Raw genomic sequence first — 57,671 nt, 5'->3', positions numbered from 1 at the left:
TTATAATAAGAGCTTCCTTCCACCGCCGCGTTCACATAGCTCCATTCTTCATCATGCTCAAAATACGATTCCTCAAACTGATGCTGCACATAAAACAACCAGATGCCCAGCATACCTGATACAAAAAAGATTGGCACCTGCACCAGCACGAAGGACTGCCAGCCGATCGCCCAGCATAACAGGGCGTATAGAACAACAATGGAAACATTGGTGATGTAGGTGTTTATTTTCTCTTTGCGTTTGGCTCCTTTGCGGTTAAACCGGTATGAAAACAGAAACACATACACTGGCCCGGCAACAAACATGACAAACGGATTACGGTACACCCGATAGGCTACACGTGTCCAGAAAGAAGCCTGTGCATATTCCTCAACCGTGAGCACCCACATGTCGCCTGTTCCTCTTTTATCCAGGTTGCTGCTCGTCGCGTGATGGATCGCATGTGTGTTCTTCCATTGCACATATGGACAAAGTGTAATAATGCCTGTAATGGTGCCCAGAATATCATTGGCACGACGGCTTTTGAAGAAGGACTGATGACCGCAGTCGTGGAAGATAATGAACGTGCGTACCACAAAACCGGCCGCGAGGATCGTAATGGGGAGTGTGAGCCAATAGGATACGGCAAGGCTTAAATAAGCCGCATACCAAAGCACGATCAAGGGTATAAGGGTGTTCGCAAGCTGGAATAAACTCGACTTCTCATTAATTTGTTCATAAGGGGCAACTTTCTTTTTCAGACTGGACAGGATGTCATTTCGGCTCATGCGTGATTCCTCCTCCATATTGTCGCAAGCGCTGCCGTTTTTTTAAACCACCGGATGCACTCTATGACTCTGTATCTATCATAGATAAAAGCATCCGGTGGGGGTAGTCGCAAACGTCAATACTGGAGTATGACAAATGTCATATCGTTTTTTCCTTTAGGAATGAGCCAGAGTCTGCTGCTGTGGGAGCGGCGCCTCATCCCCCTTGGCTTCCAATTTGCTCAGCTTCCTTTTTTCAACTGCCATCAAGACTAGAATGATTGCTGCAAAAGCGCTGAGTAATATGAGGATACCTCCCAATTCTTGAATAAAGTAACGAAGCTCGCCGCCTCTGAATCCCATCCCCCGCAGAAATTTGAAATGCCAGGTCAAGGGCAGGATGTTGCTGACCACCTGCAGCGGACCAGGGAGCATGGCGACCGGCAGTTGCGCTCCGCTGAGCAGGAAGGAGGGCATCATCAGCAGCATGATTCTGCCGGATGCTTTCTCCGGAGTAGGAGCACTCCAGCCAACCGCCATCGCAAACAGGCTGAGTGTTGTCGTATACAGCATAAACGGAATCAGCATGTCGAGCAGACCGGCTTCAAACCTTAACCCGCCAAGCTGCTTGATCAAACCTATGGACAGGAAGAACGAGATGCACCCGACCAATGCGTACGGCAGTACCCGCAGCAGAATTCCGACAGGATGATTCATTTCCTCCCGCAGACGCCCCTCTGACCGCAGCCGGGGAACGATGGCCAATGCAGCACCGCCGATCAAGGACAGCATCACCGTATTCACAAAGCCCATCACCGAGCTCATCATCGTGCTGTTGGTCGGATTATACAGCAGCCGCTGCTGCACCACCATATTAGAGGTCATGCCTGAAATCTGGCTGTCGGTCAAACCAGAGGCCTTCAAGCTCCCGGCAGCAAGCACGGCATTCTCCGCTGTGATCACTTCCGTGACACCTGTACGCAAGCTGGCTGTGGCCTGTGCAACGGTATTGTCCACATAAAGACCGATATTGCTTTGTTTTCCCTGCAGTCTGTTGGCTTCCAACCCGTCGGGCAGATAGATGACTGCGGAAAACTGTTCGTTATAGAGCAGCATATCCGGATCGGTATCATTTTCAAATACTCTTTTGACATGGATATACTGGGAGGCGTCCAGCTTGGTCATCAACTGGCTGCTGTAGGCGCTATGGTCCAGATCAATTACAGCAACCGGCGCTTCATTGATCTGGCTATTCTTAAAAACATAACCGAACACTGCAGCAACAACGATAGGCACAAGCAGCAAAATAAAAACGCTCTTGCCGCCAAGCATATGCTTCCATTCATCAATCAGCGCTTTCATGCACTTGTACCTCCACCGTCATTCCTGGCAGCAGATTTTCAGTACGCGGCACCTGCACACGGACCTGAAATGAACTGGTATCTGCTTGGCCTTTGTCACGGCTCATTCTCATATTGGTATATTGAGGAGCAGAAGTAATGTACTCCACCGTACCATCAACATCCTGATCCAAAGCCACAATGTGTGAGGTTACTTTGGACCCGGCCTGGAAGCCGGCGACATCCGCTTCTCCCACATAGAGATCATAATACAAATCATCCGTTTCGATCATGACAACCGAGGAGCCTGCAGATACATTCTCTCCCAGCTTCGGTACAACCCGCGTCACTTTGCCGTCTACAGGAGCCTTCAGCACCGTGCGGTCACGCTGCAACTGCAGCGATTTCAGTTGAACCTGCAAAGCTTCCTTTTGCTTGGTCAGGACATTCACATTGTATTCGCCGTTCTCGACCTCATCCCTGGATTTAGAGGTTTGCGTTAACGCTTCTTTGGCCTTCTCGGTCTTGAGACGGGCCTGCTCACGCTCCTCGGCGGTGGCTCCGGCCTGCATCTTCTGCAAAGCGGTCTGCTGCTGTGAAACCGTATTTTGCGCGATACTCGCCTGTTTGGACGCTGTTGCTACCGACGCATTGGCAATTTCGAGCTGATCCTGTGCCGTTTCGAGCGCGATTTTGGCTGAATCCAGCTCATTCTGGGCTTTGTCCAGTTCTGCCTGGCTGGCGACACCGCTCTCTTTTAACGCTTTGACCCGGTTATAGCTCGTCTGGGCCAGCTCAAGTGACTTCTGCCGGGACGTGACCGTCTTTTTGGCGATTTCGACGTTTTGCTTGGCTGTCTCCACAGCCGTCAAGGCATTCTCTGCAGATTGCTTCGCCGAGGCCACGGCCAGTTGCTGCTGCTGAATATCCTCGGCCCGCGCCCCTTTATTCACCTGAGTTTCGGCTGTTTGTGCAGCCTGAATGTCAAGCTGGGCCTGCTTTTCCGACTCTGTGATTTTATCTGCCTGCACATTCAGTGAACCCTTGGCTTGTGCGATTTGCACGTCCATCTGGGCAATTTGTGATTGCAGCTTTGCGATCTCCAACTCTTTGTCCACCGGGTCCAGGGTCATGAGCACATCGCCCTTTTTGACCTGCTGCTCTTCCTTGACCTGAATAGCGTCTACCTTGCCGCTCACTCCCTGAAAAGAGGCGTTCACCGTATCTGCAGCGAGCAGCGTGTCTTTCTCCTGTGCAGCCATACTTACTGCATCCTTGCCGCTCATCGCCATTAAAATCCCGCCCGCACCCAGGGCGACGATCAACAAAATATAAGGGATAAATTTCCTCAACATATCTATTCTCCTCGTAAAAAAATAGTTTATAAGACCTCATATAGTACGGCATCGAACTATATGAGAAAGAAAAGCTCAATTATTTTTGAACCTTTCCAACCCGTCGCTAAGCTTATGCAGAAGTCTCACTAATGTCTCATGATCCTCCTCTGTAAAATCCTGCATGATACCTGCAACCAAGGAAGCATACGTAGGCACCGTAGTATTTATAAGCTCCACACCCTTCTCGGTCAGGTGAATGGCGGTCATTCTGCGATCATTCAGGCTGGCCCGTTTGATTAAACCATCACGTTCAAGACCGTCAATCACACTGGTCATCGTGGAGCGCGTAACCCCTGAATAAGCAGCCAGCTCCGACGGAGTCAAGGATTTTCTATACACAAACAAGGGCATCAAAATCTTCATTTTGCCGACCGAAAGGCCATGCTCGGACAATTTTCCGCTTATTTCATTAAATACTCCATGAGTTGTCTGTAAATAAAACATCATGGTACGCAGGCTTCTCGCTTCTAATTGTGGAAAATGTTCCGCCAGCTTCCGTACCCGCACATCCACTTCATCACGTTTGCGGTTGGCCTCAAAGTTCATTGCCACACTCCTTTCAAACATATTCGCCATCCCATAATACGACGTCGAACTAATTTCGGTCAAGATAAATGTTATGTAAATCTAACTATATACCGCAAATGCGACTTTAACGCAAAAAGAGCCCTTGGCTGCAAGCCAGAGAGCTCCTCGTCAGTATTACAACTTCATCCATCCGTTCCTTGAGTGCGTCCGTTGAGTTCATCCGATTGGATCACGCTAACCTTTAACCGAGCCTGCCGCGATGCCTTCGACAATGCGGTCGCTCAGGATGAGGAACACCAGTAGAATGGGCAGGATGCTGATCATGAGCGTGGCGCCGATGGCTCCCCAGTCTGTCGTATACTGGCCGATGAAATTTTGCACACCGACTGTCAGCGTTTTGTACTGATCCGAGCTGATAAAGGTATTTACAAAAATAAATTCATTCCAATTATAGATCATGTTGATGATCGCCGTGGTCGCCATGACGGAAGAGGTCATCGGCAGCACAATCCGGAAAAACATCCGGTTCACGGAGCAGCCGTCCATCACTGCCGCCTCCTCCACTTCTCCCGGCAAAACGTAATAGAATCCGAGCAATATCATGATTGTGGTCGGCAGATTAAAAGCGACGTAAGAAAGGATCACAGATAACGGATTATCCGTTAAATTCAGCTTCTGGAACATACTGAACAATGGAATCAGCGTGGAATGGACCGGAATCATCAGCCCGACCATAAACAGCCCCAGCACGAAGGAACTGCCCTTCCATCTCATACGTGTGACCGCAAAGGTGACAAAGCTGGCCAGCAGTACCGTAAGCACAAGCGACACGACCGTAATCCAGACGCTGTTCATGAAATAATTGCCTATATTGCCGTTCGACCATACCTTGGCATAATTATCCCAATGTGGCTGCGGCGGGATGGCAAAGGGCGGCATGTTGAACACTTCCTGATTGTTTTTCAGGGAAAACAGCAGCAGCCAGATTAACGGCGCAAGCTGCAGGACGGCTGCGGCAATGAGAATAACGTACAGTAAAGCATATCCAGCCCGGCTCCATAATCCCCAACTGCCCCCCACCTGCCGCTTCAGCGCATGCTGCATCATCGTTCCTGATTTCATAAACGATCCCTCCCTCCTTTCCGCCTATGAATACTGAATCGTATCCTTGGTCGCCGTCACCTTGCGGATCACAAATGTTGCGGCCAGACAGATGAGCAGCAGAAAAAATGCGACAGCACTCCCATAGCCGAAATCAAAGCCGCGGAAGGCCTGATGATACATATAGGACGCCATCACTTCACTGGCCCCGTTCGGGCCGCCGTCGGTCATGACATAAATCAGGTCAAAGTACTTCAAAGACCCGACAAACGATAATACTACGGTCACCTTAATGACCTCACTCACGAGCGGAAGCTTGATGCGCAGCGCGATTTGCAGTGGATTAGCCCCGTCAATCCGCGCCGCCTCAATGAGCGATTCCGGGATATTTTTGAGCCCGGCATAAAAAATGAGAATATAAAACCCCGCATACTGCCAAATGATTGGAATAAACAGCGCGAACAGCACGATAGAGGGCTCCGCCAGCCAGGCTGGCGGATTTGGAATGCCTATAGACATCAGCACCGTGTTCAGCACTCCATTGGTGGGATGATATATTTTCATCCACAGTTGCGCAATCGCCACCGAAGACAGCAGCATTGGAATGAGATAAATTTTACGCAGCAGGTTGGCGCCTTTGATTTTGCCTGACAGCACGAGCGCAATCAGCAGGTACCCGATCAAGCTGATGCCGGAAAACAGGGCCAGCAGCAGCGAATGGTACGCACTCTGCCAGAAGGCGGTATCCGCCAACAGATCTTTGTAATTATCCAGCCCGACAAAGGACATGGGAGAGATACCATCCCATTCGTTCAGCCCGTAGTAGCCTGTCAGTACGATGGGAACGTAGATGACGGCCAGCAGCAAAAGCAGGGACGGCAGCACGTACAGGGCGATGATGAATTTATTGGACATGACTTTATTCACGGCTCGGGTCCTCCTCTATTTCCGGGCGCGGTCAATTGCCTTTCTCCACCGCCTGCTTGTGCTCCGCTGCAAACTGCTGCGGCGTGACCGCTTTGCCAAACAAGGCCTGAATCATGTTCAGATGCACCTGCGCCGCATTCGGCTTCATCTTCACATCCGCGAACAACGTAATGCTGCTGGCATTGTTCAGTTCGTTCAACAGTTCCACATACAGCTGCGGCAGATTTCCTTTCGAGGTGTCCACCTTGGTCGCCGGGATGACACCCGCATCCGTCACGGATTGTTCGCCCCATTTTGCCACAAAATATTCCACAAACGCCTTCGCTTCTTCCTTCACCTTGGAGTTTTCTGCTACGAACAATCCCACGCCGGGACCGCCCACCCAACTGTTGACATTGCCTTTGCCACCGTTCACGGTCGGGAACTTGAAGAAACCGATGGAGTCCTTAAATTCCTGCGGGATATCCGGGTTGGTCGTAAAATTCGGCAGCTCCCACGTGCCCATCAGATACATGGCTGCTTTCCCGTTCATAAACTCCGATTTGCCTTCATCGTTGGACAGTCCGTTAAAGCCTTTGTTAAACGCATTCATATCCACCAGGCTTTGAATTTCAGCTGCCGCCTGCACGAGACCCGGATCTTCGAACGAGCCGGTGCCGTCGATGGCCTTGGCCAGCGCTTCGTTCCCGGCAATGCGGTCAGCCAGATACATATACCAGAGCGATCCGGTCCAGCGGTCTTTGTTGCCGAGCGCGATCGGTGCGACACCATTGCCGGCAAGCGTCTGCACAACCTGCTTGAATTCATCGTAGGTCGTGGGCACTTGAAGGTTATATTTTTCAAAGATGGCCTTGTTATAATAAATAGGTGAAATGTTCAGCTCGATGGGCAGCGCATAGGTTTTGCCGTCCACGGCGTAAGCTTCCGTCGTTCCCGCCACAAACTTGTCCTTGAGCTGTGCTCCGTTCAGCAGGTCATCCAGCGGTGTGAACAGACCGCCTTTCACGTAAGGCTCCATAAATCCGGCCGCCCACGTAATGCCGATATCCGGTAGCTTGTTGGAGGCGGACAGCACCTTCAGCTTGTTTTTGTACTGCTCGTTTTCCAGAACCTCCTGCTTGATGACCACATTCGGATGATCCTTCTGATACTGTTCGATAATCTGGTTGACCAGCTTATTCTGCTGTGCCGAGCTGCCGGCTGGCCATAGATGCATCATGTTGAGCGTAATTTTTTCTCCGCCGCCGCCAGCCTGCGAATCGCCGTCCCCGGCATTTCCTCCCGCTCCACCGCATCCGGACAGTACCAGCATCAATGCAAGCATAACGATAAACCCTGCAAACACTTTGTTTTTGGACATTCCCAAATCCTCCCCCAGTGTGACTACAAGCTTTTAAATGTAACCGCTATCAAAAACCATTTTAGCACCGGGTGCCCGCCACTCACAGACCACAGCTATTGGCAATAACTCCATTATTATTGGATTTCTTCCGGACGGTCCGCCATCTGTTGTCTGTACCGGCTTGGGCTTACTGTCTCCAGCTCCTTGAACACTTTAATAAAATATTTATCCGTTCGGTACCCCACCCGGCTGCCGATTTCCGTCACCGAGAGCCGGGTTTGCAGCAGCAGCTCCTTGGCACGCTGAATCCGCAGCCGGGATACATATTCACTGAAGGGCGTCCCTGTCTGTTCTTTAAAAAGCACGCTGAAATAGCTGGCATTCAGATGAAGACGTGCCGCCATATCCGCCATCGTTAACGGTTCGTGGATGTGCTCTTTGATATAATCCAGCGCTTCTTTTACCGGCTCGCTCATAGTCGCTTCCCTGCGGTTAGCCTTCAGCAATGCAGGGTCCACCAGCTTCTCCAGCTTTTCATGCAGCTCCCGCTCCTCCTCAAGTCTGAGCGCCTCACCGGCCGCCTTCAGCAGCTCCTGCTTGTCAATCGGCTTCAGCAAATAATTGACGGCGCCCAGACGCAAAGCCTGCTGCACATAATCAAATTCCGCATATCCGGAAATGACCACAATACACGGCTTGCGTACATGACCATCCAGGGAGCGGATCAGGTCCAGGCCGCTGATCTCGGGCAGACGGACATCCGTAATCAGCAGGTGAAAGACCTGCTGCCGCAGCTTATCCAAGGCCTCCACCCCGTTCTCCGCCGTTTCGATCCGGTATCCCCCTCTGCCTGCGGCCTCCAGCGTCTGCTTGATGCCCTGCCGGGTACGCGGCTCGTCATCCACGACCAATATCGTTTTTAGCGTCAGTTCCATGCCCGCCGCCTCCATTTTCATTAGGAATGTCAAATGAAATCATCGTACCTGCGCCGGGTGAGCTGACGATCCGCAGGCCTTCAATCGTTGTGCCTGCCCCCGCATAATACAGCTTTAACCGCTGCTGCACATTTGCCAGTCCCATGCCGGTACCTTTCCCGGCAACAGACGGCCCTCCCTGCAGCGCTCTGTATAATGCTGCATATGTATCACGATCCATGCCCGGGCCGTTATCCGATACCGCAACTCTTGTCCAGCCCTGCCGCACAGAATGTTCGATCCGCACCTCGATAACTCCGTTGCCTCTGCTGCTTTCGACACCATGAAGAACCGCATTTTCGACGATCGGCTGAATGAGCAGTTTGGGCACAGGCACTGTGACCAATTCCGGTAACAAATCCATCCGCCATGACAGCCGTTCACCCAGCCTCATCTCCATAATCTGAAAATACCGCCTGATGTGCTCTGTTTCCTCACCAATGGTTACCCATCCGTCCCTGCCCTGTTGATCAATGGTATAACGGAACAGCCTGGACAGGGACACCATCAGTCCGGCCAGTTCTTCCTCCCCTTTTTCCTGCAAAGACCAGTTAAAGGCCTCCAGCGTATTAAACAGGAAATGCGGATTGATTTGTGCCTGCAAAGCCTTCAACTCGGTGCGACTCTGCAGCACTTCTTTCTCGTATACCACCCGGATTAACTCATTAATATTGGCGATCATGGCATTGTACGTATGGTTCAGCTCTCTCAGTTCCAGCGCGGCGGGCGACTCAGGCTGCAGAGCCAGCGCGGCAGGGCGTGATTTGCGCATCACCCGGATCAGGCGGCTGATCGGCCGGGTAATCATCGTGGACAGGAGAAAGGACATCATCAGGAATAGCAAGGTGCCGATAACACAGGAGACGAGCATAATCGTCCTGAGCACCGAAAGGCCTTCCGTCACAAAGCTTACCGGTGTCAGCACCAGCAATGTCCAGTTCGTTCTGTCCGAGTACTGCTCTACTTTGACATATTCCCGGTCCCTGAATTTCACCGTCTGGCCGCTGCTGTTTAAAAGGGGCAAAAGATCGACTGCAGGGAACCCTCTGTTGCCCACAAGCTCCCCTTTTTCGTCCACCAGCAAGATGGACTCCCCGCTGCCGCTTCCGGTCATGGGATCATTCAATTGGAAGTAGCTGCGCTGTACACGGGCAATCAGATATCCACCGCGCGAAAACCAACGTTCCAGCAAGCTGACCTGACGGATGGCCAGCAGCGATTGCGGGTCATGCGGATCGGTGCCGATCCAGACCAGGCGCCCTTTCTGCCGATTGGCCTCCGCGATATAACTGCGGTCAATCCGGCTGTCCAAGGTCCCTTCCCGCAGCGGAAAGAGTAAGGTGCCGTCGGCATCATATAGCTCCAGTGATCCGACGCTGGGCATATAGGCCTGGTAGCTGAACATGATCTGCAGCAGGGACTGCCGCTGACTGAACGTAACCTTCCGGCCGCCCAGCTCCTCCAGCAGCAATTGCTGCACTCCCTGGTGATTGGCCACCTGCTCCGTCAGGCTGTCAATTTGCCCGATCAAGGCATCCAGACGCCCGTTGGCCTGCACCGCTGTCTGCTGGATGTGCCGCTCGGCGTTATTTTTCAAAATATAAGATACTCTATTGTAAATGAATGCCCCCGTCACCCCGATCATGATCACCATAACGAAGAAAAATCCGATAAAAATCTGATTGCGTAGTGTATTCAGGTTTTTCCATCTTTCCCCCATCGGCTTCGCCCTCTCAAGTCTCGTGATCTCACAAATAAATATACACGAGATTAATTGATAGCGATTACAAAATATTCTTCTGCCTTTGCTCAAGAAGGAACATTTTACTTGCCTATCCCGTTGGATGCGATTATAGGCAATCTACTATTATGGGTTCCTCCATCAAACAACGGCTGCTATAATACTCTTAAGGGAGTGATTCGACTATGGAAGCAGAGCAAATTTTCAAAATGCTTGAGGGCGTTTTAGACGCTAAACTCAAACCTCTCCAACAAGAAATAACGGATATGAAGCAGGATTTAACCGATTTGAAACAGGATATGGTCGGCGTGAAGCAAGAATTGTCCGATTTGAAACAGGACATGGTCAGCGTGAAGCAAGAGTTGACCGATTTGAAGCAGGATACGACCGAGATGAAGCAGGAAATTAGTGGTCTGCATAATAAATTGGATTTGCTCGCCTCCGAGCAGCCGGATGATACCTTAGCTTTGCTGCAAATCATGAATACAAAACTGGATAGCATGCAGAAAGATGTTGAGTTTACTTTTTTAAAAACCTCGAAAAATGAGCTGGAAATCAATCGTTTAAAGACACAGTGAAAGGCAGCAATGACTCGTAATTGCGGGTCGTTGCTGCCTTATTTGTCAAAATTAGATCACAAGTGTATCCCCTATCCCATTTCAGGAACAAAGAAATCGCCCACGGATAGAGGGACATTTTCCATGCTTTGTTGCTGCTGTTAACTGTTATATGGCGCACCGAACTCAATAATGTTGTGATCCGGGTCCAGGATAAAAATCTGTGCAAACCCGGCCACGCTATCGGGACGCGCCTCGTAGTTGACGCCAATGCTCTCCAGCCAGGCGACAGTCTTTGAATGGCTCTTCACCCAGATAGCAAAATGGCCGTCCGTCGTATCGATGCCTTTGGTGCGCAGCGTCTCCCCCGGCGGATGCTCCAGCAGATGCAGCTGTTGATCCGCGCCTACGGCATACCATACTCCTTTGGACCGGAACGGTGGCCGTTCGATTTCCGGGAAACCCAGCATCTCCGAATAAAACTTCTTTGCTCTTGCAAGATCTCTTACTGCCAAGCTTACGTGATGCAAACGTTCAAATTCTATCATGTTCAGCGCCTCCCTTGTGTGTTTAGGCCAAGCTTACCCTTAGAGAAAATCTCCTGAACAGCTTCTTCAACTGTTCAGCGAATATGGAAGGATGCTAAAATACGAACTTTGCTTGATAAACGATGACGGCATGACCTGCTATACGGACGGAAACAGGTATGCCTTCGTTCAGTAGAACTTCCACCTCGACGGTTCCGGGTCTTCCCATAGCCTCTCCCTGCCTGCTCCGAAAACGAAAAAGCGAGGGCTCTGAAGATTGGACAAGTTGATGTCGAATCAGATAAGGACCTAACGGACCGTTAGCATTACCTGTCACCGGATCCTCGTTGATACCGATTGCAGGCGCGAACATCCTGCCATCCACCAGAACATCGTCATTTCCCGCAGCCAACGTAAAAACATAGTACCCATTGCATCCGATGGACTTGCTCAACTGCGATAGTGCCCCATAGTTAGGATCGATTTGATTCATTTTGTCCTTGTTTTTTAATGGGATCATTACTTTCGAGTGCCCCGTAGAAACGATTTGCACTGGAGCATGAGCTATTAGATCGTCTTCCGATAATTTCAGAGCATTTAAAAGTTGCGCTTTATTCTCGCCCTCAATGGCAGGACCAAAATTTATGCCCCCTTGCTCCATCACGATTTTATAATCATGACTCTCGCGAACGATATCGACAGGCAGGATGCCTGCCCCGGTTTTGTGTAATATCCTTGTCGATTCCAACTGCAGTTCGGTTGCCCGTGCATAATGAGCTGCTATGGTCGCATGGCCGCAAATCGGCACCTCCACTATGGGCGTGAAGAAACGGATGTGAACATCATAATCGGGATGGCCGGATGCAAATATAAAAGCCGTTTCCGAATTGTTCACCTCCCTTGCGATTTGCTGCATTTCGGCATCCGATAGACCCTCGGCGTTGACAACAACACCGGCTGGATTCCCGGCAAACCTATCTTTGGTAAACGAATCGATTTGATAGTAACGATACTCTCTTGTCATACTTGCTTCGCCCCTCTCTAGCTTCGGTCTCATATAGAAGGTATAATGGAGGAAAATCATACCAAAGGAGTTTATATGGACTTTTACTCATTTTACTCACGCCTCGGATTTACTTTCTTCATTTCTTTAGTCTTAACACTAGCTGCTGCTGGAACAGCACCCGCTAACGCCACCACCGCAGATTCAAGCACGATGCCCCATCTTTCCGGTGAATATGATGCATCCCCAACAGGTGATATTGCCTATGTCGCTGCTGATACCCTGTTGTTGTACAACCCGCACAATTCGGAACAGCCGGACGGCCGGGAATTGTATACTTCCGGCGGAAGTCTGCTGGATCCCGCTTTCTCGGCTGACGGGACCAAATTGGCATTTATAGAGACCTGGGGGCAGACCGGGTTATTGCGTCCAAACCTTGTTGATGACAATGACAACGTGGTAAGCGCGATCAAAGTGCTGGACTTGCAGTCAGGCAAGCTAAGCAACTTGATTAACGTAGACCATTCGATTTCGGAGATAGAGTTCGCACCTGATGGAAAATCCGTATTTTTCCTGCAGGCAGAGACCAAAAAATCTGTGTCTTTCTATGAAACCAGAAGCTCGACCAGCTTTGATGTCTATCAGATACAGTTGAATGCCAGCGTTCCGGTCAGACATACACAGCTTGAAAGCACACGTATCCAATCATTGAAAGTCGCACCGGATGGACAATCTTTCTATCTTGCGTTCCCGAACAATTCCCAGCCCAACAACCAGTCCGCACAGCAGATCAGGGAATTTACTCTAGGAAGCGGCAGTGGTTCCGGTACCGCCATTTCCCTCAGTCGCAATGGGAGCATATCCGATTTTGCATGGAACAAGGAGCAGACACTGCTGTACTACCAGTCAGAAGTCCAATCCGGGGGAGGCGGATCTTCTAAAGATGAGCTGTTCGTATACAATCCTGTGACGAAAACGGAGAAGCAGCTTACCTCGTTGGCAGACTATGTCTATCGGCCTGTGGCCGCGGGTGACCGCTTGTATTTTATGACAGGCTTAAACCGTTTTATCCATAGCCAATCCGTATTATACGTCATGCCTGCAGCCGGCGGCGAGCCTATCCCAGTAGAGCTTCCGGCACCAAAGGAAGAGCTTCGTATTATTACGCTTTAAGCTGAGGAGCGCCGCAGACTGCGGCGCTTTTATATTGGTTATGGAATCGATCACGGACTTTATGGGCGGGAGATTGGACGGTTCCGTGCTGGAAATGACGCGATCAGCCTCTCCAATCCTGCGGCGAAATCACGCAAACTCCTGACGTTTGTATGATATTCATAGTTTAGAACGGAGCTTTGTTCCACGATCCGTGCAGCAAGGTGACCTGTAACCTTGAACTGCTTTCTATGGATATCATCTCTTTCCAGCCTAAAATCAAGTTCAGGCTCAATAGCACTAAACCAACCCGTCTCCTTGTATGTATTGCATAACGCCTCAGCTTCAGCCTGCCAGTGCAGGAGGCTTCCACTTTCCAGATAAGGACCGTCTACTTCCCCGGCAAAATTCAGGCATTCGACCCGTATTCGGCATTTCAGCCAGTCAATATCCGACGCATCCAGCATTACTTGAGGCGACTCATATCCGTAGACGCAAATTAAAATCCGATTCTTTCCGTCACTGGAGACCAGTTCGGCTGATGGGTAGCTTGATAGCAAGTCCTCCCACTCTTTCCCGAGCATATAAACATCCCCTCTCTACGTCAAGAGCTTAACAGAATGCGGTTTCCAAAAACAAGGGCATTACACTGCTAGCAGCACCTGATATGTACTAAATCGGGGTTGGAACAAAAAAAGCAATCAAGCAAACTTCTACGTGTAATTTTCCGTAATATCATACGCAGAAGTGGGTGGAAGTGGTATACTTAAAGATACAAATGGAATAATATAAATTAAACCAAAGGAGAGGATAGGGATGGGAACCGTGGTTAAGCCAACATTTAACGTGGATCAAATGATAACCTCCTCCGAAGCTTCAAAAAAATTTGGAGAGCTTCGTAAAAAGGCACAGCAGCTTCCTCAATACATTACGGAAAATGGTTCGGTTGAAACGGTCGTGATCGGTTACAAAATGTTTGAACAGCTCTTTGATCGCCTAACCCAGCTGGAAGAAAAAGAGGAAGAACGTATCTTGCTTGAACGTATCGAAAGCCTTGATGGGAATCCAGCATCCGCAAAATCTTGGAAAGAAATTCGCCGGAATTAACAAAACTGAATGGAAGAACGGTTTGATGTTCGTCTGCATGAAGCAGCTGAGAAAGAATATAACCGGCTGGATGGTTCTGTTCTGGAAGAGGTCAACAATGCGATTGACGAATTAATATATCGAGCAGATGAAGTAGGCAAAAAATTAAGCAATCATGCCCAGACCAAGCTTGCGGGTTGTAAAGAAATCAAACTCCGCAGTGCAGGCATCCGGATTGTGTTTCGGGTCACCAATGAAATCGTAGATGTCCTCCGCATCGTACATGTACTTACGATTGAGAAAAGGACACGGGACTTGGCTTTTACACTGGCGCATAAACGCTTAAATACTGTCAGAAGTATTCCCAAAGACCAGATGAGGAAATATCTCGAAAAGTTAGAACAGTGGAAAACACGATCCCGTTGAGACTGCCATATAAAGCAGTCTTTTTTAATTGTACTTATTCATAATTCGCTTCTGAAGCTCGTTTCTAGACCCCCCTTTTTTTAATTCAGGGTTATGTGAATAAACAACTCGCAGAAAGGCCGCCAGAAATCTCTGACAGCCTGTTATAACATCTATTTTTTTGCAAGGCACAATACAGGCACCGTATCAAACGGCCTACAAATGCAGTTATGTTTTCAGCCTATTTTGTTCAATCCGTTCAGCCTGTTGGTCTGAATGACCGTGCTGACCTCGGCCAGAATACTGTCCAGCGAAGCCGGGTCATTCACATCGTATTCATCAATGTTCAAGCGCAGCACCGGGCAGGCTTTAAGCTGTTCGAACTCGTCGATCCACGCGGAATATCTCGCATGCATATGTTCCCAGTACGATACATCGGTCTGAATTTCCATCTCGCGGCCCCGCTCCTTGATGCGGGCCAGAATGGACGGCAGGCTGCCTTCCAGATAGACCAGCACATCCGGGTGCGGGAAATACGGGGTCATGACCATCGCATCAAACAAACTGGTATAAGTCTCGTAATCCGTCCTGGACATCGTGCCTTGATCCGCATGCATTTTGGCGAAAATGCCCGTATCCTCGTAAATCGAACGATCCTGCACGTAACCGCCACCCGCTTCAAAAATGTTCTTCTGCTCTTTAAAACGCTCAGCCAGAAAATAAATCTGCAGATGAAAGCTCCAGCGCTCGAAATCATGGTAAAACTTCTCCAGGTAAGGATTATGCTCGACCTTCTCTAGGGATGTTTTAAAGCCGAGACGGTTCGCCAGGGCAGCAGTCAGCGTTGACTTACCAACCCCGACAGTGCCGGCCACCGTAATAATTGCGTCAGACGGGATATTAAAATCATTCATTGTATAAGCTCCTTTACTTGGGCGGCGATCCGGGCAAACTGTTCCGGATGCTCGACAAAATCAACCTCGCTGCCGTTAATAGGAACAATGACGGTAGCAGGTTCACGTTCAGCCAGGGAAGTCATCGCCGTATCGTAATCCTCGATCAGCTGCTGCAAATAAGCCGGATCAATCTGCTCCTCGAAGTCTCGGCCGCGTTTGCTGATGCGGTACAGCAGCGTATCCAGATTAGCCCGGATATACAGAATGATATTCGGCTTGGGTAGATCGTCGGTCAAAATATGGTAGATCTGACGGTACTTTTCCCGCTTGATCCCCTTAAGCGTGCGTTCGGCGAAGATCAGGTTTTTATAAATATGATAGTCCGAGATGACCGGCTTGTCCTGCGCAATGTACTGCAGATCCGTATCTTCAAGCTGCTTGTAACGGTTGCAGAGAAAGAACATCTCCAGTTGGAAGCTCCACTCGTCTATATTTTGATAAAACTTGTCCAGAAAAGGGTTCTCTTCTACGATTTCTTTCAGAATGGGGATGTTCAGTTCGGTGGATAACATGGAAGCAAGTGTGGTTTTTCCGGCTCCGATCGGTCCCTCCACTGCAATAAACGGGCCTCGTTTCATAAGCTCCTCCTCGTGCGGGCATTACGTGTAACAGCTCTATTCCTGCAAAATAAACAGACTCAAACATTGTACCACACGAGGGCGGATTAGCAGATATGTAAATTGTTCTGGGGCGCTCCGAGAACGAAGCTGCTGCGTGCAGCCCTAAACCTAAAACGGGCAGAGATCGCTAATCTCTTGCGAATTCTTATTTAGAACAAAAAGGCGAGGATAGGAGCTAGTTTCCCCTGTTCTCGCCCTTTGTCCTTCATGCCCATACACGTCTTGGTGATCTCCGTAAGCGCGAGGCTACCGTGTTTCCTTAATTTTGCTTAACCAATTCCACAGCCGGATATGTCCATTCATATCTGCCCGAGCCGACGGTCAAAGTTACCTTTTGCTCCGTTTCCGAGATATTCAACACACCTTCAGCAGTCCCGGCAGGCTTTCCGCCCTCAAATAGTTCCCCCATGCTGGCTCCCTGCAGCACAATTTCCGCGCTCGTATTGACCGGAATTTGCACATTGACCGTCATAGTTCCAGCGGCCATCTGCCAGGAAGACTCAATCAACCCGTAAGGAGACTCAAGCGTTGCGCGGGCCGAAGTGAGCTGTCCAGCAGCAAAATGCGGCTTAATCAGGATCTTTTTGTATGCCGGCTCGGCTTCGTTCATGTTCAGGCCTGCCACATAACGGTAAAGCCAGTCTCCAACGGCTCCGTAAGCGTAGTGATTATAAGAATTCATAGCATCACTCCAGAACGAACCGTCCGGCTTGATGCCGTCCCAATGCTCCCAAATCGTCGTGGCTCCCCGCTTGACCGAATACAGCCAGGATGGATACTCTTCCTGCAGCAGCAGCTTTACAGCGGTATCGTGATATCCGTTGTCGGACAGCACGATGCACAGATAAGGAGTTCCTACGAATCCGGTGGTCAGATGATAGTTATTCTTCACGATCAGCTCGTTCAACTCGCGGGCTGTGCGCTGTTTGACCACTCCCTCCACCAGATCAAACATCAGGGCCAGCACATGCGCGGTCTGAGTTGGAGCCGCCAGCCTGCCGGCAGGCGTTACAAACTCTTCCCGGTAGGCTTTTTTAATTTCAGTCAGCAGCTCGCTGTAATACCGCACATCCTCGGCACGTCCAAGCACCACGGCGGCATCTCTTACGATTCTGGTAGAATAAGCGAAGAAAGAAGTGGCCACCATATCAAGCGGTGTCGCTCCGACATAACTGTTCTCCTTGGCGTCCAAGCCAAGCCAGTCGCCGTAATGAAAGCCTGTGTTCCACAAGTATTCCTGCTCTCCCTGGCTGCGAATATAATCAACCCATGCTTTCATGCTGGCATACTGTTCTTCCAGCAGATACACGTCCCCATAACTGAGATACATCACCCACGGGCAGACGACAGCGGCATCGCCCCAGGCTGCCGAGGTTTGTTCTTTGCCAGGATTGGCAGCGGTGCCTTCCAGGACATTCGGAATGACGAACGGTACACTCCCGTCCTTATGCTGGTCCGCTTTGAGATCCCGCACCCATTTGCCAAAGAAAGGGCCCACATGATAGTTGAAAGCCGCCGTACGAGCGAAGACCTGGGCATCGCCGGTCCACCCCATGCGCTCATCCCGTTGCGGACAATCCGTCGGAACATCCAGGAAATTGCCGCGCTGGCCCCATACGATATTGCGCTGCAGCTGATTGACCAGCGGGTCCGAGCATTCAAAGCTGCCCGTCTTTTCCATGTCTGAATGCATGACCTCCCCGCTAAAAGCTGCAAGCAGTTCCTCATCGCCCCATGCCTCCAGCCCTTCAACCTTCACATATCTGAAGCCCTGAAATGTAAAATGCGGGGTATAGTCGACCTCTCCCCCACCCTTGGCTGTATATTCAACCCGCTGCCCTGCCGAGCGTAAGTTGCCAGTGTAGAAATTCCCCTCCTGATCAAGCACTTCCGCATGCTGCAGAGTAATCGTGCTGCCTTCCGGGATATGATTCTTGAACTTGATCCGTATGCGGCCAACCATGTTCTGTCCCAGGTCCAGCACTTTTTCACCTGCTGGGGTTGTGATGACTTTTTGCGGATATATCCTTTCCGTTACCCGTACAGGCCAGTTCTCCTGCGCTACCAGCGGTTCAAACGGCAGCTCACACATTTCCGTCCCGCTCCATCCGGAATCGTCAAATGCGGCCTCGCTCCATCCCTGCTGCTCAAGCCGGGCATCATAGCTCTCTCCGTCGTAAATGCTGGAGAAACGAATCGGGCCCAGGGAGGACTTCCAATCCTCATCGGAGGCGAGGACCTCTTCGCTCCCATCGTCATATTGAACGTGCAGCTGCAGCAGCAGCGCTCTGCGGTCCCCGTAATGTGCCCGTTTGTTATCCCAGCCAAGTCGTCCCTTATACCAGCCGTCTGCCAGCTGTACACCGATCCCGTTGGCCCCGCTCTTCAGTTGTGCAGTCACATCGTAGGTCTGATACTGTAAGCGGTGGTGATAGCTGGTCCATCCTGGGGTCATCCACTGCTCGCCAACCCTGCTGCCGTTCAGAAAAATTTCATATAAACCCGCAGCCGTAGCATAAATACCGGCCGATTTTACACCTGACCGCAAGCTAAACGAACGCCTCAGCATAAAAGCTGGCTCCGCCTGCGGGTCAATGGCCTCCGAATCAGGGGTAATCCACTTGGCCTGCCACTCCCCGCTGTCCAGCAGTCCGGTCTCCCACCATGCAGGAGCGCTCCATCCTGAATCATTGCCCCGATCGTCCCAACACCGGACCCTGAACTCGTAGCGGCTGCGGGACTGAAGGGGCGGACCTTCATATTTGACTTGAACGGACCGATCGGATTCGACACGGCCTGTATCCCAGAGCGGCGAAGCAAAATCATCCCCAGGCCGCGATACCTGAACCCGATATGCTGCCTGATGCGTCCCCCTTGCCGTTGCATTTAGCTTCCACCCGAAACGCGGACTTCTTACCCCGCTTCCCAAAAGAGAAGTCCTGTATTCGCAGGTTAACCCTTCCACTTTGAACTGGCTCATTGGCCATCCTCCTTCACCCGTTCATCCTCCGGGCTTGCAATTGAATCCAGTTTCATCTTACGATGAATGTAAACGCTTGAAATGTGCTGATTCGGACATTTTTAGATGGGTGATCGGACATTTCCTGGAGGTGTGGCTAATGGCTGTCCGGCGCAGGATCGACCTGCTGAGCGGTTCCGCTTTTTTCTCGCAAGGGCTGCCTTTATACGTGAACCGGGCCGTGGAATCTTACGAGCTTCATGAGCACCGGCATGATTTTCTGGAAATCAGCTATGTCAGTGAAGGCTCGGGAACACATCTCGTGGGAGATAACTCCTTCCCGGCCGTGCGCGGAGCTGTATTTTGGCTGCCGGTAGGCCTATCCCATGTGTTCAGACCTGCTCTCAAGGCTGGTGGGACTCTAGTCGTTTACAATTGTGTGATCTCCATGGATGCCCTGACGGGCTTGCTGCACTCTTTTCCGGGGGGAATAACGCTGCTGCCCCTGTTGGAAGTCGATCAATGCCTGCATTACCAGGATCAGCATGGCGAAGCCGAACGACTTTTCCAGCAGTTACATTATGAATATGAAGCGGAGAGGGCCGGCCGTGAGGCGGCTTTGTATGCACATGTTATTCAGTTGCTGTTATTTATCTTCCGGCTGCATACGGAACCCGAGCCAGAGGAGACACCTTCGTCGCTCCGTCTCGGGGAGGTGCTGCATGAGCTGCACACACGTTTCCAGGAAAAGATTAGTGTGGAGGAAATCGCCCGGCGGATGGGGGTTGGCCCCCGTCAGTTTCACCGTATTTTTCGCAAGCAGACCGGCATGAACATGTCCGAATATGTGCAAAATGTGCGGATCACAGAAGCCTGCCGCCTGCTCCGCACCGGAGATGGCAGGATCGGCGATATTGCCACGGCAGTGGGGTATCAGGATATGTCCTATTTTCATGCTCTTTTTAAAAAGAAAACCGGCGTCACTCCGCAGGTCTATCGGCAGCAAAACAAAAAATAAAGCAACAAAAAAAGCGACCACACTCGCTCGCTTTTTTGCTCATATTTTAAGTTTCAGTTTTCTCCATACAATATGTTTGAATAATCGCAGAAATATAACAAGTGCTGTAAAAGCAGTTCGTTTGTTTGCATTGTGAAAAGGACACTTGTGTCGATTTTCTGATAATGATTTCTTGAGTAGACTTGTCTACTTGAAGCCTCTCATGGCTAAAGCCGCGAGATTCCTGGGTAGTCCGTTCTATTGAACAGAATTAGCACGTGATATGCCGCCAGGCTATCCCCGCAGTCCCTGCGGTTCCTTTAACTATTCAGTCAGAAGTCTTTTGCCTTCGGCAAGGATATTTTTGCTTGCATTGTTGTCACGGTCATGGTGGCTGTGGCATGCTGGACATTCCCACTCCCGCAGACGAAGGTCTTTGACTTCTTTATTTTGGTAGCCGCAACACGAACAGATTTGAGACGAGGCAAAGGTTTTACCTACGGCCACAAATCTTCATCCGTACCACTTAGCCTTATATTCAAGCATCTTTCTAAACCACCCTGCACTAAAGTGCAGGGATTTATTTAAGCGACTGAAAGTCGCAGTTTCGGCTAAAGCCGGCTGAAGATAACGGACTGAAAGTCCTACCCTACACTGAAGTGCAATGAGATGTCCTCTTGCTTAAGCAAGCTAAAGTTCGTGACTAAAACTCACTCTTCGATCTTGAATACTTCGTCGATTTTGGAGTTCCCTTGGTCTTCGATATATTCTTTGATCATTTCTTCGGTAACTGCTCCGACTGTTCTACAAAAATACCCAGGTGCCCACAAATGCTGACCCCAGTACCGCTTCTTCAGCTCCTGAAATTCTTCCTGCAACATTTTGGAAGATCTTCCTTTCAGGTACTGTAACAACTTGCTTGGGGCTATCGTTGGTGGGCACGATACCAGCAAATGAACGTGTTCTTTTCCTATACTGCCTCGGATGATTTGTATGCTTCTCGCTTCACATCCTTGGCGGATTCATTCTCGTAACCGTTCTGCTACTGCACCTTGTAATACCTTATACCGATACTTTGTTGTCCATACGATATGGTATTCGATATCATACCTTGTATGGCTTCCGTTTTGGATATATCCCATTTTTCTCACCCTGCTACATTATAGCAAAGATTTAGGACACTGAAGTGTCTGCAAGTCCTGAAAGGATCCACTGGCTGAAAGCCAGTGGGTTTAGACCAGGAACTTATTAACTAAACAATCCCTTAATCGCATTCCCCGCAGCGATAGCGCCTTCTGTGCCGTACTTCCCAGCCTGCTTCATGCCCGGAATCGGTACGAAGCTTAGCGATGCCCCTATCCCTTCCGCCCAGCGCTCGGAGACGGACAACTGCTCCCCTGTTACCAGATTCACTCCGGTAAAGGCCTGCTGGAAGCCTTTCAGGGTGCCTACTCCTGGGATCATGTCCACCAGGAAGTCTCCTCCCCTGAGCATCCAGGAGTCCGAATCCCGGCTTAAGCCGAACGGATCGACGTAGGAGATCGGGTTGCCGTTCACGTAAGCATAACGGTTAAGCGTCGGCGTATCCGTGATCGTGCCTGTTACGACGTCTCGGTTGATGAACCGTTTGATTTCCGGATTATAGTAGCATGCACGCATATGGTACAAGCCGTTTGCATCCGTCATGACACCGTCACAGGAACGGCTGTGATGCATTGCCTTCATGCGAAAGCAATTCGCCATACGGCCCGTATTCGTACGTATCCGTTACTTCCGGTCAGCGTCACTGTGCTGCCGCGGCGGTCGTAATGGTACGTCTGGTAGGTGCCGGACATATCTTGACGGCCCAGCAAGCCAAGTCCATATACATAGTACCCGAGTACATTGCCGTTTGCATCCTTTCCCATCAGGACCTGGGACAAGGCTGCCTGCGGGTTGATCACATACTTGGTGGTCACTCCATCTGCCATCACCGAAGTGCGCACATTCTCACTGTTATAACAGTAGCTTGCGCCCCTCATGAGGGTAAAGTTGTTTTAGTATAGCCGTCGATTCATTCGGCACTGGGTAGCCCCCACCAGAAATAAGCCCTGAAAGGCATGTAGCCATTCAGGGCAATTATTTAATTACAATAGCCAGTAACAGATTGAATAAATCCTGATTCAGCCTTAATTAGGGCATTAACCGTTCCAGTAATTTTAACTACAATTAAATCGTCTTCATCCTTGAAGATTTCAATATTGGCGTTGTAGTCAAAAGAACCAGAATTTAGTGTGATTTCCTGAATAGCCGACAAGTCAATTCTAACAGCAACAGCATTGTCGCCTAGTTCCGCCCACTTCTTGGGTGGTCTTTCGGCATAATAAGGCATATCAAATTTAACTGCAACAACACGTCCTTCATCATGGATGTTTACTTCAGCAATACGAACGTCCTTAAGTTCAGGTACTCGTTCATACAAACTTACTAGAAAATTGTTTCTTTCCAAGACTTCATACCACACTTCTTAACCACCTCTATTTATCAAATGGATAATGCTCCATCGTACCTGGAACTTTACCTGTTCGGGTATTATCGGCAGGTCTTACATTGAAATGTGGACCTTGCCCACCTTTTTGGTGTCCTGCACTATGGTCTTGAATTACAATCTTTTTACCGTCCTTATTAGTGTAAACATACTCTCTAGTGCTAATAACTTTTCCATTTGAATCTTTTATTACATGTCCACCCTCATGTTGTGCTGAACGCATATCTACTCGATTCACCGCTTCAGGTTGTTGACTTCTCGGTATACCTGCGTCTCTTTTGGCTTGATTTAGAGCACCTTTACGGCTAACTTCTCCCGTCCCCTCAGCAAACATCTGCAAATCCAGCTTGTATCTCAGTGGAGTTGAAGTTGCTCCTTGAGTTGCTTCCTTTTTAAACAATCCCTTAATCGCATTCCCCGCAGCGATAGCGCCTTCCGTGCCATACTTCCCGGCCTGCTTCATGCCCGGAATCGGTACGAAGCTTAGCGAGGCTCCGATCCCTTCCGCCCAGCGCTCGGAGACGGACAGCTGCTCTCCTGTTACCAGATTCACTCCGGTAAAAGCCTGCTGGAAGCCCTTCAGGGTGCCTACTCCCGGGATCATGTCCACCAGGAAGTCTCCTCCCCTGAGCATCCAGGAGTCTGAATCCCGGCTTAAACCGAACGGATCGACGTAGGAGATCGGGTTGCCGTTTACGTAAGCATAACGGTTAAGCGTCGGCGTATCCGTGATCGTGCCTGTCACGACGTCCCGGTTGATGAACCGCTTGATTTCCGGATTATAGTAGCGTGCACGCATATGGTACAAGCCGTTCGCATCGGTCATGACGCCGTCACGGCCGTTGTACAGGAATGGCTGTGCTGTATTGCCTTCATGGGAAAGCAATTCACCATATGGCCCGTACTCATACGTATCCGTCACTTCACCCGCTGCATCGGTCAGCGACACCGTGCTGCCGCGGCGGTCGTAATGGTACGTCTGGTAGGCGCCGGACATATCTTCACGGCCCAGCAAGCCAAGTCCATATACATAATACCCAAGTACATTGCCGTTTGCATCCTTTTCCATCAGGACCTGGGACAAAGCTGCATGCGGGTTGATCACATACTTGGTGGTCACTCCGTCTACCGTCACCGAAGTGCGTACATTCTCACTGTTATACCCGTAACGCACGCCCCCTGCTTCGAGCAGACGGTTGCGGGAATCATACGTGTATGCCTGCATCGTGCCCTGCAGCGGACCCGTGATCATATTGCCGTCCGCATCATACAGCACCGGTTCCTCATTCATGGTGGCGATCCGGTTATCCGCTGTATATGTCAGATTAAGGTCAGTCAGCGGAGTATTCGGACCGTACACATCTTCGCTGACGCTGCTGCCTGCTTCTGCTTCCGGTGCCGGAGACAGCCCTGGACCATATACATCAAAGGTCACAGAATCCAGCCCTGCCGCTTGAACCCCACCGGTTTCGGAAATGACATTGCCTGCGGCGTCATAGGTGAAGACATAATCCGTAATACTCGTACCGTCCGCTTTGGTATCGGACAGAGTCAACAGACGTCCATTCGCATCATACGTGCGGGACTCTGTGCTTCCATCCGGACGGTGTGTCGAGGTCAGACGCCCGTTTTTGTCATAAGCATAGCTTGTAGTACGGTCCGTCCAATCCGTAACCGTGCGCATTCTGCCCGCACCATCATACGAGTAAGACACCGTCTTGCCGTCCGGGTAGGTCAGCGCAGTTAATTGGCCAGCCGCATCATAAGTATACTTGATCGTATTGCCGTCCTGATCCGTGTACGCTGTCACCCGGTTCAGAGCATCGAACTTGCGGGTAATGGCCTGTCCTTCGCTGCTGACGGCCCTTACATTGCCGTTGGTGTCATAATCATAAGCTACACTGCCGTCAGGATCGGTGAATTTCGTCAGCTGGCCTGCCGCATCGTATTGATACGCTACGTTCTGGCCGCGCTTGTTCGTTTCACCTTCCATCAAGCCGATAGCATTGTATCTGTACGTATGCACGCCTCCGGCGGCATCCGTCTCACTGACAACCCGTCCGACCGGATCATATTTATACATCGTTGTATTATGGTTAGGATCTGTCACTTCGGTCAGTCTGCTCAAAGCATCAAAGCTTTGGCTGGCTGTTCCCTGCATCGGATCGGTTACCGAGGTCAGGCGGTTAAGCTCATCGTAGGTGAAGACGGTCTTACGGTTCAGCGGATCGATGCTCTCCGTCAGCCTGTTCAGCATATCGTAAGAGCCGCCGTAGGCCAGTTCCAGTCCATCCTTGATCGTAACCGGATTGCCCGCGCTGTCGTAGGATGCCTGATACACAAGCTGATCAAGCGCATCATACGCCTTAACCAGTCTATTCAGTTCATCATACACATAACGAACCTGTTCGCCTTCGGCATTCTTCTCCTTTAACACATTGCCTGCGGCGTCATAGGTGAAGCTCATGCGCCGTCCCAGCGCATCAACCGCTCCTGTCAAACGTCCTTCCGCGTCATATTCAAGCGTGATCGTTTCATTCAGTGCATTCGTGACCTTCGTAAGATTGCCGTTGCCGTCATACCGGTACTTCGTGGTATTTCCGCGTGCATCCGTTTCCTCGCTCAGCATTCCCTGGCCGTCATACACATATTTCAAGGTGCGGTTCAATGGATCGGCATAGGAAACCAGCAAATCATTGTCACTGTAGACCGATTTGGCCTGATTGCCTTCTTCATCGGTCTGGCTGGCAAGGCGTCCGGCTTGATCGTAGCCGAATGTCAGCGTTTCGCCAGCAGCCGTCGTCACCTGGTCCAGGCGTCCTCCGGCATAAGCGTAGGTTGTTTTATGACCAAGCGCATCCGTAGCGGCAAGCAGAAGACCGTTTTCGTCATATTTGTATGAAGTTTTATTGCCTTGGGGATCGGCTGTTGTCAATAAACGGCCTTTTTCATCATACACATAAGCGACTTTTTTGCCGTCCGGACCGGTTACCCCTGTCAGATTGTTGTTCTCGTCATACGCCATGCTCACAGTCTGGCCCGTATGATCTTTGGCGTCCGTCAAATTGCCGTAAGCGTCATAAGTATACTGTACGGTTTGACCCAGTGAGTTCGTAATCTGTGTTCTGTTGCCATTATTATCGTACACATACTCCGTACTGCGGCCCAATGCGTCGGTCGACTGAAGCAGCTCATACCGAACATTGTGGGTCCGCTTCAGAGAATTGCCATTACGATCGGTAATGGTCGTGACGAGCTTATGATCCTTTTCTTCATAGCTGAAGGATGTAGAAGCTGAGTTGGCGTCACTTTGCTTGATGATCCGGCCTTCCTTGTCGAACGTATTTGCGAACAATTGAAGACCTTCCGTAACCGCAGACACGATTTGATCATCGGCATTATACGTATATTGTGTCTTATGACCGTCGGCATCCGTAATTTCGGCGAGTCTGCCTCCCGTATCATAAGCGAAGCTTGCCTTTCTGCCGGACTGTTCTTGGACAGTCACAATATCGCCTGCTGTGTTATAAGTAAAGCTTAATCCGTCTCCGGTCATCGGCTCCGTTACCGAAACGAGCTTGTGCGCAGCTGAATACTTAAAGACAAGCTTCATCCCGCCGCGTTCTGCCACAGAACTCAACGTCCCGTCTGCTGCAAACGTATAGACGGTTCCATCATTCCGCTTCAGCACATAGCCGCCGTCGTTCGTTTGAGTCAAGCGGTCATTCTGTACGGATGTGTCGCTGGAGGTAAACGTCCCATCCGCGCCCTTCACAAACGAATTGAAGCGGAAGGCGTTCCAGTATACCGCTGCCGCTTTCCCGTCTGCAGCCGGTACCACACGCATTTCATAGTTATGGCTCCAGCCAATGCCCAAAGCACCATCACCCGTAAGCAATGAGTAGTATTGAGCCTGGAAAGGAACGGGTACCGCAGCGTAGGATGTAAGCAGCGTATGGTTCATGATCTGCGCCCCGGTTGCCGTATCAATCGGATCAGCATGAAGCGTCAGCGGATCGTAGCCGCCAGGATCAGCCTTGCGGATGTTGTCGGCCGCCTTTTTGCCTGAAATGGCATCCGATTCTTCCTGACGTGCATCTTCATACTTGAAGAATCCATACGGACTGTATACCTGATAGGCTTCCGTACCCGGGTTGCGAATAATGACCGCTTGATCTGCAGGCACAGTAAATGGACTTTGTCCTGACTTCTCTTCTTCATCCCCAAACCGGTACATAAAGGCCCCTTTGGCTTTAAAGGTGCGGTCTGCTGAAGTTAAATTGGTCACCTTCAATGCGCTGTTTCCGTTCAAACGTACGTTAACCAGCGCAGGCTCTTCCAATTCCTCTACCTTCATAGCATCGAAAGGACCCCATAATTCCAGCGTTGATGCGACAGGAGATACCCTCAGCGAATGAGATGGCTCCATGGAGTAGGACGTCTGGCTGCTGCCTGCATCATAATCCCGAACGGCTCCGGATGCGTCGTACTGTACCCAATCCGCCGCTCCTTGTGCCGACAGCTTCCAGCTTGCCATACTTTCGTTCGTGATCTTAACGCTTCCTGTCTCGGTCGGCTTGACGACCCGGAGAGCAGGATTCACGTGCTCGGAGAATACGAAAGCTGCCGGACTTCCAGTGATCACAGTCGGCTCCGACCGTTGTCCAGTCAATACAGCATAATAACCCGCAGGCAACGACAAATCTGCAGCAGAGGTTTTTCTGGAGTAGCTTACAGGCTGCTTCGCTGAATTATACACAGCAACATCGTAGGTTCCCCGCAAAGATAGTCGCTCCGCCGTACCAGACACATTGGTGACTTTGAGAGTCTTGTCCATCGCCAGCGACTTCACAACAAGCTCCTCGCCATTCGTTTCCACTACAGCTTCCGTAGGAACTGTCACAGTAACGTTCTCCGAGCCTGTGTTGATGATGACTAGTCTGTACGAATCCTGAATATTGCGGGTTGAGCCCGTACTGTTGTCGTATGAGCTTCGCAGCGTACCCTCTGCGTCATAAATACGATAGCTGTAGGTACCGCTGAGTTTTGCGCTAAATCCGGCAGGCGAAACATTCACTATGGAATAGCTTTCACCAGGATTCAGTGTCTTGACAGTCACGGGTTGGATCGCCGAATTGTTAATTGTAAAACCATCGAACGGCCCCCGTAGCGTTAAGCTCGAACCGTCAGCCGGAGAAACGACAATCCTGTTATCCCGGGGAACACTGGCTGCTGCAGCCGTTTCGGAAACGGCAAAACCATTTACTTCCCCGTCATTTTTATATTGCGCGTAGTCATATATTCCATCCAGTTTCAGGGGTGTGTACAATCGATTCGTTTCGGGCACAAATTCCAGAATATTTCCAGTGGAGAGGGTGCGCTCAAAAGTAACCGGGTTGTCTCTTCTCTGGAACGTAAAGTCTTCAAATGCAGCGTACATCACAATATTGGCAGCATCGACGTTTTGCACAGCCACTTTAGCGCCCGGTTCATAAGTGCGGGTCGTTGCGTTGGTAGCATTCGTGTCGTACACATCGAGCATACCGGAGGGATCATACGTTGCCAGATCATAGGTTCCTGTCGATTTCAATCTGGCTTTCGTCGTTCCAGTGTTGACAGCCTCCATACTTTGCCCTGGAGACAGCTCAAGCTTAGCCAATGCCGGATTTGCTCTGGATGTAATGACAAACGCATCGTAGGAGCCCTCAAGCGTCAGCGGGCCGTTCCCGGAGGCGGATACTGCGACTTTCTCTCCCCTGGAAATAGACTGAATCGCGTCCTCGGTCGCATAGTTCAGATCAAGCAGTTCTCCATCACTGTTGCGTAATACATCGTCATAGACCCCGTTAAAATACAAACTAAACGCTTTGGTTGCGTGCTTGTTGACGATATCCAAGTGCTGTCCGGCGTCCAGGTTCTTACGGAAAGTAACCGGATTGGCCCGTCCCGTAACCGAGAACACATCAAATGCTCCGTAAGCCGTGATAGGCTGATCTTCAGCATTCATTACAGCCAACCGTTCCCCTGGACTGACTGATCTTGACAGAGACTGGTTCCGGAAATAGGTGTTCAGAACGCCGTCCGCAAACATGGCATAATCATATTCGCCCGTAAAGTAGACATTTCCGTTTCCTGGTCCGGTGTACACCGCCTCCATGCTTTCCCTTGGCTGCAGAACACGCTCAAATAACGCCGGATGTGCTCTGTCGGTTATTTTAATAGCGTCATATGGCCCCTTGACGATCATAGATGAGGAAGAAGCATTGGTCATAGCCAGCCGTTCTGCTGCACTGATAAGCTTCAGCCCGGAATCGGTACCCCGGCCGACACCATCTACGTCTCCTTCCGCATCGTATAACGCAAAGTCATATGTCCCCTCTGGATAGATATAGAAGGATCTTGCCGTTACATTCTTGAAATCCGCACTGCTGCCGGCCGCCAATGTCTTGCTGAACGTTACCGGATTGCTGCGTTCCTTCATTTCAAATATTTCATAAGCACCATAAACCTCGATCGTTTCGATATCGGTGTTCATGAATGCCGTCTTCTGCCCAGCCGAAATGGATTTAAACCCGGTCAACCGGTCACGGCTGTACAAGTATGGACTTCCGTCTTCCGCGTAATCCATCAGGTCATGAATGCCGGTAATCCGAACCTGTTCGGAAAGAGCCGATTTATTCACAAATTCCACACTGCTACCCATCAAAAGTGTTTTTACGGCAAGCGCCGGTGTTGCACTTGCCTGAGCGGTAGTTACATCATAGGGCGAGAGAACGACCAGCAGCGTATTCCCTGTATTCGTTACCGTTGCACGCTCATTGGCCAACAATGCCAGATTGCCAGTTTCTTTCCTCCCGATAGAACGCGGACTATTATCCGTGTTATAGCTGGCTTGATCATAGGTTCCATCCAAATAGACATCAAAACGGTATGGGCTTGAGCTTTTCAGTCTCACACTCTGACCCGTTCCAAGATACCCTTTATACAGAGCTGGCTCGGCACGGGAAGTAACAGTGAACGCATCATAAGCGCCCGTTACTTCCATGTCAGAAAGTCCGCTATTGGTCACAACCATCCACTCTGATTCAGCAATCGAATGACGATCTCCCGTAACCGGATTTCCAAAGTCGCGAACTCTTTTATCCTCATCATACGCCGCGTAGTGATGCTGCCCGTCCACGTTTACGTTAAAGGAGTAAGCTGCCTTGTTGTCCAGCTTGAGAGATTGGCCCGGGGATAACACCCTGTGGAACGTAACCTCGGCAGCTCTATCCATAAATCTGAATATCTCATACGGAGCGTAAACCTCTCTGGTCTCTGTTCCGATATTCGTAAATGCCACACGTTCCCCAGCGCGAAGATTAAGAAGATCGATGAATGAATCCTCATAGTGGGCGGAAATACCTGTGGCATTATAGAGAGCATAATCGTATCTGCCTTCCATCTCCAAATGAGCATTGCTGCTGCTGGTATTAAGTGCTTCCATGCTTTCTCCGGGAGAAAGCGAGGAAACAGACAGCGCAGGGTTTATGCTCTTTTCGATTTTGAAGGCTCCTTTTGCCAATGTAACCGTAACCGGGGAAAGATTCCGGTTGGTGACAACTACATAATCATTCTCAAAAATACTGTTATAGGAGTAATCTCCTGTCCAGTCATGCCCGAAATCAAGCACTTTTCCCGTTGAATCATATTCTGCAAAATCGTATGTACCATCATAAGACAGCCCTAAACTTTTGCTTTGAATATTGGTAAATTTGTAGCTTTCCCCGTATTGTATTTTTTGCTCGATGTAGGCGGTGTTATTTTCATTCGTAACTCTAAATGCGTCAAAGGCACCAATTACAACGAGGGGAGCATTCCCGCGATTGGTGACAACCAGCCGTTTTCCGGTACCAATCAAGTCAGATGGACTTTTGGCGCTAGTGGAGGACGAATCGACAGTTCCATCCGCTTTATAGACTACGTATTCGTAGGATAAAGCACCTTCACTTTCGTAATACACATAAAAGGATTTGCTTGTTATGTTCTCTGCTTCAAGCGTTTCGCCTGTTTTCAGTGTTTCCCGAAACGAAGCGGGAGTCGAATCCGTGAACGTAAAAGTCTCGCTGGCTCCGATGAGTTGGACTGTCTGTTGATCTCTGTTGGTTATTACTGTTCCGCCGTTGGCGGGAACCGAAGCAGATCCGCCTCTGTCGTTACGCGCAAAGGTGGTGAGCACTCCTTCGTCATCGTACTTTGCGTAATCGTTCAGCCCGTCGAATGTTACACTTTCGGTAGCACTGCTGGAATTATGAACCAATACACTGGATCCGGGGGCGACGTTCCTTTTTTGCATAGCCGGTGTTGAACTGGTTACAAAATTGACAGGTCTTGTTTTGGCAGTAATCGTCACTTCAGATGAGGAAGTGTTGGTTAACACGGCCCTTTGCCCTGAATACAAAGTTACAGAGTAACTTCTCGTGTACTGCCCGCTTGCGGACAGCTTGCCGTCCTCCGTGTATTTGACATAATCAAAAGAATCACCTTTTACCGTAAAACTGGTTGTACTGCTGGAAGCCAAGGTTACCGAAACGCTCTGGCCGCTGTACAGCGTATAAGTGTTCGCTTCCGTCGCAAATACCGGGTAATTCTTTAGTCCAATCATTATAAAAAAGGAAACAAGGATCAGCGAAATCAAACGCATGCTTGTACGTAACATATCTGTTCTCCTTCCTTATTCATCATTACGCTTAGGCTGAAAGGAGACATTGGCAAAACCGGCTTCGCCAGACCCGCTCTTCTGCAGAATCGTAATTTGTAAATGAACTCTTGCTTTTACCGCATTGCGGGGAGAAGTCGTTTCAGAGTAGAAGCTCTCCCAGCCGCTTGCTTGTGGCAGAATCGCTGCATTATGATGCGTGATCAATTTCCCCTTGGCATCGTAATAATTAATGACCACCTTCACTAACGATTGTTCGATGGACGGCGCTCTAACCAATCCTCTGGCACTGTAGGTCTGTCCACCCGAGATTTCCAAATCACGGTAAATGTTAACCCCACCGGCCCGGTTTGAGCTGGCGCTGATCTTTTGAACGGTCATTTCTGACCGAGGCTGATATACCGATCCTGTAACCGAATACACATCCTGGACAACAGAAGTGCTGCCATCTTCTGCTGCTGATCCAGATTGTGTCTGTTCCTGGTAGACTGCTTCAGTAACTAAAGCAAACTCGGCGTCAACCCCACTGGTAGCATATGATGTCCACCCGGAAGCAATGTTCGTTGTTACTCGAAAAGAAGTATTTTCAGCTGGCGTATGAACAGCACTTAACAAATTGCCGCCTGCATCGTAGGTATAGGTGATCCTGCCCTTTTCAGACTCTACGGCTGTGAGACGGTTCAGTTCATCATAATCATACTGCTTGGCCGACACCTCCTGACTGAACGCCCCCAATCCGGAAGCTCCAAGGAACAAACCGGCAGCAATAAGCAACCTCATCATTTTTTGCAAACGACTCTATCTCCCTTCGAGAAAATAAAACTTTCTTCTTAAGAATATCTCTGATGAATCTGCACTCTAACCCCCTTTAATAGCAATAAACACCATGTAAAACAAGGACATATTTCCCATGGTAAATAAATCCTCGTACCTAGTCAATAGATTTTACAAACTCAGGTAAATGGCCCTATATCAAACCAAAAAAATAACCCCCAATGAATGGGAGTTAACAAGCAGCCATTATAAAATCGGCGACAGCAGCCTGGATACAGATTCCTTGATTTTGATCCAATTGGGCCGCTTCAAATATTCCTCATAGGTAAGCTCATGGGATACGGCCATGTCCTTGTCAAAAATACGGGCCATGTGCCGGGCAATCTCTTCGTCATACAGGAATGCGTTCACTTCAAAATTGAGCCTGAAGCTGCGCACATCAATATTAGCCGTGCCGACCGAGGCAATTTCCTCGTCCACGACAATCGTTTTGGCATGAATGAAGCCGTTATTATAAATATACACATGGGCGCCGACCTTCAGCATCTCGCCGATATGCGACAACGTTGCCCAATAGACGAAAATATGATCCGGTTTATCCGGAATCATGATGCTGACCTCCACCCCGGACAGGATCGCAATCCGCAGCGCATCCAGCAGGCTGGCATCCGGGATAAAATAAGGCGTCTGGATCAGGATGGACTTCTTGGCAGATGAGATCATTTTGATGAGACCGTATTTAATCTGTTCCGATTCCGAGTCCGGGCCGCTGGTCACGATCTGCATCCCGACACAGCCCTCTGTAACAACCTCAGGGAACAGGTCCAGCTCATAACTGATATCATGATCACGCGACGCCTGGTTCCAGTCCAGAATAAACCGGGTCTGCAGCGCGTACACCGCCTGGCCTTGAATCCTTAAATGTGTATCCCGCCAATAGCCGAATTTGGGGCTCAGCCCCAGATATTCGTCTCCGACATTAAAACCGCCGATATAGCCGATTTTGCCGTCAATAATGACGATTTTACGGTGATTGCGGTAATTCAGCCGCAAATTGATCAGATGCAGCTTGGAGGGAAAGAAAACCTCCACCTCACCGCCCGCTTCCCGGAAGCTGCGAAAAAAACCTCTCGTTAGCGAGCGCGAACCCAATTCATCATACAGCACCCTCACTTTGACCCCTTGCCTCGCCTTTTCCGTCAAGGCCTTGAGCAGCCGTTTGCCCAGCGTATCCCTTCTAATGATGTAATACTGAATATGGATAAAATCCTGCGCATTCTCAATATCCTCAAACAGCTGGCCAAATTTGTCCCTTCCGTCCGTAAACAGAAGCACTGAATTGTCCTCCGTATACACCGCCTGATTATTGACAAGATGCATGTGGATCAGCTCTTTGTAATCCCTTGTGGCCGGATTGCGGAAATCGAACCCGTCAGAGCCAAGACTGTCCAACTGCTTGTGCAGCACCTTGTCTGTCCCCAGCTTGTTCAGATCAGCCCATTGAAACAGATGCCTGCGGGTCAGGTTCTGCGCAAACAGCAGATACAGCACAAAACCAAGCACCGGAATAAAGCTGAGCACCAGCAGCCAGGCCCAGGTTGTACCTGCATCCCTTCGTTCCTGGAACACAACGAACAGCGAAAAAATGATATTCAGTAAAATAACCAGGCCAAGCAAAATGGAAGTAATGTGCATGCTGCCTCCTGTAACCCCTTTTTCTATTCTCTACGCATCGTTAACCGTCTGTGTTCCGGTAATCCGCTGCATTCCGATAACCATTGTACCATGATTTCCATAGATTTCTATTCAAAACTTAAGTGTTTTACTTCATACGGGCTATAATGTTCAACCTGTAACATCGCCAAAATTGCAAAAAAATATATGTTTACCTTCCTGCCGTTATTTGATATTATAATCGCAATAATTCAACTGCGATGATGAGAAGAGTAAATAAATGAATTCTTTTGCAGAGAGCTCCGTCCGCTGAAAAGGAGTAAAGAATGGTTTATTGAAAAAAAACTCTGAGCAATACACCGGAACCTTCATATATTAGTATGGGGATGGTGTGTCAGGAGCTCCTGTTACAGAGCTAGAGTATTAGCATGTATGTGTTATATATACAGTGCAGTACTCGAAGAGGCTGATATGGCGACATATTGGCGAATTTGGGGTGGTACCGCGAGTATACATATCTCGTCCCTAAGACTTACGTTCAGTCTTGGGGGTGAGATTTTTTTATTTGTATAAGAGGTAGTTCAAAAAGAACATGCCAATTTAAACGGAAAGGATCTGAACATCGAATGACTGAAAAATTGAAAGTTGCTATTGTCGGAGGAACAGGTATGGTGGGTCAGCGCTTTGTTCAGCTGCTTGATCAGCATCCATGGTTTCAAGTTACAGCCATCGCGGCAAGTGCAAACTCTGCGGGCAAAACATATGAAGAATCCGTGCAAGGCAGATGGAAGGTGCCGGGTTCTATCCCTGAAGAGGTGAAGAGCATCGTCGTACAGGACGCCTCGAGGGTGGAAGAAGTTGCAGGATCGGTTGATTTTGTATTTTGCGCGGTAGATATGAAAAAAGATGAGATCAAAGCGCTGGAAGAAGCCTACGCCAAAACAGGCACACCTGTCATCTCCAACAACTCGGCTCACCGCTGGACACCTGACGTTCCCATGGTCATTCCGGAAATCAATCCAGGGCATATTGATGTCATCGCCGCACAGCGGAAACGGCTCGGAACCTCCACAGGTTTTATTGCCGTAAAGCCGAACTGCTCCATCCAAAGCTATGTGCCGGCACTGCACGCGTTGCTGGATTTCAAACCGACCAAAGTAGTGGCCTCGACTTACCAGGCCATTTCCGGGGCAGGCAAAAACTTTACCGACTGGCCGGAAATGCTGGACAACGTCATTCCTTACATCGGCGGCGAGGAAGAGAAAAGCGAGCAGGAGCCGCTGCGCATCTGGGGTAGCGTTGCGAACGGTGAAATCGTGAAAGCCAGCGCACCTTTGATTACTACCCAGTGTATCCGCGTGCCGGTAACGGACGGGCATTTGGCAGCCGTATTTGTATCGTTCGAGAAAAAGCCTTCGAAGGCTGAAATTCTGGAACGGTGGCAGCAATTTAAAGGCCGGCCGCAGGAGCTTGGGCTGCCGAGTGCTCCAGAGCAGTTCATTACGTATTTTGAAGAAGAGAACAGACCGCAAACGAAGCTGGACCGTGACATTGAGCGCGGCATGGGCGTTTCTACAGGCAGACTGCGCGAGGATACGCTCTACGATTACAAGTTCGTGGGTCTGTCACACAACACCCTGCGCGGCGCTGCAGGCGGTGCCGTCCTGATTGCCGAGCTGCTGAAAGCGGAAGGGTACATTCAGGCGAAGTAAACGGTATACCTAATGCAAAACAGCAAACATCCCGGTATTTATCGGGAGCTTGCTGTTTTTGTATTGAGGCGGCCAGATGTCACACAACCAAGCGCTGCGTTTATCATAGCAGTATCAAAATAGTATGGAAATGCTTCGATAACTAAACCGTCCTTCATTTTTAGGATTTGGGCAAAGGGGAGTCGGACTTCTATTTCAGATTGCCTTGTCCTAGCCACTAAAGTACATCCCATAAAAAGGGTGTCACCATCTAGAGTCGCAAGTATGTTCTCAGTATTCATGGAACTCCACGTATTATGCATAATTTTAAAGAGTCTTCCGAGTCCTTCATAACCGCACCAGTCGCCAGGATAAGGAAGCGAGACAGGCTCATGAACCACGATGTCGGGGTGAAAGGCAGATTTAATACCACTAAAGTCACTTCCATCCGAACGCATAAATTCCATTTCAACTGCAAACATTCGATTTAAAATTTCCATTGCCTTTGTACTGCTGTCGCTTACTGCATTATTCATTCATAGACCCTCCTATTCTTTGGCCCCGCTACGTCTTCATTGTAGAACATAGGCGCTTTCGATTTGTTGCGGTTACATTCGCAGAGGATTAGTTTGTACAAAAAAGCCTTAAGAACGGATTCTTAAGGCTGAGTCCCGGCATTCAGGGAATATCGGTATGATCGATGTTGCGGAAAGAGAGGTAGGCCACCAATACGCCAAATACAGCTAATGTCAGCGGTATTGCAATAATCGAGCTGAGGCTGAACCCCATATTATTGGACGAGACCACCGAAACAATAACAATGGACGATACGACCGTCGCCGCCTCCGATTTCCAGCGAATCCCGACAGCCAGCGGCAGCAGGCTCATGCCAGCAGCAGCCAAAGCCTGAATCACCGATTTCAAGTAGTGCTGATACAACATTTCCGGCGTCATCACCACTGGGATGTCCCCGACCATTCGGTTAACAAACAATAACAGCGAGCTGATCAGCAGGTTGGAAACGACAATGTTAATAAATGTCCATACGGCCACAATAATCAGCTTTGCGAAAATGATCTTTTTCCGGCTTACCGGATAAGTAAACAGAAGCTCCATCGTTCTGTCCTTGTATTCCCGGATAATCAGCCTGGACAAGAGAACAGATGCATAGATCACAAAGGTGATGCGCGTCAGCGTATCGATCACGGTCAGCAGCTCCACATCATTAGGAAAGACCTCTTCAAGAGCATTATCCACAAACAAGACGAGCAGCATCAAACCTGCAATGATGGCATAAGTGATAATCGCTCCCCATAGATAACTGCCTTTCCGCCCCTTCATCAACTCAAGCTTAATGAGATGCAGCATGCTCTTCACCTCCGCGGACAGCTTCCAAAAAGTACTCTTCCAACGACCGGCTGCGACGGTTAATTGCCTCAATCGGCACTTCACGGGTGATCAACTGCCTGGACAGCTCGCTCTGGGAAAGCTGCATATCATAGATTTTCAACTGTCTGTCTCCCGATACTTTAAAGTTGCGGATATTCAAATCATGCTCCAGCACATAGGCTGCCCGGTTGACGTTCAGCGTAATGATCTCCACATACTCTGTCTGCGTGCTGCGAATCCGTTCCATGGACACTTCCTCGATCAGCCGGCCGCTGTTGATCACGCCAATCGTGTCTGCAATCTGCTCAATTTCCCCTAGAATATGGCTGGATATCAGCAGGGTAATTCTATATTCATCACGCAGCCGCTTAAACAAGCTTCTCATTTCCAGAATTCCGTTCGGGTCCAGACCATTGATCGGCTCATCCAGAATAAGCAGCTCTGGCTTGGTCGACACGGCGCGCGCGATGCCCAGACGCTGCTTCATGCCCAGTGAATACTGATGAACCGGCTTGTTACGCGCACTGTTTAATTGAACCAGCTCAAGCGCCTCCTGGATCATCTTGGGATTATACATTCCCATGTATTCACAGTGCAGCTCAAGATTTCGCTGTCCTGTCAGGTTTTCGTAAAAGACAGGCGTCTCAATAATATGGCCGATGCGTTTAAACGGCTTCGTGGCTCCAGCCGTCAGCCGTTCCCCGAACAGCTCAATCTCGCCTTCTGTCGGTTTAATCAGATTCAGCAGCATTCGCATCACCGTTGTTTTACCGGCACCGTTCGAACCCAGAAATCCGTAGATCTCCCGTTCCTTTACCGTCATGTTCACACCTGAAATGACGGTGCTGCCGCCAAATTGCTTCGTTAAATTACGTGTCCTGATCATGTCGCTCATTCGCCTCATTCCTCATTTTGTCCTTGAGATGATCATACTGCGGCAAATGTTCTTTTTTATTAATCAATCCTTACAAAACTCTTACTTTATGCGCGGGCGGACGGAAGCTTCACCGTGAAGACGGTACGTATCCCCGGTCGGCTCTCCAGTTCAATGCTGCCTCCCATGCGTTCCGCCAGACGTTTCGTGATCGTCAAGCCAAGGCCGCTGCCCTGCACCTCCCGATTGCGGGAATCCTCAAGTGTATACAAGCGCTCAAATACGCGGCTTTGCTCTGTTTCCTGTATTCCCCTGCCCCGGTCCGAGACCTCAATCAGCATAAATTCTCCTTCTGTCCGCAGCGTCAGCCCCAGGAATTTACCGTCCGCTCCGTAGCGAATCGCGTTTGAGATCAGGTTATCCAGGATACGCTGAAGCGATTCGGCATTCGCATAAATCCAAACCGGCTTGTCCGGGATATCAATCGCCACCTCCAAGCCGCGATGTGTCAAAATATCATAATAGGCCAATATCCTTTGACGGCAAAGATCTGCCGCATCGAACCGTTCGAAGGCAAGGTGATCATCGCCCGATTCCAGCCTAGCCAAATCAAAAAATTTGTTCATCAGCTCCAGCACATCCAGCGACTTTTGATGAATTTTGCCCAACAGTCGCTCCCGTTCTTCCTCCGACATATCGTTATCCCTTGAGAGCGCTTCGGCATATCCCAGCACCACGGTTAGCGGCGTTTTCAGATCATGGGAGATATTAGCCAGCATTTTGCGCATGGCCAGCTCGGTCCTGACATAGTCATCAGCCGACCTGCGCGCGTAATCCAGCAGTTCATTCGTCCCTTGCAGCACACTCCGCAGCTCGGGAGAGCCGGTCACGACTTGAATATACCCGCGATCCTCTTCATGAACAAGCTGTTCCAGACGCCTTGCGATATAGGCCAGCTCTCTGCGGTAAGCACGGTTTTTCAAATATGACATCAAGAGCAGCACCAGCAATACAAAAATGAGAATCAGCAGCACCCAGATCACGTTACATCTCTCCCAGCTTGTAGCCGATTCCCCATAAGGTGCAAATGATTCTCGGATTGGACGGGTCATCCTCGATCTTTTCACGCAGCCGTCGCATATGGACATTAATGACATTCTCGTCACCGTAATACTCTTCGCCCCACACGGAATTGTAGATCTGGGCTTTCGTATACACCCGTTTCGGGTGCTGGACAAACAGCTTGAGGATCTGAAATTCCTTGGCTGTCAGCTTCAGCGGCTCGCCGGATTTGGTCACGATAAAGTTGTCCGGGTCCATGCTCAAAGGCCCAACCGTGATAACTCCCTGCGCCTGCCCGACAGCTCCAGAGGCTGAATCCGCCGCATACTCCGTAGCCCGGCGAATCGCTGCCTGCACCCGCGCGGACAGCTCAATCAGAGAAAATGGCTTCGCTATGTAGTCATCGGCACCGAATCTCAACCCGAGCGCTTTATCTACCTCTCCGTCTTTGGCAGACAGCATTACAATCGGTACACGGCTCAGGGAACGAAACCTCTGCAGCAAATCAAGCCCATTCCCGCCTGGCAGCATAATATCGAGCAGAACCAAATCAAACCTGCCTGCCTCAAATCGCACTGCCGCTTCCCCGGCATCCTTGGCGGTTTCCACCCGATAGCCTTCTTTTGTCAAATAATCCACAACCATCTCGCTGATCGAAGCATCATCCTCAACCAGCAGCAATTCGCCAAGCATTCTGTTGGCCTCCTCTGGAGAAACATCTTATTATTCAAAAAAATGTTCAAACCGGTTACTTTTCTACTGGTTCAAGTATACTGAGCCGCTATCACTGAAGCAATGCAAATCAAGCCCTCCAGTACGATACGTCAGGACTACAACGGCTTTTCGAAATTTTGCCATGAAATAGATGAGCCTGTTGTTTTAACCCGTAACGGAGAAGCTGACCTGGTTGTCATGAGTCACGATGCTTATCGGCGCATGGAGGCACGAAGTGAATGTTCCCTCTGCCTGAAGAGGCGGGGGCTTCTTGTTTCAACGATCGCTGCCTTTCTGTTGGAAAGGTCTGACTGGATCTCCACAAGCGTTCGATGCGGCACGCATCCCGTTCGGGGCAAACCCTCCCTACGGTATTCGGTCATCACGCTACGATGTTCAAAGCCCGCTGCAAAATGACCTGGGCCGAAACAATGTCCCGATCCTGCACCAGTCCGCATGCTTCGCATTCATGAAGCCGGATCGCTAACGTTTTGGGAACATCCGCACCACAGATGCAGGTTTGCGATGTGCCGTGGGCGGGCACTTGTACGAGTCGCTTCCCCTGTCTTGCCGCTTTATACGACAGATACGTGATGAACCTTCGCCACCCGGCATCCGAGATGCTTTTGGACAGTCGGCGGTTACGGATCATGTTCTTCACTCTCAGCTGCTCCACTGCAATCAGATCATGTCTCTGAACGATGCGATTGTTTGTGTAAGAAATCTGTTCGCTGCCGCGCCACTTTCTGGTGGATGTTCGACACTTTCTGTTTGGCCTTCTGCCGGTTGCGTGAACCTCGCACTTTGCGAGACAACCGCCGCTGGGCGCGTCTGAGCCGCTTTTCCGATTTTCGCAGATACCATGGGTTGTCCACCTTCGTCTCATCGGACAGCGCCGCAAACGTGCGTAGCCCGACGTCGATGCCCACGGCTGTTTCCGCCGTCTGACTGGCTTCCGCTGCCTCTATGTTTACGCTGATGCCCGCGATCCATCCGTCTGCATGCCGTTTCACGTTGATTTGGGTCACATTTGCCTGGTCGAACGGACGATGTGTACGCATGCGGACAAAGCCGATTTTGGACCGATAGACGTATCCATCCCGGGCGAACGTCTTGTCTACCGCACCCGGCTGAGGGTATGTAAAGGATCGATATCGGTCGGCTGACTTATAGTGAGGAAAACCCGCATCGCCGCGAAAGAACCGCTGATAGGCATCATCCAAACGCCGCAAGCAATCTTGTAACACTTGGGAATGAACTTCTTTATATTCGGGAAATTCCTTCTTGAAGGCGGGCAATTCATTTTGCTGCTTGGCGTAGGTGACGGTTTTGCCCTCTTGGTTGTAGACGGTATCCCGTTGCTCCTTCGCCCGATTGTACAGCTTTCGGCACAAGATCAACGTTCGAATCATGCCTTCTTCCTGTCCGGGGGTCGGGTAGAGGCGAAATTGATACGTGATTTGCATGAAGGGTCACCGCCTTAATAAGAACATATATTCGCATTATACCACACATACATTCGACTAGGAAAGCACGAGTCATATACAATAGACAAGTGCATTTAGGCTTCGCCTAGCCGAGATTCATCCCCTACTCAAAGTTTTGTGAGCGCTACTTCCTGAATAAGCTTCGAACAAAACTCGCTTCGGAAGTATAGGCTCAGAGGAAGGGGACTTCTCACGGAAAGATGTTAAATTACAATCGAAGCTTCTTGTTGCTGAAAAGAAAATTGCTGATGGCGAGGAATTATTAGACCACGACGAGGTCATGGCACGAATGCGGAGGAAAATAAATAAAGGTCGGGAACAGATTAACTTACTCCTGTTCCCAACCTTTGGACAAATCAAAGGTCGCGGCTAATTTGAGCCGTGACCCTGTTTACTTCACTCAAGTAGGCATAAGCACGCAGCAGCGGAGAGGACGAAGCAATTCCGGAAAAGCGCAGCGTTCGCCTTTGGCCCGGAGGGTCAACAGCGATTGCAGGAATGTTTCGTTCTCGGAGCGGTCGTCTCTATGCCTACACCATCACCTTACAGATATCATTCGTAAACTCCACAGGATCCTGAATTGGAAGTCCCTCGATCAGCAGCGCCTGATGATACAGCAGACTGGTATACAGGCCCAGTTTCTCCTTGTCATGCTCGAAGGCATCCTGTAAGGATTTGAACACATCATGATTCACGTTGATTTCCAGCACCTTGTCAGCCTGGATGTTCTGGCTGTCAGGCATCGCCTGCAGGATTTTTTCCATCTCAATCGACAGCTCACCGTCCGCCGTCAAGCAAACCGGATGGCTCTTCAAGCGTTTGGAAGCACGGACACCCGTCACTTTACCGTCCAGCAGCTTTTTCATTTCCTCAAACAGCTCCTTATGTCCGTTCTCTTCCTCCTCTGACGCCTTATCTTCGTTGTCGGCTTCAATGCCCAGATCCCCGCTGGATACCGATTTGAAGGCTTTTTCCTTATAGGTGCCAATCACCTTGATAGCGAATTCGTCAATATCGTCGGTGAAATACAGAATTTCATAGCCTTTATCGGCCACAAGCTCGGTTTGCGGCAGCTTTTCAATCCGTTCGACAGAAGTGCCGGCGGCATAATAGATATACTTCTGATCCTCAGGCATTCTGGAAATATACTCATCCAGGGCAACCAGTTTCTTCTCTTTGGAGGAGTAGAACATCAGCAGATCCTGCAGCAGATCCTTGTTCATGCCATAGTCGTTATAAACACCGAATTTAAGCTGTCTGCCAAAGGAAGTGTAGAACTTCTCGTATTTCTCCCTCTCATCCTTCAGCAGACCAAGCAACTGACTTTTGATTTTGTTCTTGATATTTTTGGCGATCAGGCTCAGTTGGCGGTCATGCTGCAGCATTTCCCTGGAAATGTTGAGCGACAGATCCTCGGAATCTACCATGCCTTTAACAAAGCTAAAGTAATCCGGCAGCAGATCCGCGCATTTGTCCATAATCAGGACCCCGTTGGAGTACAGCTCCAGCCCTTTTTCGTATTCCTTGGTGTAATAATCGAACGGCGTTTTCTCCGGGATAAACAAAATGGCATTGTAGACCACCGCGCCATCCGCGCTGATATGGATATGCTTGATCGGCTTGTCGAAGCCGTAGCGTTTTTCGGCATAGAAGTTTTCATAGTCCTCTTCCGTCAGCTCGCTTTTGTTTTTCCGCCAAATCGGAACCATGCTGTTGACCGTCTGTTCTTCAACCGCTTCCTCGAACTCCGTCTCGCTGCCTTCAACCGGCTTACTGATCTTCACATCCATCTTGATCGGGTAGCGAATGAAATCGGAATATTTCTTGATGATCGCCTTCAGGCGGTATTCTTCAAGAAACTCGTCGTAACTGTCCTCTTCCGTATTGTCTTTGATTTTCAAAACGATATCCGTACCGACCGTTTCTTTCTCGTCAGCCACAACGGTATATCCGTCCGCGCCTGTGGATTCCCACTTGAACGCTTCATCGCTGCCCAAGGCTCTGGTCATGACTGTAACCTGATCCGCGACCATGAAAGCGGAGTAGAAGCCGACCCCGAACTGGCCGATGATGTTATGGCCGTCCTTCAGCTCATTCTCATTCTTGAAGGCCAAAGAACCGCTCTTGGCAATGACGCCCAGATTGTTCTCCAGTTCTTCCTTGTTCATACCGATCCCGGTATCGGAAATGGTCAAAGTCCGGTTTGTTTTGTCTGCCGTGATCCTGATGTAATAATCCTCTTTGTTGAATACCAGATTATCATCCGTCAGCGCTTTGTAATAAATTTTGTCAATCGCATCACTGGCGTTGGAAATCAGCTCACGCAGAAAAATCTCACGCTGCGTATAGATCGAGTTAATCATCATTTCCAGCAGGCGCTTGGACTCGGCTTGAAATTGTTTCTTGGCCATAAAATTGGATCCCCTCTCCCAAATCAAAGTATATGTCGTGCAGAAATGTTATCCGCTGTATCGCAGCCAATTAGCACTCATCAATCATGAGTGCTAATGCTTCTTCTTATATAACATATACTAATTTTGGATGTCAATTGGGTCCGGTCAGTTCACAGTTCATTTTCGCCGCTGTAACAAGCTTAATTCACTTTCAGTCCAACAACGCCTGCCACAATAATAGCGATGCAAATCCATTGACGGAGCGAGATCGTCTCGTGGAATAAGTAATACCCTGCCAATGTGATCAAAAGCGTACCCAATCCGGACCAGATCGCATAAGCCAGACTCAGATTCAGTGTACGCACCGCCAGGTTCAATGAAGCAAAGCTGAGCCCGTAAAAGAAAAACATCAGCACAGATGGCAGCAGCCTTGTAAAACCGGCCGAATATTTCATAATGATAGTTCCTGTCAGTTCCAAGGCGATCGCCATGGATAAATAGATCCAGCCCACATGTTTTCATTCCTTTTTGCCTAACAAAATATTGTCCGTAATTCACCATGCAGAAATTCAGCCATCATGGAGCAAAGAGAGCTCGACTCGCTCAATCTGCAGCTCATCATACGAACGAATCATCATGTCCGCTTCCTCCAGAGCCTCTCCGCCGCCGATGCCGATCGTCATACCGACACCAGCCTGCCTTCCTGTCTGCATGTCCCCTGCTGTGTCTCCAATCAGTACCGTCCTTGCGGGCAGGACGCCGAGCAGATTGCAGGCTTTGTATACAATCTCGGGCGAAGGCTTGCCGTTGATGACCTGGTCCCGGCCCATAATCACCCTGAAGCAGTCCGCTGCTCCCAGCCATTGCAGATGCTTGGCCGCTTCTGCTGTCTGATCCGCCGTCACAACGGCCAGCGGCAGACCAGCTTCCATACAACGTGACAGAAAGGGCAGCAGCCCCGGAAGCGGCACGGTCGGCCGTTCCCGCTCTACCTCCTCGTCAGCCGCGGCCCGGATTTCCCTTACCCGCTGCATTGCCTGATTCCACGACAAGCCCCGCGTATACAGCTGCCACGCCAATGCGCCTTCAATCTCCGGAATGGAAGCAATCGATAAGGGTCCGCCCAGGTCATAACCGACAACATGCTTTTGTTCATCCATTTCTATGCCAAGCAGTGACTCTGGCGCAACATCCGCGCCTCTTCCCAATGCCTGAATGGATTCCGTCATAAGAGAGGTCATGATCCCGGCCCACGTTCCCCACAAGGGCAAAAATTGAAGCAGTGTGCCGTCTTTATCAAAGAGGATCGCATCGATCTCCATCTCGCGGTTATTCACCTGCAGTATCGCCGCCATTTCGCCACCTTCCTTATATTACAGATCATCAAGCCATAGATCAGCGTGCCGCAGCAGCAGCCCCCAATTCCAGCTTCTGCTTCAGCTCGCCCCATGTCGCAAGCGTTGGCACAGCCTCCCCTTGATACACCGGATTCGTAAAAGCCAGCAACCTTCCCTCGCTATCCCGTACCTCGGCGCGCACCCAGTGCAGGCCTTCATCCAGCCAGTTAATTTCGTGGCTGAATCGCAGAAAATCCTCCGAATTATCATGGTCACTCTCCACCTTGGACTCGGACACAGTTAGGCCGTCCACAATCCAGCGGATGGAAGCACCGGCAGGAACGCTGCGAATGCCCAAATGACAGACAACAGACTGCGTTGGCTCCACTTCGGACGGGATACGTTCCTCTGCCCAGAACACGCGCTCTCCCGGCCGAAACACATGCTCTCCTGCCGTGACATAAGGATCAAGCTCAGGCCCACGTGTTACATAAACCTGTCCCTGTCTGATGGCACTCATGATTCCCTGCACAGACAACTCTTCGCTCCAGACACATGTCCTCGGATCACCCGCCACCGAAGGCGGTCCGTCCGGTTCGTAGCTTTCATGAGGCAGATTATGTGTATCACTGCCGCCGATGCCCCAAAGCATCACGCCGTTAGCCCACAGGACGTCCCAGAGCTGCAAAGCCTTTTCCGTGGCAGCGACGTTATCCGGGTAAGTCGGATCATTCCAGATTTCAATCGTATTAAAGGCATCCAGGCGCACATCATGCTGCCATTCCCAAGGAACCAGCTCCGGGTGATTCATGCTGCATACCGCTCCCTGCTCCCTTGCGGCCTGCAGGATGGACGCCATGCCTTCCACCGTTTCATACACCGGCTGGCTGCCGCTGCCAAACCATTCAATCCATTCACGGATGCCGAGAATATTGAAATGCCCCTTGGAGGAAGTCACCTCAACCCCCGGGATAACCAGCAGCTCCGTCTCCGGCCAGCCTGTCGTCAGAAAATTGTGTTCCGTAATCACCATGAAATCCAGCCCCTGCCCTGCCGCCTGGGCTGTCAACTCTGCCGGGGTCTGCTTGCCGTCCGTCAGGCGGGTATGCATGTGAAAGTCTCCGCTATACCAACGCGGTTCAACAGCAGCAACACGGTCCCATGGATAATTCTGATAGGACATTGCCGACCCGGAGTTAACAGGCCCTGTCCACTGGTGCTTGCCCACCGGCGGGAGCGTCCCTTCGCTGTCGGGAGCCCCCAGCCCTGTCTGAATGGTCAAAGTGTAGGTGGCGGCCGCTCCGGGCTTCATCCCGTAGACCTGCACGGTCCACTCTCCCTGCGGAAGCTGCCCTGCAACGGACCCGCAGGTGGAACGCCCGGGATCGGCGCACAGCACCAGCGTCTGCTCCAGGCCTTTGGTCAAGTACTGCATTCGGATCTGGCCCTCCGCATCCCTGACCACCAGCTGCAGCCAGATGTTCTCCGAATGCTCTGCGTGCAGAATCAGCCATTCGGCTGGGTCATTCAACCTGAAGGAATGCACAGCAAGTGAATGTCCTGGCTGAAGCCCGTACGATGTCATCGTTATCATGCGTCTTTATCCTCCTGTCACCTGATCCAGTGCACGCTGTGCAGTTTCCTTGGCTTCCTTCAGCGCCTGTTCGGCAGGCATGTTGGAGATCTGCACTTTATCAGCCGCTACCTTGAGCGCATCCGTAATTTTGCCGCCCGTCGGATCGATGAAAGGCTCCGAAGCGTGCTGCGCCTGCAGCAGAGGCTGCCTGCTGTGCGGATTTTGCTCGCTGTATGCTTTGAACTCCGGCACTTCCAGTGCGGATTGGCGTACGGCGATATAACCAGTATTCATCGACCATTTCGCGGTATTTTCCGCCTTGGTGAAGAAGGTCAGCCATTTATAAGCCGCTTCCTGCTCCTCCGGGGATGCTTTCGCCAAAATGCCCGCTTGCAGGGCCGATGCGACCGGTGCCGGATCATGGCCTTCCCAGCCTGGCTGCGGTGCTGCGGCCAGTTTGTTGAAATCAAGATCACCCTGGTCTCCGCTGGAGCCTGTATAGCCTGCTGCTTTATCCTGCAGCACATCGTCAATCGTCTTGTACCAGTACTCCCAGCCCTGTCCGCCGGAGTGAATCGCCATGATTTGATCCTCGAAAATCCATTTGCCGAAAGCATCCCATGTTTCAATCCATTCGGGGCTGTCAATCATGACGGTCTTGCCGTCCTCACTGAGAATACGACCGCCCCGGCTCAGCGTCGCGTCAATCATATTATCCGCACCCCACATCGGCTCCCAGCCATACACGGTGGTTTTCCCGTTTTCCTTGACGGTGAGCTTCTTTGCCGCTTCCGCCAGCCCTTCCCAAGTTTTGATATCCTCTTCCGTAATGCCAGCCTTCGCAAACATGTCCTTGTTGTAATACAGCAGCTGGGTTGTTCCATACATCGGCATGAAATACTGCTTGCCGTCCACTTTGCCCTGGTTCAAAAATGCCGGAATAAAGTCATCCGCCTTGAACGTGTCATCCGCTGCGATGAAATCATCCAGGGAAGCAAAATATCCATTCTTTGCCCAGGCTACATCAGAGGCAAGCGCCACCGCCGGCACCTTGCCGGAAGCAATGGCCGCCTGTAGCTTCTGCTTTGTTTCATCATAATTGCCCTGCACCACCGGTTTGACGATCACTTCATCCTGGGATGCATTAAATTCATCAATCAGACTCTTCATCTCGTCCCCGAGCTTCCCGCCCAGGCCGTACCAGAACTCGATTTCAACCGGCTGTCCGTCGGCTGCGCCAGCACTTTGGTTCTCATTGGCTCCCGCCCCCGTGCTCTGATTGCCACTGCAGGCGGTCAGAACGATAAAGGACAGAATAAGTAGTCCTGACAAAATGCTTTTCATCTTCGCCATCTTGAACATGTTCAGTAATCCCTCCATTTTTTCGATGCAATTCGTACCCGATGTATGTAACAACAGTACGGGAAACTTCTCCCCACACCCTTACCCCTTGTTCACGCTGAACGCGTTGTTCACCCCCTTAATAATCCACTTCTGGGCGATCACGAACAGCACGAGCAGCGGCACAATGGTGAATGTGCTGCCTGCCATAATGAGCGGCCATTTCATGCCATACCCGCCTCCCTCCACGAAGAAGGAACGCAGCCCGGCGGACACCAGGTTGAGTTCAGGGGATTTGGTAATGAGCATCGGCCAGAAATAATTGTTGTAATTCGAGATAAAGCTGAGCAGCGCAAGCACGATGAAGGAGGAGCGTGCCAGCGGAAACAGCAATGTAAACAGAATACGCAGATGGCCTGCTCCGTCGATTTTCCCAGCTTCGACCAGTTCTTTCGGCAGCTGCATGAAGGCCTGACGGATCAGAAAGATGGAGAATACGCTGACCGCATTCGAGACAATCAGACCCGTATACGTGTCGATCAGGTTCAGCTTGGACAGGATGATATAGCTCGGCAGATAGGTGGCGGACACCGGCAGCATATACATCGTCAAAATGACACCCAGCAGCACATTTTTGAAAGGAAAATGCATATGGGTCAGCGCGTAAGCCATCATGGCGGATAGAATGATCTGGCAAATGACAATCATGCCTGCCACAAAGACACTGTTCAGCAAATACTGCCCGAACGGCGCAGCGTTCCACGTTTCCACAAAGTTGCTCCAGAGCGGCACCTCAGGCAGCAGGACTGGCGGAAAGGCCCTGATCTCATCATTGGATTTCAGCGAGCTGGTGGCCATCCACAGGAAAGGAAAAGCCATGGCCAGACTGATCAGAATGAGCGCCGCATGCCTGATAATCTGAGTCAGGATGGATGAACGAAACATAATGTGCCTCCTCTAGTGTCTACTTGTAAACGCGGTGTTCCAATAAAAAAAAGTGATTTTTACCGAAAGTAAAATATCTTTCCTCTAAGAGAGATAGTGTACATTTTTGCGTGACACCAGAAATGAAGTAACTGCAAACAGCCCGATAAATACAACCAGCATCAGCGCAACCGCCGAAGCCTGTCCTACATTGAACTGGTCGAAAGCCGCCTGATAATACAGATAAAGCAGGGTACGAGTGGAGCCTGCAGGCCCGCCCTGAGTCAGAATATTAATCTGGTCATACGCCTGAAAGGCATCGATCATCTGGATAATGAACAGGAAAAAGGTCGTTGGTGAAATGAGCGGCAGCGTTACCGCGAAAAAGATCCGCAAAGGACCGGCGCCGTCGATAGCCGCCGCTTCCTTCAGACTTTCGGGCACCGACTGCAAAGCTACCAGGTAGAAAACCATCACCCAACCGAGCCCTTTCCAAATGGTGACGATGAGAATAGCAACCATCGCCCACGCCCCATCCTGCAGCCACGGAATCGCTTCAATCCCAAACCCGTTCAGTATCGCATTCGCAAGGCCCGATCTCGCTTCGAAAATCCAGGCCCACACGATGGATACCGCGACGGTCGGAGTCACCCAGGGGGAAAATATGATCGCCCGGTAGATGCCCGACCCGGCAAGCTTGCCGTGCAGAAGCAGAGCGAGCAGCAGCCCGGCAGTCATCGTCGGGATGACACTCCCTGCCGCAAAGATGAGCGTTGCCCGGATCGTGGCATAAAATTCAGGGTCCTGGAACAGATATTTGTAGTTGTCCAAACCAACGAAGGTTTTCACCGGGCTCATAAAATCCCAGCTCGTGAAGCTTAAATAAGTAATGTAGATCATCGGAATGATCCAGAACACGATCAGGGGGATCATGGCCGGAAGTATAAAAGCGTACGCCTGCGGTTCACCCCATCTTTTTCTCCAATTCAAAACATAACAGCCCCAATCTTATGTACAATTTTTTTTGAATATTAACTCTTATAGCACTTTAAACACCTTAATCTTCGCTATCGTATAGTTATTATTGTACTTTCATTTTTTCAGACTGGGTTATCTCTATGTAATTTCAAAGGTCAATCTTCGTAAAATTTGTTAATCCCCCTACATTTATTGGAATTTGACTTACATCCTCGTTTACTGCGGGGTATAATGATGAATATTCAAGAAATTTTGTATCTATTAAGTACATACCGGTATTATGGAGGCTGCCATAGTGAATCAGACGGGAAAAGAGCCCCTAGCGCTTGCTCAGTGGGAGCAGTTGCGGGAAAAGGTTGTTGAGGCCATCGGAGCCACGATGGATTTGTATGGTGTCACACACTCGGCGGGGCTATTGTATGGAAGAATGTTTTTCGAGGATAGACCGCTGACGCTTGAGGAAATGAAAGACAAGATGCAGATGAGCAAAAGCAATATGAGCTATGCGGCCAGATCGCTGCTGGATTCCAATATGATCGAGAAGCTTGATACCAAGCTGGACCGCAAGGACCTGTATCAGGTTCAGGGCGATTTTTATACCTTTTTCCGCAATTTCTTCTCCACCAAGCTGCAGCGCGAGCATGATGTCATGACGGCGTCCATTGAGCAGGTAATGCCTGAGCTTAAAGAACTGATTCTGCATCCGGATACCCCTGACGAAGTGCGCCAAACGGCATTAAAAGATCTGCATAAGCTGTACCATGCGGTTGAATTTTACGAGTGGCTGCAAACCTTCGTTGATTTGCTTAAGAGAGGCGAGCTGGAAAAGTTCATCCAGGACATCCAGCAGCAGCGGCCCCAAGACAAAGACCCCGTCTCCGGTTAACACCGGGCGGGGTCTGCGCTTATTTTATTTTCGTTGCAATTATTTCCGTGTGCCGATCAAAACTGTCAGATCTACCGTAATACCCATCTGCTCCCGCCGCAGAACGCGCTGGACATCACCCGCTGACGCTTGCCACGACAAGGGCGTCATCTTCAGCAAATGTTCCAGTTGCGGCCCAGCCAGAGAGAGGCGGTAATGCACCCGCCGCCTGTCGATGAGCTGGAAATGGCTTTCGAACAGCTCCTGTGTAGCTTGATTCGAATAGCTTTGCGCCCCGGACGCCCCGTGCAGCGTCTCTCTCAATTCCTGCAGATAGCCACTTTCCGGCACCACCTTGATCACCATTCCCCCATCCGCCAGGAGCCGCTTGAACTCCCCATAGCTGGAGGGCGACAGGATGTTCAGAATGCAGTGGAACTGGACGTCTGCAAATGGAGCTTTGGCGAGATCAGCGGCACACCAAATGGCCGGGCTGGCTGCCTTGGCCGCCATGCGGATGCCTTCTTTGGAAATGTCCACACCTGCGCCCAGCAGTTCATATGCCGTCTTGTTGCCCATGCTGTTCAGAACATCCACCAAATGCGAGCCTTCGCCGCAACCAGCATCCATTATTTTTATGAGTTTTCCGGTTCCTGAAGTCCCAGAGGTTTCTAAATCCAAATGCTTGATCATTCCTTCAACAATGCACTCCGTCAGCGGCGCAAAAAAGCCATGCTGGTGCAGGCTGAGGCGCGCTGCAAACAAGGACTGGTCATATTTCGTTTTGGGTGCATGTGAGAGCCAATTCACGTACCCCTGTCTTGCGATATCATAACAATGCCCTTTCGCACACACCAGACTCGTTTGATTGGTAACATGCAGCGGTGTTGAGCAAAGCGGGCAGGCAAAAATATTTACATGTTCAGTCAAGAGGCGGATTTTCCCGTTTTTGGACACAACAAAACACCCTTTCATTCATTAATCGGGAATGAAAAAGGCACAGAAAAATAAACCCTGGCATCTACGAAAAAAAGCCGGGCCTACAGGTCTGTACCTCTCATTAACGATAACGAATGAATTGGATGATCATAACGGTCTGTTCCTCCTGTGATTGTCAGCAATGGTTGTGCAATGCTTAGGGTTGTCCCTGAAGTCATTGATGAGCACTAAGCTCCTCCTCCTATTTTATCGGTATAGAACACCTGCTGCAACCCATGATTTCATTCAACCTTTAAACATCAGTCGGATGGCCACAATAAACAGACATAGCGACAGGAGGCGAATAATGACCTTTGCCGGGATTCTGGATGCAATTTTCGCGCCGATCTGTCCTCCGACAAGTGCCCCTATGGCAAGCCATATGAACGTTTCCCACATGACATGGCCTAAAGCTACATGGGATACGGTTCCCACCAAAGAGGAGAGCAAGATGGAGAACATGGACGTCGCCGTCGCAATATGAGGCGGAAACGCCAGAAACAGAATCATCGTAGGCACCATGACCGAGCCGCCGCCGATGCCAAACAGGCTGGAGATGAACCCGACAAAAAACGCCACCGTCGCGCCGAACCACATATTAAACGAGTAGCTATGCTCCAGCCCGGATGCGTCCGTGATCACCCGCGACACCGTCGGACGAAGGAAGCCGCCACGGCTGCGAGTAGGCTTGAAGTTAATCACCACCGCCATCAGCATCAGAAACAGCCCCAACGCAACAAAGAAAACGCGGCTGCCAACAACGCCTGTGGTCCAAGCGCCAAACACAGAACCCGGAACCATGGCTATTGAAAAGGCGAGGCCGCTGCGGTAATCGATTCTTTTTTGTTTCGCATAAGCCAGTGTGCCTGAGATCGCACTGACGAACAGGACAGCCATCGACGTTCCTGAAATGTTGGACACCGGGATGGTGTACATGAACGCCAGCACCGGCACAATAATAAATCCGCCGCCCAGACCGGCAATAGCTCCGCTAATCGCGGCGAGCATGCCGACCAGAACCAGCAAAAAGCTTTCCATATGTAATTCATCCCTTTCCGTTTGGCAGCAGCAGTTTTCAAACATGATGAACAACGACAGACCGGCCTGCATGGCCAGTCTCTCATAACGTTACCACATTCTTGCTTTCTTATGAAGCCTATGGCCCACTCCGGCACAGTATCAACAGAGATTATGGATAGCCCCTATAAATTCCTCCGAATTTAAACACAAAAAAATAAAATGTTGGATATTATATTGTTTCCTAGCAGAATTATAGGTATAATATACCTATTAGATAGTCCCTAAAGACTAGTTCTGATAGACTTATATTTTTGGAGGGAACAAATTTTGAAGAAAATTGCTTTATTTTTATTGGGCATTGCATGTCTATTTGCAGTTACGGCCTGCGGTAGTGATCCGGTCCAGGATGAGCTCGTTACATATTTGAACGAAGGCATTCAACCTTTGGTAGAACAGGAATCTAAGATTACAGCTCTTTATGATTCTGTAACAGGGAATAACTATAAAGACGATGCAACGCTGTACTATACGCTCAAAGACGAGATCATTCCTCAATATTCAGACTATATTAGCAAAATTGAAAGCATCCAAACCACGACCCCTGAGGTCCGCGAGATTCACGAAACTTTGATTAAAGCAGCAAATACACAGAATTCCGCATTTGTTACTACTCTAAGCGCCCTGGAAGCCCAAGATTACGCCAAAGCTGAAGAGGCCAATACAAAACTGTCCGAAGGAAGAAAGCTGTTCCGTGATTACCAATCCAATTTGAGCAGCCTCGCAAGTGAACATGATGTAACCATTAAAAAAGCTCAGGAATGATACGCATAAAAGGTCAAGAACAGTGGAACTTAGCTCTGTTCTTGACCTTTTTAAGTAGAATCTGGGATTTGGCCTCAGGGCGCTATCTGTTTTAAATAATACAGTTTCACAAGTCTGTAATGATATGCCCCCTGCCAAGCTTCGTTTCCCGAAACCCGGCCATATTTCGTTCTTGAAACAGGACAGGCCGGGCACTGCCCATGAGAATCACATTCCGGATAATCGTACCTCCTTCCTCTGACATCGAGAAAGCTTTCGTATATGGAAACACCGAACTGAGCGTGGTATGGATGGCCTGAATATGCTTGTCCCTGGCACCTCTGCCGATCAGATTCATAATGACCGCCCCGGCTGGCTGCAGCTTCTCTGCCGCCAGCCGGAAAAATTCCCGGGAGATCAAATGGTGCGGCGTCCCCTTCTCCGTAAAAGCATCCACAATCACATAATCAAAACGGTTCAGCTTTTCCCTGCTGAGCAACTCACGCCCGTCGCCAATCAAAACCTGATCCGCAGTGCTGCCAAAATAAGTGCGGCTCAGCTCCACCACCTGCCTGTCCAGTTCGGCTACCTTGAAGCGTCGATCCGCAAAATGTCCTGCAATCGTCCCGATGCCATGCCCGATCAAGAATGCATCCTCAAAGGCGGGGTTGTTGCACTGCATCAGGTGAATAATGGCCCTTGGATATTCAAACAGAATGCGATGCGGATGCTCCAGATCAAGCGCCCCCTGCACGGCCTGATTGGAGAACTCCAGCACGCGAAAATGGCCCTTTTCACCATATAGTTCAGCCGTATCATACACCTTGATTTCGTGATTATCACTTGTTTGATGGAATAATAAACGCAAAGACATGCTCTCCTTCTGCTTTGTTGATCAGTCGTTGTGTATCCTGTATGGTTGAGCTATCTTATTTTACACCAAACCCGTTAAGAAAACGCCCCGGAAGCCGAAAGCCCTGAATGTAAAGGAAAAGGAGAACCCTATGATTGATTTTGAATGGTACAGAAGCTTCATTTATATATACAAATACAATTCGGTATCCGAAGCCGCCAAAGCCAGAATGATGACACAGCCAGCCATGAGCCAGCATCTTGCTTATTTGGAGGCGGAAACGGGGGAGGCCTTATTTATCCGCACCGCCCGCAAAATGATTCCTACCGAAAGGGGAAAAGCATTATACTCCCAGCTCGCTCCTCTCATTGAATCCCTGGAGGGAGCTTCATTAGGTATCAAATCCGTGTCTTTGCCCACCCTGTCCATACTCAGAATTGGCTCTGCTATCGAATACTATACTGAGCACATTTTGCCGAAGCTGTCCGATTACAATACAAGCACCGTAACCCACTTTGGCACAGCCGATCAACTGCTGGAATTGCTGAAGGAGGATAAGGTCGACATCATTTTTACATCGCAAAAATTCCAAACCCCTGGCATCGAATATACAAAATTAGGGGATGAGCAGTTTGTAATCGTAGCGCCGCAGGCGATGGAGATTCCCGAAAGCCTTGATGGCAGTGAACGTGACGGCGACCGTAGGGAGCAATGGCTTTTGTCCTGCCCATGGATCAGCTATGGACTGGACTTACCGATCATTCGCAGACTGTGGCGGGAGCATTTCAAGAAAAGGCCTCTGCTCAAACCCACGCATGTCATTCCCAATCTGCATCTGATCCTTAGAGCCATTGAGAATGGCGCCGGTGTAAGCCTGATCCCAACTTACATTCTAGAAAATTCAATGAACAAGGCCAAAGTTAAAATCATTTTCGAGGATCTAAGAGTAAAAAACGAATTATATATCGCCTATAAAAGCAAGCATAAACATCTACCTGATATTAACCGCATCCGGGCAGTTTTGCTTGGGGGCTGAGGGCGGTAAGTGAGTGAGTATAGCTGTCCATATCCATAAATATATTTATATATACCTCATAAAAACATAATTTGTTTTATATCAGGCTCCTGAGTAGAATGAGCATTGTGAAAGAAAACAAATGTTGAGGAGGTTATAAACAGATGGCTAAGAAGGTTTTGATCGTCGTAACAAATCACAGCGAAATCAAAGACGGCAAGCAAACAGGAATTTGGCTGTCCGAGTTTGCAGAGGCATATATCGAATTTACGAAAAAAGGATATGAGGTGGCGGTAGCCAGCCCGCTGGGCGGCAAAGCCCCGGTTGATCCAGGCAGTGTGGACGAAAACACAGCGCAGGAAATCCTGGATGCGGAAAAGTATTTGCAAAATACGTTGAGGCTGGACGAAATATCCCACGAAGGCTTTGACGCCATCTTCCTGCCGGGCGGCCATGGAACGATGTATGATCTGCCGGATAACGCCAAGCTGCAGGAGTTGCTGCGCGATTTCTACGAAGCAGATAAAATTGTCGCTGCTGTATGCCATGGTCCGGCAGGCTTGGTAGGCGCAACGTTGTCCAATGGGCAACCGCTCGTCGCCGGCAAACGGGTCAGCGCGTTTACGGATCGCGAAGAGGCGGATACAGGCTTGAGCACAACGCTTCCGTTCCTGCTGGAGAGCAAGATACGTGATTTGGGCGCAATCTATGTGGCCGCTCCAAACTGGACTACCCACCACGAGGTAGACGGCAATCTGATCACTGGCCAAAACCCGCAGTCTACCCTTACTGTAACTCATGCGGTTATTGAGAAATTGAGCTCCTGATCCCCAAGGGGCTGTTGACTTGAAGCTCACCTTTTGCTGTTCCGTGACACTCCAAGAACGAAGCATCCCTACAAAAATGCCAAGAGGAAAGAGCGAATGTTGATGGACACCGACCATCGGCACTCGCTCTTTTAAATTAAATATCCCCTCGAACAATATACCGTTCAAAGGTCACAGGTAAACCTTCACCTGATGCATTCTTCTGAAAAACTGTTATGATATAGTCCATGGACTCTTGAACTACGGCTTCAAAGACGGACCGCTTCTGGCCGAAGCAGGCCATTTTTATTACATCAACCGGTTCATGCAAGTATTCAAAACTCCTGACCGTCTCCACCTCAGCATGACCGAGCTCTCCATCCACTAGCCTCCGCTTAATTTGGTTAAGGATGAGTGTTCCTTCCGATGGCGGCTCAAATAACACGGGAAACCATGTAGACAGCTCAGCATTTACATTATCACCAGGATGCAGGCCTAATATTTTTCCACCCTTTCGAACGACTCTCTTGACATCGAGATAAGCTGAAGTCGGTCCCCTGCGATTATATGCACAATCAAATGCTCCGTCAGCAAAAGGAAGCGTGCTCTTGGTGTTGGCCATTATAAAAGAAACATTATTGGGGATGGTTTCATTCGCTTGTTTTATGAACTCTGCTGTGGCATCCAGACCTGTTATATGCTGCGCCGCAGCACTCCATTGCAGCGTGTACTCTCCATGGCCACAGCCGATATCCAGAACTTTCTTGCCTGGAACCATCTGCGACACTTCCCGGGTAAACATGGTTTCTCCGTCGGGTTCCATTACGGTCGATTGCCAGGAATATGAATAACTTCCTTCAAGTCTGCCCAACTGTGCATACCACGCAAGCGAATGCGGTTGCACCCAATCCGTATGCAGTCTCGGGTTAAATATTTTTCGACTCACCGAACACCTCCAGACATCATCCCATTACTTTTTCACGTGTCCGCACTAAATACCCCATCAAAACATAGGCAAGTGTACCTATGTTCACCAAGAGTGAAAGTAGGCGCTTCCAAGTTTCGTTATAGCTTTAATAAGCTCATTCCTAAATCTTCTTGAATAAAATTCATATCAGTATCCCTTGATACAAGAATTAGATCATTTACCATTGCTGTTGCAACTATAATTGCATCCGGAGTCTTTAACTTGCGCCCCTTAATTTTTTGATCACGACGTAGATCCCCTGCAACCTTCGCTATATCCGATGATACCGGAATACACCTTTTTGAAGTGAATATCTTTTCAGCACGCAGTTTTTCATCAGGTCTTAAACCTGCAATAGTCTCGCATTCCGTAATGGTAGAGAAATGTATGGCCATCCGATCTTTAGAAGCTTGCTGAATAAAATCGATTACAGCTTGTTCATTAATAAGGATTGCGATTGCAATGTTAGTATCAAGCAAATAGCCGCCGCTCGTCAACAACTCATGACTAAAGTCACGAGCTTGTCTCTGCCTACTTCGTAGACAGTGCTTGCGCTTCGCACAAGCCTT

General features: G+C 49.9%; 48 protein-coding genes, 3 pseudogenes and 1 other annotated feature (1 of these 52 running past the window's edge). Of the genes and pseudogenes, 10 read left to right on the top strand and 41 right to left on the bottom strand.

Annotated elements, in window-relative coordinates:
* The 9 genes from desA to ACE5LO_RS10495 all read right to left on the bottom strand — a co-directional run.
* A protein-coding gene (gene desA, locus ACE5LO_RS10535; protein ID WP_375519982.1) for a Delta(5) desaturase DesA crosses the window boundary here: on the bottom strand, positions 1-767 show its 5' portion. 289 nt of this gene lie to the left of the window's left edge; 767 of the gene's 1,056 nt are visible here — the first part of the coding sequence; the start codon lies at positions 765-767; its stop codon lies beyond the left edge, outside the window.
* Positions 768-923: 156 nt separating this feature from the next.
* Entirely contained in the window at positions 924-2,108 is a 1,185-nt protein-coding gene (locus tag ACE5LO_RS10530) for an ABC transporter permease (RefSeq protein ID WP_375519981.1), read from the bottom strand.
* On the bottom strand, positions 2,092-3,441 hold the full coding sequence (locus ACE5LO_RS10525; protein ID WP_375519980.1) for an HlyD family secretion protein: 1,350 nt from the start codon (positions 3,439-3,441) through the stop codon (positions 2,092-2,094). Before ACE5LO_RS10525 ends, ACE5LO_RS10530 begins: the two co-directional genes overlap by 17 nt.
* 75 nt (positions 3,442-3,516) lie before the next feature.
* Positions 3,517-4,029: a MarR family winged helix-turn-helix transcriptional regulator gene (locus tag ACE5LO_RS10520; protein ID WP_375519979.1), complete on the bottom strand. Its 513-nt coding sequence runs from the start codon at positions 4,027-4,029 to the stop codon at positions 3,517-3,519.
* A gap of 216 nt (positions 4,030-4,245) precedes the next feature.
* Entirely contained in the window at positions 4,246-5,118 is an 873-nt protein-coding gene (locus ACE5LO_RS10515; RefSeq protein ID WP_375520099.1) for a carbohydrate ABC transporter permease, read from the bottom strand.
* A gap of 39 nt (positions 5,119-5,157) precedes the next feature.
* Positions 5,158-6,039, bottom strand: coding sequence for a carbohydrate ABC transporter permease (locus ACE5LO_RS10510; protein WP_375519978.1), 882 nt, complete (start codon positions 6,037-6,039; stop codon positions 5,158-5,160).
* Positions 6,040-6,070: 31 nt separating this feature from the next.
* A complete protein-coding gene (locus ACE5LO_RS10505; protein ID WP_375519977.1) occupies positions 6,071-7,399 on the bottom strand; it encodes an extracellular solute-binding protein in 1,329 nt (442 codons plus the stop codon).
* A gap of 116 nt (positions 7,400-7,515) precedes the next feature.
* On the bottom strand, positions 7,516-8,316 hold the full coding sequence (locus tag ACE5LO_RS10500) for a response regulator (RefSeq protein WP_375519976.1): 801 nt from the start codon (positions 8,314-8,316) through the stop codon (positions 7,516-7,518).
* Positions 8,279-10,075 (bottom strand): cache domain-containing sensor histidine kinase, encoded by a 1,797-nt coding sequence (locus tag ACE5LO_RS10495; protein WP_375519975.1) that lies wholly within the window; start codon positions 10,073-10,075, stop codon positions 8,279-8,281. The genes ACE5LO_RS10500 and ACE5LO_RS10495 overlap by 38 nt, the downstream gene beginning before the upstream one ends.
* 206 nt (positions 10,076-10,281) lie before the next feature.
* On the opposite strand from ACE5LO_RS10495, the gene ACE5LO_RS10490 reads away from it, so the two are divergent.
* A complete protein-coding gene (locus tag ACE5LO_RS10490; protein ID WP_375519974.1) occupies positions 10,282-10,674 on the top strand; it encodes a hypothetical protein in 393 nt (130 codons plus the stop codon).
* Positions 10,675-10,814: 140 nt separating this feature from the next.
* Here ACE5LO_RS10490 and ACE5LO_RS10485 read toward each other — a convergent pair whose 3' ends face one another.
* The gene (locus tag ACE5LO_RS10485; protein ID WP_375519973.1) at positions 10,815-11,201 is read right to left on the bottom strand and encodes a VOC family protein; all 387 of its coding nucleotides are present in this window, start codon (positions 11,199-11,201) and stop codon (positions 10,815-10,817) included.
* Between the two features lie 94 nt (positions 11,202-11,295).
* Positions 11,296-12,204, bottom strand: coding sequence for a PhzF family isomerase (locus ACE5LO_RS10480; protein WP_375519972.1), 909 nt, complete (start codon positions 12,202-12,204; stop codon positions 11,296-11,298).
* A 75-nt stretch (positions 12,205-12,279) separates the two neighbouring features.
* Here ACE5LO_RS10480 and ACE5LO_RS10475 point away from each other — a divergent pair, with 75 nt between their 5' ends.
* Positions 12,280-13,356, top strand: a complete 1,077-nt coding sequence (locus tag ACE5LO_RS10475) for a hypothetical protein (protein ID WP_375519971.1) — start codon at positions 12,280-12,282, stop codon at positions 13,354-13,356.
* Between the two features lie 59 nt (positions 13,357-13,415).
* On the opposite strand, the gene ACE5LO_RS10470 is transcribed toward ACE5LO_RS10475, so the two are convergent.
* Entirely contained in the window at positions 13,416-13,919 is a 504-nt protein-coding gene (locus ACE5LO_RS10470; protein WP_375519970.1) for a WapI family immunity protein, read from the bottom strand.
* 232 nt (positions 13,920-14,151) lie between these two features.
* Here ACE5LO_RS10470 and ACE5LO_RS10465 point away from each other — a divergent pair, with 232 nt between their 5' ends.
* Both ACE5LO_RS10465 and ACE5LO_RS10460 read left to right on the top strand, forming a co-directional pair.
* Positions 14,152-14,442, top strand: coding sequence for a hypothetical protein (locus ACE5LO_RS10465; protein WP_375519969.1), 291 nt, complete (start codon positions 14,152-14,154; stop codon positions 14,440-14,442).
* Positions 14,443-14,451: 9 nt separating this feature from the next.
* Positions 14,452-14,847, top strand: coding sequence for a type II toxin-antitoxin system RelE family toxin (locus ACE5LO_RS10460; protein ID WP_375519968.1), 396 nt, complete (start codon positions 14,452-14,454; stop codon positions 14,845-14,847).
* 215 nt (positions 14,848-15,062) lie between these two features.
* On the opposite strand, the gene ACE5LO_RS10455 is transcribed toward ACE5LO_RS10460, so the two are convergent.
* The 3 genes from ACE5LO_RS10455 to ACE5LO_RS10445 form a co-directional block, all read right to left on the bottom strand.
* Positions 15,063-15,740: a deoxynucleoside kinase gene (locus ACE5LO_RS10455; protein ID WP_375519967.1), complete on the bottom strand. Its 678-nt coding sequence runs from the start codon at positions 15,738-15,740 to the stop codon at positions 15,063-15,065.
* Positions 15,737-16,360 (bottom strand): deoxynucleoside kinase, encoded by a 624-nt coding sequence (locus tag ACE5LO_RS10450; protein ID WP_375519966.1) that lies wholly within the window; start codon positions 16,358-16,360, stop codon positions 15,737-15,739. Before ACE5LO_RS10450 ends, ACE5LO_RS10455 begins: the two co-directional genes overlap by 4 nt.
* A gap of 301 nt (positions 16,361-16,661) precedes the next feature.
* Complete coding sequence (locus tag ACE5LO_RS10445; protein ID WP_375519965.1) at positions 16,662-19,382, bottom strand: family 78 glycoside hydrolase catalytic domain; 2,721 nt, start codon at positions 19,380-19,382, stop codon at positions 16,662-16,664.
* A 139-nt stretch (positions 19,383-19,521) separates the two neighbouring features.
* Here ACE5LO_RS10445 and ACE5LO_RS10440 point away from each other — a divergent pair, with 139 nt between their 5' ends.
* Positions 19,522-20,379: a helix-turn-helix domain-containing protein gene (locus ACE5LO_RS10440; protein WP_375519964.1), complete on the top strand. Its 858-nt coding sequence runs from the start codon at positions 19,522-19,524 to the stop codon at positions 20,377-20,379.
* A gap of 303 nt (positions 20,380-20,682) precedes the next feature.
* On the opposite strand, the pseudogene ACE5LO_RS10435 reads toward ACE5LO_RS10440, so the two are convergent.
* From ACE5LO_RS10435 to cls, 8 genes and pseudogenes are all read right to left on the bottom strand, one after another.
* Positions 20,683-20,913 (bottom strand): annotated as a pseudogene (locus ACE5LO_RS10435) (zinc ribbon domain-containing protein); the annotation flags it as partial.
* 155 nt (positions 20,914-21,068) lie between these two features.
* Positions 21,069-21,500, bottom strand: a pseudogene (tnpA, locus tag ACE5LO_RS10430) (IS200/IS605 family transposase).
* Between the two features lie 106 nt (positions 21,501-21,606).
* Complete coding sequence (locus tag ACE5LO_RS10425) at positions 21,607-22,083, bottom strand: RHS repeat-associated core domain-containing protein (protein ID WP_375519963.1); 477 nt, start codon at positions 22,081-22,083, stop codon at positions 21,607-21,609.
* Positions 22,080-22,331 carry a hypothetical protein gene (locus tag ACE5LO_RS10420; RefSeq protein WP_375519962.1) on the bottom strand — a complete coding sequence of 84 codons (252 nt, stop codon included), beginning with the start codon at positions 22,329-22,331 and terminating at the stop codon, positions 22,080-22,082. The genes ACE5LO_RS10425 and ACE5LO_RS10420 overlap by 4 nt, the downstream gene beginning before the upstream one ends.
* 149 nt (positions 22,332-22,480) lie before the next feature.
* The gene (locus ACE5LO_RS10415) at positions 22,481-22,861 is read right to left on the bottom strand and encodes an Imm50 family immunity protein (protein ID WP_375519961.1); all 381 of its coding nucleotides are present in this window, start codon (positions 22,859-22,861) and stop codon (positions 22,481-22,483) included.
* A gap of 13 nt (positions 22,862-22,874) precedes the next feature.
* Complete coding sequence (locus ACE5LO_RS10410; protein WP_375519960.1) at positions 22,875-31,583, bottom strand: HNH/endonuclease VII fold putative polymorphic toxin; 8,709 nt, start codon at positions 31,581-31,583, stop codon at positions 22,875-22,877.
* Between the two features lie 15 nt (positions 31,584-31,598).
* Positions 31,599-32,375: an RHS repeat domain-containing protein gene (locus tag ACE5LO_RS10405; RefSeq protein ID WP_445993905.1), complete on the bottom strand. Its 777-nt coding sequence runs from the start codon at positions 32,373-32,375 to the stop codon at positions 31,599-31,601.
* Between the two features lie 228 nt (positions 32,376-32,603).
* Positions 32,604-34,052 (bottom strand): cardiolipin synthase, encoded by a 1,449-nt coding sequence (cls, locus tag ACE5LO_RS10400; protein WP_375519959.1) that lies wholly within the window; start codon positions 34,050-34,052, stop codon positions 32,604-32,606.
* Between the two features lie 230 nt (positions 34,053-34,282).
* Positions 34,283-34,561: a binding site (T-box leader), on the top strand.
* A 96-nt stretch (positions 34,562-34,657) separates the two neighbouring features.
* On the opposite strand from cls, the gene asd reads away from it, so the two are divergent.
* Positions 34,658-35,743, top strand: coding sequence for an aspartate-semialdehyde dehydrogenase (asd, locus tag ACE5LO_RS10395; RefSeq protein WP_375519958.1), 1,086 nt, complete (start codon positions 34,658-34,660; stop codon positions 35,741-35,743).
* Positions 35,744-35,781: 38 nt separating this feature from the next.
* Here asd and ACE5LO_RS10390 read toward each other — a convergent pair whose 3' ends face one another.
* The 13 genes and pseudogenes from ACE5LO_RS10390 to ACE5LO_RS10330 all read right to left on the bottom strand — a co-directional run bounded on the left by ACE5LO_RS10390 (position 35,782) and on the right by ACE5LO_RS10330 (position 49,752).
* Positions 35,782-36,258 (bottom strand): nuclear transport factor 2 family protein, encoded by a 477-nt coding sequence (locus ACE5LO_RS10390; protein WP_375519957.1) that lies wholly within the window; start codon positions 36,256-36,258, stop codon positions 35,782-35,784.
* 142 nt (positions 36,259-36,400) lie between these two features.
* Complete coding sequence (locus ACE5LO_RS10385) at positions 36,401-37,090, bottom strand: ABC transporter permease (protein WP_375519956.1); 690 nt, start codon at positions 37,088-37,090, stop codon at positions 36,401-36,403.
* Positions 37,074-38,006 (bottom strand): ATP-binding cassette domain-containing protein, encoded by a 933-nt coding sequence (locus ACE5LO_RS10380; protein WP_375519955.1) that lies wholly within the window; start codon positions 38,004-38,006, stop codon positions 37,074-37,076. Before ACE5LO_RS10380 ends, ACE5LO_RS10385 begins: the two co-directional genes overlap by 17 nt.
* A gap of 86 nt (positions 38,007-38,092) precedes the next feature.
* Entirely contained in the window at positions 38,093-39,028 is a 936-nt protein-coding gene (locus tag ACE5LO_RS10375) for a sensor histidine kinase (protein WP_375519954.1), read from the bottom strand.
* A gap of 1 nt (position 39,029) precedes the next feature.
* Positions 39,030-39,740 (bottom strand): response regulator transcription factor, encoded by a 711-nt coding sequence (locus ACE5LO_RS10370; RefSeq protein ID WP_375519953.1) that lies wholly within the window; start codon positions 39,738-39,740, stop codon positions 39,030-39,032.
* Positions 39,741-40,143: 403 nt separating this feature from the next.
* A pseudogene (locus ACE5LO_RS10365) lies at positions 40,144-41,173 on the bottom strand (RNA-guided endonuclease InsQ/TnpB family protein).
* Between the two features lie 605 nt (positions 41,174-41,778).
* Positions 41,779-43,659 carry a molecular chaperone HtpG gene (htpG, locus tag ACE5LO_RS10360; RefSeq protein WP_375519952.1) on the bottom strand — a complete coding sequence of 627 codons (1,881 nt, stop codon included), beginning with the start codon at positions 43,657-43,659 and terminating at the stop codon, positions 41,779-41,781.
* Positions 43,660-43,841: 182 nt separating this feature from the next.
* Complete coding sequence (locus tag ACE5LO_RS10355; protein ID WP_375519951.1) at positions 43,842-44,153, bottom strand: DMT family transporter; 312 nt, start codon at positions 44,151-44,153, stop codon at positions 43,842-43,844.
* Positions 44,154-44,210: 57 nt separating this feature from the next.
* Positions 44,211-44,996 carry an HAD family hydrolase gene (locus ACE5LO_RS10350; protein WP_375519950.1) on the bottom strand — a complete coding sequence of 262 codons (786 nt, stop codon included), beginning with the start codon at positions 44,994-44,996 and terminating at the stop codon, positions 44,211-44,213.
* Positions 44,997-45,036: 40 nt separating this feature from the next.
* Positions 45,037-46,572: a CehA/McbA family metallohydrolase gene (locus ACE5LO_RS10345; RefSeq protein WP_375519949.1), complete on the bottom strand. Its 1,536-nt coding sequence runs from the start codon at positions 46,570-46,572 to the stop codon at positions 45,037-45,039.
* Between the two features lie 6 nt (positions 46,573-46,578).
* Entirely contained in the window at positions 46,579-47,916 is a 1,338-nt protein-coding gene (locus ACE5LO_RS10340) for an ABC transporter substrate-binding protein (RefSeq protein WP_375519948.1), read from the bottom strand.
* A gap of 81 nt (positions 47,917-47,997) precedes the next feature.
* On the bottom strand, positions 47,998-48,840 hold the full coding sequence (locus ACE5LO_RS10335; RefSeq protein WP_375519947.1) for a carbohydrate ABC transporter permease: 843 nt from the start codon (positions 48,838-48,840) through the stop codon (positions 47,998-48,000).
* A gap of 84 nt (positions 48,841-48,924) precedes the next feature.
* Positions 48,925-49,752: a carbohydrate ABC transporter permease gene (locus tag ACE5LO_RS10330; RefSeq protein ID WP_375520097.1), complete on the bottom strand. Its 828-nt coding sequence runs from the start codon at positions 49,750-49,752 to the stop codon at positions 48,925-48,927.
* A gap of 340 nt (positions 49,753-50,092) precedes the next feature.
* Between ACE5LO_RS10330 and ACE5LO_RS10325 the strand changes: the two genes are divergently transcribed.
* Positions 50,093-50,683, top strand: coding sequence for a GbsR/MarR family transcriptional regulator (locus ACE5LO_RS10325; protein ID WP_375519946.1), 591 nt, complete (start codon positions 50,093-50,095; stop codon positions 50,681-50,683).
* Between the two features lie 39 nt (positions 50,684-50,722).
* Here ACE5LO_RS10325 and ACE5LO_RS10320 read toward each other — a convergent pair whose 3' ends face one another.
* Together ACE5LO_RS10320 and ACE5LO_RS10315 are read right to left on the bottom strand one after the other, a co-directional pair.
* Positions 50,723-51,619, bottom strand: coding sequence for a putative RNA methyltransferase (locus tag ACE5LO_RS10320; protein WP_375519945.1), 897 nt, complete (start codon positions 51,617-51,619; stop codon positions 50,723-50,725).
* A 267-nt stretch (positions 51,620-51,886) separates the two neighbouring features.
* Entirely contained in the window at positions 51,887-52,678 is a 792-nt protein-coding gene (locus tag ACE5LO_RS10315) for a sulfite exporter TauE/SafE family protein (protein WP_375519944.1), read from the bottom strand.
* Positions 52,679-52,987: 309 nt separating this feature from the next.
* On the opposite strand from ACE5LO_RS10315, the gene ACE5LO_RS10310 reads away from it, so the two are divergent.
* A complete protein-coding gene (locus tag ACE5LO_RS10310) occupies positions 52,988-53,482 on the top strand; it encodes a hypothetical protein (RefSeq protein ID WP_375519943.1) in 495 nt (164 codons plus the stop codon).
* Positions 53,483-53,588: 106 nt separating this feature from the next.
* Here the strand turns inward: ACE5LO_RS10310 and ACE5LO_RS10305 are convergent, their stop codons facing one another.
* Complete coding sequence (locus ACE5LO_RS10305; protein WP_375519942.1) at positions 53,589-54,335, bottom strand: spermidine synthase; 747 nt, start codon at positions 54,333-54,335, stop codon at positions 53,589-53,591.
* Positions 54,336-54,465: 130 nt separating this feature from the next.
* Between ACE5LO_RS10305 and ACE5LO_RS10300 the strand changes: the two genes are divergently transcribed.
* Both ACE5LO_RS10300 and ACE5LO_RS10295 read left to right on the top strand, forming a co-directional pair.
* Positions 54,466-55,350, top strand: a complete 885-nt coding sequence (locus ACE5LO_RS10300; RefSeq protein ID WP_375519941.1) for a LysR family transcriptional regulator — start codon at positions 54,466-54,468, stop codon at positions 55,348-55,350.
* 143 nt (positions 55,351-55,493) lie between these two features.
* On the top strand, positions 55,494-56,156 hold the full coding sequence (locus ACE5LO_RS10295) for a type 1 glutamine amidotransferase domain-containing protein (RefSeq protein ID WP_375519940.1): 663 nt from the start codon (positions 55,494-55,496) through the stop codon (positions 56,154-56,156).
* A gap of 136 nt (positions 56,157-56,292) precedes the next feature.
* On the opposite strand, the gene ACE5LO_RS10290 is transcribed toward ACE5LO_RS10295, so the two are convergent.
* Complete coding sequence (locus ACE5LO_RS10290) at positions 56,293-56,937, bottom strand: class I SAM-dependent methyltransferase (protein WP_375520096.1); 645 nt, start codon at positions 56,935-56,937, stop codon at positions 56,293-56,295.
* Positions 56,938-57,200: 263 nt separating this feature from the next.
* Positions 57,201-57,671, bottom strand: a 471-nt coding sequence (locus ACE5LO_RS10285) for a PIN domain-containing protein (RefSeq protein ID WP_375519939.1), incomplete at its 5' end; no start/stop codon positions are given.

Origin of the sequence: Paenibacillus medicaginis (genome assembly GCF_042138635.1) — a bacterium.
Taxonomy (GTDB): domain Bacteria; phylum Bacillota; class Bacilli; order Paenibacillales; family Paenibacillaceae; genus Paenibacillus; species Paenibacillus medicaginis.
Note: the sequence above shows the minus strand (reverse complement) of the source record. Positions and strands in the feature narration are given on the sequence as shown.

Bases quoted from the DNA above. Each gene is read 5' to 3' on its own strand.
- ACE5LO_RS10530 (WP_375519981.1), bottom strand. From the start codon at position 2,108: ATGAAAGCGCTGATTGATGAATGGAAGCATATGCTTGGCGGCAAGAGC.
- ACE5LO_RS10525 (WP_375519980.1), bottom strand. From the start codon at position 3,441: ATGTTGAGGAAATTTATCCCTTATATTTTGTTGATCGTCGCCCTGGGT.
- ACE5LO_RS10520 (WP_375519979.1), bottom strand. From the start codon at position 4,029: ATGAACTTTGAGGCCAACCGCAAACGTGATGAAGTGGATGTGCGGGTA.
- ACE5LO_RS10515 (WP_375520099.1), bottom strand. From the start codon at position 5,118: ATGATGCAGCATGCGCTGAAGCGGCAGGTGGGGGGCAGTTGGGGATTA.
- ACE5LO_RS10505 (WP_375519977.1), bottom strand. From the start codon at position 7,399: ATGTCCAAAAACAAAGTGTTTGCAGGGTTTATCGTTATGCTTGCATTG.
- ACE5LO_RS10500 (WP_375519976.1), bottom strand. From the start codon at position 8,316: ATGGAACTGACGCTAAAAACGATATTGGTCGTGGATGACGAGCCGCGT.
- ACE5LO_RS10495 (WP_375519975.1), bottom strand. From the start codon at position 10,075: ATGGGGGAAAGATGGAAAAACCTGAATACACTACGCAATCAGATTTTT.
- ACE5LO_RS10490 (WP_375519974.1), top strand. From the start codon at position 10,282: ATGGAAGCAGAGCAAATTTTCAAAATGCTTGAGGGCGTTTTAGACGCT.
- ACE5LO_RS10485 (WP_375519973.1), bottom strand. From the start codon at position 11,201: ATGATAGAATTTGAACGTTTGCATCACGTAAGCTTGGCAGTAAGAGAT.
- ACE5LO_RS10480 (WP_375519972.1), bottom strand. From the start codon at position 12,204: ATGACAAGAGAGTATCGTTACTATCAAATCGATTCGTTTACCAAAGAT.
- ACE5LO_RS10475 (WP_375519971.1), top strand. From the start codon at position 12,280: ATGGACTTTTACTCATTTTACTCACGCCTCGGATTTACTTTCTTCATT.
- ACE5LO_RS10470 (WP_375519970.1), bottom strand. From the start codon at position 13,919: ATGCTCGGGAAAGAGTGGGAGGACTTGCTATCAAGCTACCCATCAGCC.
- ACE5LO_RS10465 (WP_375519969.1), top strand. From the start codon at position 14,152: ATGGGAACCGTGGTTAAGCCAACATTTAACGTGGATCAAATGATAACC.
- ACE5LO_RS10460 (WP_375519968.1), top strand. From the start codon at position 14,452: ATGGAAGAACGGTTTGATGTTCGTCTGCATGAAGCAGCTGAGAAAGAA.
- ACE5LO_RS10455 (WP_375519967.1), bottom strand. From the start codon at position 15,740: ATGAATGATTTTAATATCCCGTCTGACGCAATTATTACGGTGGCCGGC.
- ACE5LO_RS10450 (WP_375519966.1), bottom strand. From the start codon at position 16,360: ATGAAACGAGGCCCGTTTATTGCAGTGGAGGGACCGATCGGAGCCGGA.
- ACE5LO_RS10445 (WP_375519965.1), bottom strand. From the start codon at position 19,382: ATGAGCCAGTTCAAAGTGGAAGGGTTAACCTGCGAATACAGGACTTCT.
- ACE5LO_RS10440 (WP_375519964.1), top strand. From the start codon at position 19,522: ATGGCTGTCCGGCGCAGGATCGACCTGCTGAGCGGTTCCGCTTTTTTC.
- ACE5LO_RS10425 (WP_375519963.1), bottom strand. From the start codon at position 22,083: ATGAAGGCAATGCATCACAGCCGTTCCTGTGACGGTGTCATGACGGAT.
- ACE5LO_RS10410 (WP_375519960.1), bottom strand. From the start codon at position 31,583: ATGTTACGTACAAGCATGCGTTTGATTTCGCTGATCCTTGTTTCCTTT.
- cls (WP_375519959.1), bottom strand. From the start codon at position 34,052: ATGCACATTACTTCCATTTTGCTTGGCCTGGTTATTTTACTGAATATC.
- asd (WP_375519958.1), top strand. From the start codon at position 34,658: ATGACTGAAAAATTGAAAGTTGCTATTGTCGGAGGAACAGGTATGGTG.
- ACE5LO_RS10390 (WP_375519957.1), bottom strand. From the start codon at position 36,258: ATGAATAATGCAGTAAGCGACAGCAGTACAAAGGCAATGGAAATTTTA.
- ACE5LO_RS10385 (WP_375519956.1), bottom strand. From the start codon at position 37,090: ATGCTGCATCTCATTAAGCTTGAGTTGATGAAGGGGCGGAAAGGCAGT.
- ACE5LO_RS10380 (WP_375519955.1), bottom strand. From the start codon at position 38,006: ATGAGCGACATGATCAGGACACGTAATTTAACGAAGCAATTTGGCGGC.
- ACE5LO_RS10370 (WP_375519953.1), bottom strand. From the start codon at position 39,740: ATGCTTGGCGAATTGCTGCTGGTTGAGGATGATGCTTCGATCAGCGAG.
- htpG (WP_375519952.1), bottom strand. From the start codon at position 43,659: ATGGCCAAGAAACAATTTCAAGCCGAGTCCAAGCGCCTGCTGGAAATG.
- ACE5LO_RS10350 (WP_375519950.1), bottom strand. From the start codon at position 44,996: ATGGCGGCGATACTGCAGGTGAATAACCGCGAGATGGAGATCGATGCG.
- ACE5LO_RS10345 (WP_375519949.1), bottom strand. From the start codon at position 46,572: ATGATAACGATGACATCGTACGGGCTTCAGCCAGGACATTCACTTGCT.
- ACE5LO_RS10340 (WP_375519948.1), bottom strand. From the start codon at position 47,916: ATGTTCAAGATGGCGAAGATGAAAAGCATTTTGTCAGGACTACTTATT.
- ACE5LO_RS10335 (WP_375519947.1), bottom strand. From the start codon at position 48,840: ATGTTTCGTTCATCCATCCTGACTCAGATTATCAGGCATGCGGCGCTC.
- ACE5LO_RS10330 (WP_375520097.1), bottom strand. From the start codon at position 49,752: ATGATCCCCCTGATCGTGTTCTGGATCATTCCGATGATCTACATTACT.
- ACE5LO_RS10315 (WP_375519944.1), bottom strand. From the start codon at position 52,678: ATGGAAAGCTTTTTGCTGGTTCTGGTCGGCATGCTCGCCGCGATTAGC.
- ACE5LO_RS10305 (WP_375519942.1), bottom strand. From the start codon at position 54,335: ATGTCTTTGCGTTTATTATTCCATCAAACAAGTGATAATCACGAAATC.
- ACE5LO_RS10300 (WP_375519941.1), top strand. From the start codon at position 54,466: ATGATTGATTTTGAATGGTACAGAAGCTTCATTTATATATACAAATAC.
- ACE5LO_RS10295 (WP_375519940.1), top strand. From the start codon at position 55,494: ATGGCTAAGAAGGTTTTGATCGTCGTAACAAATCACAGCGAAATCAAA.
- ACE5LO_RS10290 (WP_375520096.1), bottom strand. From the start codon at position 56,937: ATGTTTACCCGGGAAGTGTCGCAGATGGTTCCAGGCAAGAAAGTTCTG.